This window comes from Lewinella sp., assembly GCF_050633125.1.
Classification (GTDB): domain Bacteria; phylum Bacteroidota; class Bacteroidia; order Chitinophagales; family Saprospiraceae; genus Lewinella.
Map to the genome: position 1 here is coordinate 1 of NZ_JBOEFX010000074.1, position 50,031 is coordinate 50,031.

A 50,031-nucleotide genomic window follows, 5' to 3' on the forward strand; every position below is an offset into this window, starting at 1 on the left:
ATTGGGCTGGCGTTCAGGCAACGGGTGGGTCCCCTCCCAAGGGGATCTTGAGTCTGGCTTAGTTTATATGGTTGATATTCAGTGTGTTGTTTGGTTTTTTTGTGAGTCTTATAGAGGCTTCTTCTTCAGATATGTGGCGCTTACATCAACTGTGTACTTAGTTGTATGGATACGAGTCACAGTGCAAAACAGTGAGCAAAAAGGCTCAATTAAAGTTCATTTATCTGGCCTAGCTTGAATGCAGTATACAAACCAAAAAGGAGGTATAAAATTAATACTCCTAAGATTATCAAGAATACTGTTTTCCACATTTTATCCATCGTCCTTAATTTATCATCTTCTCATTTGATCGCTTCCAGGCCAACGTAGGTTGCCCTTACGTCGCTGTATCTCTAAAACCTCGCTCAGTAAAAATACAACGGTAAGTATAGTTCTCCAATAATATCGACTTCACCCTATCGTCAGCTTTGAAACTATATCTACAATAGACAAAGTAGTAAAAAACATACTCTCTGTATATTTGCTCGAATATGCTCTTGTATTTCACCTTTCAACTCCAATAACACGCCCTGTGATGAATGAAAAATTATCGATATTTTGTACGTTTTTACTGCTCATTGCAATCATCTCTCAAGGGATTGGACAAACCCTCACGATTCCAAATATTCCCGAGATCACCAGCGGGAATATTGGGTATGTCCAGAAAGAGAAGAAAACCGAAGCTTACTACTTCTTGTCCGTAAATGAAGCCAGTAAAAGTAAAGGCGATGAGTTGATGGATCACCTGCTTACCATTGTGGATGTGGACCTTCAACCAGTGCTGACCTATAACATCCGGTTGGGGGAGAAATCTTTTATTAAAGGTATCGCTCAACAGGATGACCATTTCGGAATCGTATTTGCTGATGACGATGAAGAGCAACAATGGCTGGAAATTATCGATAAAGCAGGCCAAAAGCTAAGATCTGCTGAGTTGATTTTTCCTAATTATCATAAAAAAAAAGTCCCAGAGGATCATCATCTTATCCAACAACCTCCAATTGCCGGAGTAGCTGGTGGTTTCATCGTTCATCAACATACTGCACCCAACTTCCGTATCAAAGGTTGGCGCGAGCACCAGGTGCTTTTCTTCTCGCTGGAAGATCCCGCCAAGGATTGGGCCAGTAGCAAAATCCAATTAGAGGACCGCGATTATTGGGGAAGCCATTTGTGGTCCAACGATACCTTGGTGTTGAGTAATCAAATAGCTCAGGGATTCAATATCTCAGGAAATTATGCAGTGATGGAATCGCAAATACAAGCGCATGATTTGCGAACTGGCGAGCTACGCTTTACCTACAAGTTACGGGGTGCAAAAGAAGCCCCTCGTTTGGCCTGGGCTACCGAGGATGAGTTTGCAATAGTAGGCTTGGTGTATGGAGGAGAGAGCAAAGCACAACTGGTCTCGAACAGTTACAGCGTATACGAAGCTCGTTTCAACAGTAAGGGACGTCATTTGAAGACCTATACAATGGATTACTATAAAGACATACCAGCACTGATTGGTAAAGAGATTCAGGACGAAAAAGCGGGTATAGAAGGAATTGGCTATTTGTATTTTCACCAAATTAATCGCTTGCCCAACGGCCAGCTCGTATTAAACTTGGAGAGCTTTGATCTTGAGTTCAGAGGCCATATCAATGATGGTTTGGTTTGCATCATGGAAAGCGATTTGACGCTCAAGTCTGTCGAACGGATTCCCAAAAAGCCCCACGGTGTTTTTTACAATATAAATGCGCGGAAGATAGAGTATAGAATGACGGCTCATCCAACTTCCTGGGAGAGACCGTATGCTATAGACCATGGACATGGTAATTATCTAGTTCCTTCCAAACACACAAGGGTCAATCCTTTTGAGCCAGTACCAAGGCTATCAAACAAATATTTCGACTTCATTTTCCAAACCATAGATGACACAGGAGCCGTCACCTTTTCCTATTTCGATCAGGAAAAAACGGATGAGTCCAAAACCAATATCCGCTTAACAACATTAACGGACGATGAATTCTCTTTGCAGGAAATCGCCTTGCCTCACGGCGAGCGGAAATACTTTATCTGGCCTAACGCCAATGGGAAAATTACCATCCTTACCCACGATAAAAAAGAAAACACACTAGAAGTCGTTATCATGTGATCGTGAAGGAAATAGCGTCCTTCACATTCCCTACCTTTGCCTCCTTCTACTCCAACGAATGTCTAGTAAGCTATGACCACGAACTTGCCCGCCGATACTTTCCGTGATCTTGAGGAAGTTATTGCCCTCGTAAAAATCCACTACGGCCTCACCGTTACCGCCCGCCCCCTCGCCGGCGAGGTCGACCTCAACTTCTACCTCCAAACCCCGGCGGGGGAGGAGTATACCCTCAAAATCAGCCGCAGCGGAGCGGCACGGGCAACGTTGGAGTTTCAGGTCGCTATATTGGAGCACCTCAACAAACAGAAGCTCCCTTGGTCTGTACCACGCATGATTCCCAGCCTGTCAGGCAAGCACCTGTTGGAGGTGACGAGCGAGGAAGGCAACGCTCACTTCGTCCGCCTTCAATCCTGGGTGAGCGGGCGCTTACTGGATGATATCAATCCCCGCAGCCCGGAACTGCTCCACCAATGGGGAGCTGCCTGCGGGCTGCTCAATGGTGCCCTCTCCGGTTTCGATCATCCCGAGGCACATCGTTTCTATAAATGGGACCCCAGCCAGACCCTGTTCTCTCAACAATACCTGCCTCTTTTTGTGACAGAGGCACAACAAGAAATCGCCAGCTACTTTTGGGATAGGTTTGAAAAAAACACTCAGCCCAAGTTGGCGTCACTCCGCACGACAATCAATTACAATGATGCTCACGAGCTGAACCTCCTGGTCAATGATGAAGGGGAGTATCCCATCATCTGCGGCGTGATCGACTTTGGGGATGCACTCCATACACACCTCATCAACGAGTTGGCCATCGCCTGCGCCTACGGCGCGATGGGTCTGCCTGATCCGCTCACTGCGGCCTGCCAGCTCACCAAGGGCTTTCACGAGATACAGCCGCTTGCGGAGGAGGAAGTAGAGGTGCTTTTCGATATGATTGCTGCTCGCTTGCTTATTACCGTCGCTTCAGCGGCCCACAATCAGCAAGCAGAACCGGACAACAGCTACTTGCAAATCAGTGCCCAACCAGCTTGGGAAGTATTGCAAAAATGGCGAAAGATTCCCCCAGCCTTGGCCCATTATCGCTTGCGGGAAGCCTGCGGCTGGGAGCCCGTTCCGCAAAGGGAAAAATTCAATCAGTGGTTAGCGACCTCTCCTTCCTTCGTTCCTCTCATGCCTTGGGCAGGAAAGTCTACAATACCTTTAGATTTAAGCGTTGGTAGCCTGGATTTAGGCAATAACGAAAACTTCCTCACCATCAAGTCTTTTGCCAAAACGGTAGACCGGATACTGGCGGAAGCCGAAGCCGATTTGGGGGTTGGAGGCTATGCGGAAGTGCGCCCTTTTTATACGACCGATGCTTACCAAGTCATGGGCAATGCCGGTGCCCAGTGGCGAACCGTCCACCTGGGCTTGGATGTTTGGTGTGCTGCCGAAACGCCGGTCTTTGCACCCTTATCGGGCACTGTTTTTAGCATTGCCGATAATGCAGGCGAACGCGACTATGGCCCTACCATTATTCTCGAACACAAAGTCAGTAATTCACTCACGTTTTATACGCTTTATGGTCACCTCAGCCGTTTGTCATTGGCGAATATCAAAGCCGGACAAACAGTAGCCGCTGGCCAACAAATCGCTACCATCGGCCCTGCGCCTGAAAACGGCAACTGGCCACCGCATCTCCATTTTCAAATTATTCTCGATCTGCTAGATAATGAGCAGGATTTCCCTGGCGTCGCCTATCCCGACGAAAGGGCTACCTGGCTGAGCAATTGCCCCGATCCACAGTTGTTTTATCTGGATTTGCCCCAATGGCCCAAAACAACCTTGTCAGTAAACGAGATCTTACCTATTCGCCAGCAAAAGTTGGGCCGTAGCCTGAGTATTTCCTATCAGCAACCTTTACATATCGTCCGTGGTTTTGGGGCTTACCTTTACGATACCGATGCCCGCCGCTACCTCGATACCGTCAACAATGTGGCTCATGTCGGGCATGAGCACCCCAAGGTTGTGCGTGCTGCGCAGCGCCAGCAGGCTGTTCTCAATACCAATACCCGCTATTTGCACCCCAATTTGGTGCAGTTTGCCCAAGAATTAACCGCTACCATGCCCGAAGAATTATCGGTGGTGCATTTCGTCAATTCTGGTAGCGAAGCCAATGAGTTGGCGCTACGTATGGCCAAAACATGGTCACAGCAGCAAGATATGATCGCTATAGAGGTTGGCTATCACGGCAACACTGGGGCCTGTATTGACATCAGCAGTTACAAGTTTGATGGCCATGGTGGCCAGGGGGCTCCTTTGCATACCCATATCGTACCCATGCCGGACACTTTTCGTGGGCGCTACCGTGATCCGCATACAGCGGGCCAGCTGTACGCCAATCATATTCAGGAGGCCATTCATCAGGTACAATCTAAGGGGCGTAACATTGCCGGCTTCATTGCCGAGAGCATTCTCAGTTGTGGTGGGCAGATCGTTTTGCCGCAAGGCTACCTCTCCGCAGCTTACCAAATGGTGCGCGCCGCCGGAGGCTTGTGTATCGCCGACGAAGTTCAGGTAGGTTTCGGTAGGGTAGGGCAGCACTTCTGGGGTTTTCAGCTGCAAGGTGTCGTGCCAGACATTGTTACGTTGGGCAAACCCATTGGCAATGGTCATCCGCTGGCGGCGGTGGTTACTACACCAGCAGTAGCGGAAACTTTTGCTAATGGCATGGAGTTTTTCAACACTTTCGGCGGCAACCCCGTCTCCTGTGCCATCGGTCGTGCGGTGTTGGAGGTCATCAAGACAGAAAACCTTCAGGACAACGCTGAGCAGGTAGGCACTCATCTACGGCAAGGGTTACTCGCGTTACAACAGGACTTTCCGATCATCGGCGATGTTCGCGGCCCCGGCTTTTTTCAAGGTATCGAGCTGATCACAGACCCGGAAACGCAGGCACCCGCAGCCCAGCAAGCCAGCCACTTGGCAAATCGTATGCGCCAACGAGGCATCCTCATGAGCACCGATGGCCCCTTACATAATGTGTTGAAAATTAAACCACCAATGTGTTTTTCTCAAGAAAATGCAGATTTCCTTTTAGAGAATATGCGCGTCGTACTGCAAGAGAACAAGATGCAGGTGTAAAATGCCTGTTATGGGCCCTGCCTTCGTCCCTCGCGGTCCTGGGCACCAGGCTGTCTGTCCCTGCGGTCCGCCCATCCTTGGTCCTTGGTCGCTCCGCGCCCCGCGCTTCAGGCTCCGCCTTGCGCGCCAAATCTCTACGGGCCACGGCCCGCCCATGTACCTCGCTGGCGGGGTCGACTCGCAAAGCCGGGGGTGGGTAACCGCTCTGATGGAGGTGGCCCAGAGGGTAGGAGGTGGGTTCTCCATTTGAATAATATGTTCGTAAAGCCCGGGTTGTAGCCTGTCTTTGACGCCCTATCTCTTTAATAATTTTGCGCCAATTGTATGATCGCACGCTGCGGTTAGGACACATTTCAATTATGTAGGCTTGTCGTAGTCTCCAGACTACGATACCTTATCTTTCTGGTCTTCTGACCAGCGTAAAATGGGCTAATCTTGATTACTGGTCGGAAGACCAGCTTCCTATAATCCCGACCAAGAAGGTCGGGGTAGTTCGGAAACTAACATGAGCGATGACGTTATAAATTAACATTTTTGTCAATATTCCACATCATAGAGGTGTTTTTTTAGATGTGTCCCAATCGTATGATCGCACTGGTACGATTGGCGCAAAAATCGGCTGTATGATTGCATTGGTGCGATCAACTCTCTTCTCTATGCCTTGAGCTCACCCCGCGAAGTGGGAGGGTAGCGGCAGGCTCAATTCCCGAATAACTGATGCGGAAGGCAGCGCCTGAAGCTCGGCGGACGGAGGAGCAGGCCAAAGGATAGGAGCTGCTCCGTAGGGGCGGGTTTCAAGCCCGCACTCACGGAGCAGCGGATAGCCTGGTGCCGTAGGGGCGTTTGCCCAGCAACGCCACTACCGGCATGGCCCAAAAAAATCAATACAAAACTTGCTTGTTTCCACAATTTCCGTTCCCCAAAAGACAAATCTCCCCTTTGTGTATTGAAGACCCGCCACAATTGTTTTAGCTTCGCATTTGTAAACAGCTACAGCCTGTTACCTCCCGACGCCAAATATTATCAACTATTCATTATATGACTAAGACTAGTATGGTCTTGCTGATGGCAGGACTTTTGTGGGCTAATTTGGCCCTCGCTCAAAACAACACTTCTGCTCAAAAAATTGATGCTACCGTAGAGCAGACCTATGCGGAATATCTAGGGCATATTCCAGCAGTGAGGACCTTGATTCCGGTGCCTGCAACCGATCCGGAACGCCGGAAAATGGGTAAGAAACCTCGTTCGGTACCCAAGAACTTTCAAGGACGTGGTAAGCAAGCCGTCCTCTTTCCTGAGCGACAATACATTGGGCCTGATCTTATCCGACAAACCAGTATTACCGGAGGGACTAATTTCGCAGAGCCTTTGGTAAATATCAATGGCCTTGTTACAGGCTCTTCGCCGCATGATCCGTCCGGAGATGTGGGCCGCAACCACTACCTTCAGGCTGTAAATGCTACTCAATTGGGCGTTTACGATAAGGAAGGAAATATTATCACTTCTTTTGCTGCCAATACTATTTGGAGTAGCATTGGTTTCTCGTCAGCAGGTGACCCTATTGTTCTTTATGATCAAGAGGCAGAGCGTTGGTTGATTACAGAATTTCCCAATGGTAACCGCCTCTTAGTAGCTATTTCTGCTACGGATGATCCGCTAGGAGAGTGGGATGCCTATAGCTTTTCTACTCCCAGTTTTCCCGATTACCCTAAGTATGGTATTTGGGGCAATGCTTATTCGGTAACAACCAATGAAGGCGGAACGAATACGCTGCATGCTTACTTTATTGATCGGCAAGCAATCTTGGATGGTGCTGCTATGGTTCCTATTCAGCGGATAGGCCTACCCGGTACAGGGAATACAGAATCTGGTTTCACTGTTGCTACACCAGTAGATTGGACAGGGCCAGATCAACCTAGTGATGAGCCATTGATTGTTACCCTTAACGATTCTTCCTGGAGTGGCAATGAAGAGGATGCGATTGAGGTGTACAGCATCAAACTCAATTGGGATGATCCTGACCTGACCGAGGTTACCAATACCAGTGTTGTGACGAGCCCCTACGATGCGTACGCTTGTGCCGCTGCAGGTGGTGGTTTTGCTTGTATCCCGCAGCTGGGCGGCAATGGCTTGGACGGTATTCCGGAAGTTATCATGAACCAGACAATCTATCGCAATTTTGGCGATTACGAAACGATGGTAATGAACTTTATGACCGATGTTGATGGTAATGAACTTTCTGGGATTCGTTGGACGGAAATTCGTCGTTACCCAGGCGAAGATTGGGCTGTTTATCAAGAAGGAACCTGGGCACCAGATGATGGCCTGCACCGCTTTATGGGAGGTATAGCCATGGACAGCGACGGCAATATCGGCTTGGCGTACAACGTGAGTAGCGAAGACACTTACGTAGGTGTCCGCTTTACTGGCCGCCGTGCAAACGACCCGTTAGGAGAAATGACCTTTGAGGAATATAATGTCGTAGATGGGCAGAGCACTATTAATTCAGGAACTCGCTTTGGCGATTATGCACACATGTCTATTGATCCTATCAATGATCGTACTTTTTGGTATACTACCGAATACGCTGGCCCTAATGGTTCACGTACCCGTATTGTAGCTTTTGATTTACGCAAGGATACCACGGATCTTACCCCGTTGGCATTGAGCAGTCCGCTGACGGCTCCTGACCTTACGGCTACGGAGACTATCCAAATGGAAGTCATCAATCAAGGCTTAGATACCTTGGAAAACTTTAGTGTTGGCTATGTTTTTAATGGCAATGCTGCTGTGATTGATACCCTGATGCTCACGCTGTTTCCTGACAGTACATATGTGCATACCTTCGGAACAACGGAAGATTTATCCTTAGTTGGTGATTATCCCTTCACAATATTCGTGCATACCGAAGGAGATGACCAACCTCGTAACGACACACTTGACGTTGTTGTGAGCCATTTGCCACGCCTTGATGCAGCTATAACAGGTATTAATACCAATGCTGGAATATCCTGTGGTAGTGAGGTTACGGTTCAGTTGGTACTTACTAATCTGGGAACAGACACTTTAACCAGTTCGTTGGTTACTCCTGTTTTAAATGGCACAGCACTTGATCCTATCATGTGGGAAGGAGCCCTTGCCAGCGGCGAGTTTACCATTATCAATCTTACGATTACGACTGCTATTAATGGACTCAATACCTTGGATGTAGCGGCTACGATGCCTAATGGTTCGCCAGATCAACGTCCAGAGAATGATGGCTTTAGCCGTGATTTTGAGGCACTCCTAAATGGTATTCAGGCCACATTGAGTATCCTTACAGATGAATACCCTGATGAAACTACTTGGGAGTTGGCTAATGAAAATGGAGAAGTCCTTTACGAAGGTGGTCCTTATTCAGAGGAGTCTACGCTGGAGACCGAAAGATTATGCCTTGACCCCGACGCCTGTTATGTCTTTACGATGTTCGATTCTTATGGTGATGGTATCTGCTGCCAGTACGGACAAGGCAATTATGAAATTACTGATGAAGAAGGCTTGCCTTTATTGACCAGCGATGGCAATTTTGGCTTTAGCGAAACTAATAATTTCTGTGCCACCTATGTCTGTACCCTTTCCGGTGATGTGGAGGTCGCACCAACCTCGGCACCAGGAGTTGAAGATGGCACTATCTTAATTATCGCTTCAGATGGTGTTGGCCCTTTTGAATACAGTGTCGATGGTGGCATGACTTTTCAAGAAGAGAATTTCTTCACAGGCTTAGCAGCGGGTGATTACGAGATAGTGATCTTGAGTGCGGGTGATTGTTCTTACACCGAAATGGCGACTATTGCTAGCTGTACGTTAGAGTTTTCTACTGCTACCGTAATGGGAGAATCCGAAGTGGGAGCAAGTGATGGGCAGATTGAAGTATTGGTCGTGAACGGTGTGCCACCTTATACCTACCAATTGGGCAACAATAGCCAAGATCAGCCATTATTTGATAACCTGAGCGCTGGTGACTACATGCTGACGATTGAGGATGCACTTGGTTGCTCTGTGGATGTAAGCATCATGCTAGATGTGATTATCTCCACCGATAACCTAACCACGATTTCAGGAACTCCGATCTTGGTTTACCCTAACCCAACGGAGGGCGTCTTCCAAATTGAACTTCCTGGATTGGAGACCAATACTATTTTCCTGCCTGTACAGGTGTATGATGGAAAAGGTAGCCTCTTGTACCAGTCGCAACTGACCCAGTATGATGGCCGCTACATTGGCTCTCTTTCGCTTTATGCTTACCCGGATGGTGTGTATTTTGTACGCTTCCTCGACGATCGTGTAGCACGGTTGGTACGTATTGTGAAGCAGTAAAAGGGCGTTCTTCTATCATTCTTTGCCTTGAACGGGAAAGATGAAAAGAAGTATTAGGAAAGCCGCTGAAGCGTTATTCTTCAGCGGCTTTTTTATTTACACAGATTTAATAGCAGTAAAAATCTGCCTGATCCGTTAAACGCTGAGGAGCTTGCGACGATCACCGTAGGTAATCTGTGTTCTATCCTACCTTGGTAGACTATAAATACCCCGCTCCCATTTTAGTGCGCTTGCTTTTATTTGTATAAATACATTGATGTATTCACACAAGGTTGTAGATCGCCACTAACTAATCGTCTCCTCAGGAAGTCATTTTTGTCTCTGTACGCTTAGTGCCTAGTGGCGACTTTACTAACACGAGTCTCTTTACGACTTTAGAGCGTTGGCCAATAAGCCTCACCCCTCCAAGATCTTCTTCTGTAGTACAATTTGCCCCAAATGATAATATCCATGCTCAATCATGGCATCAATATTACGTTCGTAGGTGCCGTATTCTTCTTTCACGAATGGGGCTTGCAATTGTTGTTGGGTCAATTGTTCGACTTTGATGGCAAACTGTTCAGCATTTTGCCACGCCTTATTGAGTAGTGCCTCCCATTCGCTTTGAGATTGGATGGGTGGGGCGTCAAAACTGTATTTGTCTCTAATATCCAGTGTGCCTCCTTCGAGTACCTGAAGCACGCCTGCTACATAGTAGTTCATGTGAAAGACAAGAAGGGCTATAGTGTTTAATTTTCCGACAGGAGTAGTAGCTAGTTTCCAGTCCATATCCTCCACTTCGGCTTTTAGGTTCGTTTTTGCGATCCAGTCGCCGTTGAGGTATACTTCGCGAAATTGTTTTGCAAGCTGGGTTGGTGAAGCCATGATTGTCTGGAATATCTAGTTAGTTGATCATTGTTTAACGGATGTTGACGTTTAATCAGCCTTTTTACAAATCGCTACACCAGAGTCAGAAAAGGCCCTTGCTGTAAGGTATTCAAAAGGAATAACGACATCGCCCTGCAAATTAAGGTAACCCATTTTACCCTCTTTTTCAAAAGGACAGAGTCCATAAGGAAAGCGTAAGTCGGGAACGTTTTTGTAACTGAACGGAATGAGGGTTTCTCCTTGTTTATCAATAACACCATATGCACCATTATTTTTGGCCAAGGAATATGTTTGGCCATTTCGAAACCTCTCAATATACTCAAATATAAATGGAATAACTACTTTTCCGACGGTATCCAATGCGCCATAATGATCACCTTTACGGGCGATGATAATGCCATCACTATCGGCACCGATGGAATGGTAGACTATGGGGATGATAACATTTTTATTAGCATCGAGCACTCCGTTGTAGCCATTTTTAACGACTCTTGATCGCCCATTTTCTAGTGCGCTAATAACGTCATACTGTGGCTTGATGACCACTTCTCCAAGGCGATTACGAAAACCGATAAGCTCGTTTTCTTTGAATTGAGCCAACCCATCTTCCGAAAAACCAGTTAGAAGATTCCATCCTGTAATATTTATTACAGCTGCTAGTTTTCGGTCGCGATACACTTCCTCTTGTTGATTGCGTGTATACACCAAACCATTATTGAAATATCCTGCACGTTGAAATTGACAGGCGATAACTTCCTCTCCTGTACTATTAACAAAACCGAATAATCCGTTTTTTCTTACACGAAGCAGCCCTTCTGAAAAGGTGCCTATTTCACTATATTTAATCGATGTTATTTGATTTCCTTGCCTATCAATTAAGCCATGTTTACCTTGTTGATTTACTTTGAATAAGTCATTCATATACAAGTGTGAACCAGCCTGCTCATAAATGCAGGGGATGATGAGTTGCCCTTGGTTGTTTACTACGCCATATCGTAGGCCTTCCTCCGTGTTTTTTCCTACCCAGGCTAGGCTGTCAATAAAAGGATTACAGCGATCATAGGTCACCGAAACCTTAATTGTACCACTGGTGTCTATGTAGCCACATTTTTGTCCTGTAGAATAGGTTGCCATGCCTTGGTCAAAGCTGGATATATGGGGGGTGTCGAAAGGAATGATGAGTGTTCCTTGTGTGTCAAAAACACCTGTAAGGCCATCTTTATAAGCAACGATCCTGTTGTCGAATGGGTGACTGAGAGAAGTATACTCAAAAGGAATAACGACTTGGCCCGTCGTATCAATGAGACCGAAGCTTCCTGATTGAGAAAGTGCTACTATTGGTTGTAACAATAGGCCTAATAAGAACATTCCCGCTAGGAAATATGGATTGTACATAGCAAATGATTGACCAAAGATGTTTCAAAGATAGAAAAGAAGGTTTTGTTTCCTCGTTTCCATCAATCACGATGTTTGTCTATCAAATAGGAGACTGAATGTTATGTGATAGCGTATAGGCTTAGCGATTAATAACCTTAGGTAAAGTTACTTTGAAAACAGTCCCTTCGCCAATCTTAGTATCAAAATCTATCGTCCCTTCTGCTTGCTCAATGATGGCTTTGCACATGGCCAGTCCTAGCCCCATACCAGATGATTTGGTAGTGAAGTTGGGTTGGAATATTTTTGATTGGATATGTGGAGGAATCCCCGTTCCGTTATCGGTTATCGTCAATTGATGAAAATCAACCAAAGCTTCCAACCGGATATCAATATGTGGTGCTTGTTGGTCATGAAGGGCCTGGTCGGCATTTCTGATTAAATTATTGAGAACTCTAAGTAACTGATCTCTATCTGCAAATACCATGGCTGGTGTTTCAGGCAGGCTTAGCGAAAGTTGGCCGCTGGTTTTACCTGCGGAATGAAGATCGTAGGCCGATTGCACCAGTTTGCAGAGATCAAAAGTGGTAGCATTGGCTTCGGGGAGACGGGCAAAACTGCTGAATTCGGTAGCGATAAGCGCCAGGCCGTCAATTTGTTCAATGATCGAACCCGCAACCCTCTTGCTCCATTCCCTCGCTCTTTCGGGATCTTCTTTCTCCAGACGCAAAAGTTGCTGCAGCTGAAGCTTCATTGGTGTAAGAGGATTCTTTATTTCATGGGCAACTTGTTTGGCCATTTCCCGCCAGGCACTCTCTCGTTCTGTTGCGGCCAATTTAGCAGCACTCTTGTCGAGGTCGACAATCATTTGATTGTAATTAGCTACGAGTTTTCCTATTTCGTCTTCGCGAGGCCACTGTAGAGGTTCATTGTTTTGCAACCTGGTGTCTCCTAGTTTTTTGCCTATTTGTACGATAGGGTCACTGATACTATTGGCCAAAATAATTCCCAAGGCACCTGCAATCAGTAAGAGGAAGATATACAAACTCAGCAGCTGCTCTAGCCAACTGCTCAAAAACTCTGGTTGGTCTTTGAAAAAGTCAATGGTAAACCAAGCTACGAGAATGAGTGCGACCAGTGCTATTACAAAGAAAGACAACTGTACCCTTACCTTGAGGGAACTTGGCCCAAAAAGAGGTAATAGCCATTTTTTAAAAGGATACCCCAACCACCATGCAAAACCACGTAGACAGAGGCAGTAAGTGAGTCCGAATAGAAAAAGCACAGAAGTTAAAGCCAAAGGAGGGCGAAAACCTGCGGCTTTTCTTCCTACAATGACGTAGTCTTGTCCGTTTTGCTGGCGGTAAACCCAGTCGTTTCTTTCCTTGGTGCTGTGTAATTGGCCGGTTCCTGCTGGGATATTCTGTAATTCATCGGGCAATAAGGCTGGAGCAGAAGTAGGGGAGAGGGTATCCCATTGAAACTCTAGGTGATATTGTCGGGTGGAATCAGGCGCTCCTGCTCGAACAATATCTTGGGCAATAGCTTCATGGGTTTGTTGATCAATACTAAGACTGCGTTGATAAGAAAACGCAGCCAGTAATAAACTGATAAGTAACAGCCAAACCAATAACCAGGTCATGCTGGTACGGTCGTTTTCCAGATAAATATCGAGCGTAATAAGGTAGATGATCAGGCTTAAGAAAAGGGGCAGGAATTGCATTCCCAATGGAGGGAGATAAGCCACTAGGGCTATCGACAAACTAGCACCTATCAACAATAATAATCGTACCCGCCGATCAGGGAAATACCCTTGTAATAGTTGAATCTTTCGTAAACTCAATAGCCAAATACCAAGCATCAAAGGAATCAGGGATAGGATGTTGCCCCAAACGGTGAGCGGTAAATCAGTGAGGTGGAGAAAGCCCCGCCATCCCGTAGACGACCGGGTGGCCCATTGTGTTGCAACAAGGAGGGCCAGTAGTGCGCCTCCAGCAATGAATCCAGGGATTGTTTTTTTCCATTTTTTTCCCTCGTCCTTAAGTGGCTTGTCGAGTAGAGGAATACTAACGAGGCTAAGTAAGTGGCCTGAAAACCAAAATAGGATAGGCAGGTATTGCCGGGCAAGGAGATAACTTCCCAACGCGCCAAGTGCAATTAAGAGCCAGGATAGAATTTGTCGATTTAATGACGACCTCAGGGGAAGGCCCATAAAGGAAATGGATTGATTATGATGGTGTACGAAAGAACGCTAATTTTGTTGGAATTACTCACATATATTAGGTAAAAGACGGCTTTCTTAACTTTCAAAGTTGTTATCTTTCGCTTATGTTGACAGCAATAATAATTGAAGACCAGCCAGCAGCCGAAAAGCAATTGCGGCAATATTTACAAGCTCACTGTCCGGAAGTGGAGGTGTTGGCTTCTGCCGATACCGTTGTTCAAGGAGCTAAACTCCTCAGGCAACTTCAGCCTGACCTTCTTTTTCTGGATATTGAACTCCCTGATGGTACCGGGTTCGATCTCTTGGATATTATGGGCGAGTGGCCGGGTAATGTGATCTTTACTACAGGCTTAAATGACCAAGCCATTCGTGCCTTCCGGTATGCAGCGATCGATTATCTGTTGAAACCTATCGATTCTGAATTACTAAAAGAAGCGGTAGGAAAAGCCGAACAACAATTAGGTAGGCAGCAGCCCCAACGGCAATTGTTACAATTGGCAGGTAAAGCTGGACCTACTTTACCTCAACGATTAGCCCTTCATGCTCAAGATCGTATTCAGCTAGTAGAAATCAAAGAAATTATTCGCTTGGAAGCTGAAAGTAATTACACCAATTTTCACCTCTCTAAACAGAAGCCTATTCTGGTAGGCAAAACCTTAAAAAGCTTTACTGACTTATTGGAGGAGCATGACTTCCTCCGGGTACACCAGTCTCATTTGGTAAACCCGCAGTTTATTACGGATTTTATCAAAACCGATGGCGGCTATCTGCTTTTGAATGAAGGAACAAAGATTCCTGTGAGTGTTCGACGCAAAGCCTTGGTGATGGAGTACATTTCTAAATTGGGCTAGCCCAGTGCCTTTTTGAAACTATTATTACTAAGCGTATTTTCATTTTTTGTGTGAAAGGTTGATCTTTGTGGCCACAAAAACAGGAAACTATGCTTAAAGGTATTTTTTTGACAACTACGATGTCGATTTTGGTGACCGCTAGTGCTCAGGTTAATATTCCACTGCAGCAAGCACAGGTCGATGTTGTTTACCTTGCTTCCGATTACCTGGAAGGCCGGGAGACGGGATTAAAAGGCGAGCTTATGGCAGCCGAATACATTGCTTGGCGGTTTGCACAAATAGGTTTGGAACCCAAAGGGGATAACGGTAGTTGGTACCACGAGTTTGAGTTGACCTACAAGTCTAACCCTCACGCGGAAACTGGTGAAGAAAGAATTGGCCGCAACGTAGTCGCATATCTTGATAATGGTGCGGAAAATACAATAGTTATCGGAGCGCATTATGACCACCTTGGATATGGAGAATTTGGTTCGCTACATGCAGGTGAGCCTGCTATTCATAATGGTGCTGATGACAACGCTAGCGGGATCGCCGCTCTCCTTTATCTTGCTAGCCGTTTGAAAGATAACAGCGCCGCAGGAAATAACAATTACCTCTTTATGGGCTTTTCCGGGGAAGAACTGGGGCTGGTAGGCTCTAAAAAATGGGTAGCTTCCCCTACCATTGACCTTGGTACTGTCAACTATATGTTGAATATGGATATGGTGGGTCGATTGAATGAGGAGAAAGTAATGGTGGTCAATGGTGTGGGAACGTCTCCATCACTTACTCCCGCTTTGGAAAAGGTAAAAGTTGGTGGTATTAGTATCAAAACTACCGAATCGGGAGTAGGTGCTTCTGATCATACCTCTTTTTATCTGCAAAATATTCCTGTACTGCACTTCTTTTCTGGCCAACACAGCGACTATCACAAACCTGCTGATGACCCTGCTACAATCAATTATTCTGGAATATTGTCTATCAGTGATTACATGCTGGCACTGATCGAAAAACTGGATAGCGAAGGCCGTCTTGAGTTTACGGAAACAAAGAATGAAGACAATGGGCGCTCGGCAGCTAGTTTCAAAGTAACGCTGGGAGTAATGCCCGATTATGTCTACGGAGGCACCGGAATGCGTATCGACAGCGCTATTGAGGGCCGCCCTGGTCAGGTAGCTGGACTAAAAGGCGGTGATGTTATTATGCAGATCGGAGATGTAGAAGTAAAGGATATTTACGACTACATGGAAGGTCTTGCCAAGTTCAAGAAAGGAGAGTCTACAAACGTGAAAATCTTACGTGGCGAGGAAGAAATGGAAGTAGAAGTAACGTTTTAAACGGATTTCACCACATAGACACATAGTTTGACTTTTCGGGGTTCGCATTGTTTTAAAAAACGCTATGTGTCTATGTGGTAAAAAATGATGTAATCAGAAAATTAAAACCCATTCACGCCATTTACCGTCGTGTATTTAAAGCTCAGCTTCTGATCAGGATAAATGTATTTAAAAGCTGATTGTACGGCGAGGGTTCCTTCGTGAAAACCACAAAGGATCAGTTTCAATTTCCCAGTATAAGTATTGATATCACCAACGGCATAAATACCCGGCACACCGGTGCTATAATCCTCCGTGTTGACAACGATAGCATTCTTTTCAACGGTGAGCCCCCAGTCTCCAATAGGGCCGATTTTTGGTGATAAACCAAATAAAGGGATAAAGTGATCGGTAGCTTTGACCAATTCTCCTTGCTCTTTATGCTTGATGACCACATCTGTCAATTGGCCATTACCACGTAATCCAATTGCTTGGGCATTGGTGAGCAATGAAATTTTCCCGGCTTGCGCCAGATCATGTACTTTCTCCACGCTGTCCAGTGCTCCACGGAATTCTGTGCGACGATGAATGAGTGTGACTTCTTCCGCGACATCTGCCAAAAAGATAGTCCAATCAAGGGCCGAATCACCACCTCCTGCAATAACTACTCGCTTGTCGCGGTAAAGTTCTGGATCACGAATGATGTACTCCACACCTTTGTCTTCAAATAGCTCTAGGTTGTCCATAGGCGGCTTGCGCGGCTCAAAGGAGCCAAGCCCACCAGCGATGGTGATGACGGGGGCTTCTATTTGTGTCCCCCTGCTAGTCGTAACCCGATACATCTTATCGCCTACCTTTTCAATCTTTTCGGCGCGTTCACCTAAGGTGAAGCCTGGTTTGAAGGGAGCAATTTGCTCCATCAGGTTGTCCACCAGTTCACCAGCTAAAATAGAGGGGAAGCCGGGTATGTCGTAGATAGGCTTTTTGGGATAAATCTCCGACAATTGCCCGCCTACCTGAGGTAAAGCATCAACCAGATGGCATTTAAGCTTTAGTAGTCCAGCTTCAAATACGGTAAATAAACCTACGGGGCCAGCGCCAATAATAAGTATGTCTGTCTTAATCATTCCTTCTACTTTGGGGGTGCAAAGGTACATAGTACTTGACCTTTCTGTGTAATGAAGCGGTAAGTATTGCGCAAAATTAATAGTCAGCTTCTTCTTTTAGAGTGATCTTTGTTACTGTTTAGTAATAAAAAAAGCCGCCTCCGTAATTACAGAGGCGGCTTAAGCACTTTTCCTTTCTAAGAAGAGAAGGTATTATTTCCGCTTAATGACTTTCATGGTACGGATGTCTGTTTCTCCAAGACGCAGACGCACAAGGTACGCACCGGCTGGGTAGTCGCTGAAGTCGAGTTGCAGTTGTTGCTGGCCATTCGTTACTTCAACACTTGCCATCTTCTTACCGCTAACGGCAAAAATTTCTAGCAAAACATCTTGAGCATCAAACGTTTCAAAGATTTCCAAGTTTAATATATCCTCTACAGGGTTAGGGTAGAGCATGGCAATTTTGGAATCTGTGAATAGAACAACTTCTTCAGTATTGGAATAAACCGTATTACTAAATTCGTCTTCTACTTCTACTCGGTAGTAGTTAAGTCCACGCTTAGGAGTTTGGCTGTAATGTTCAAAGAACAGTACACCATTAAGCTGACGCATAGGCTCTGTAACTGTAGCAATCCGCTCAAAATCTACACCATTATTGGAGTGCTCTATGTGGTATTGCAAACCAGGAATATTGGCGTTCATTTCCCATGATACCATAACATCACCTGCATCAGGGTTCATTATTTCCGTATCAATCACTAATCCTTGGCTACAAGTTGTAGGCGAAGTAGTGATGGTAATGGTCTTGTAAGCATAGGCAGTACAACCTTCGTGGGTCACAATAAGCTCTACTTGGAAAATACCAACATTACTCCAGGTAACCGTAGCACTTGGGCCATTTACAGTTGCAGGTGTTGCACCTCCAGTGAAGTTCCAGGTAACTTGAGAACCAGGCTCCAAATCTTCCGCAACGAAAGTTGTTGGTTCATTCCAACATACTAAACCAGGACCATTGATGATGGCTTCTGTTTCGTCACCAACTTCAACGACGAGAATGTTAGATTCAAGGAAAGGACCACAATTTTCTGTCCGTGCACAACGAGCAAAATACGTTGTGTAAAATACCGGTCCTGGATCGTAGGTTGGCGAGTTGGAGTTGTCAATTGGTGTCCAATACTGGATTGGAGTACCCGGTAAGCCATTGGTATACATCCACATATACTCAATAGGTCCATCACCACCAGTAGCTTCTGATAGGGAAACAAAAGCTTCAGGATCATTACCAGGAGCACAGAGGTACTGGTCGTAACCAATTGCACCAGGGTGAGTGATGTTCACACACTCAGGGCAGAGGCCAAAGTCAAAGCTGAGGTTCGTTTCGTACGGATCGAGATGGAAAAATTCGGTCATTAAAGTTGCCGGATTCACATCGCTGTCCACTTCGTCGTTACCACCTTGATTAGGAGCTGTTGGCTCATAGCCAGGTACAGCACCAAAGGTAATCTTGTAGTTACCAGGAGGCACCGTAAAGCTGTAGTTGCCATTAGCATCAGTAAAGGTGGTCATGTTTACGTTAGGGTCCAAAAATTCGGCAGTACCAGTGATGGTCACTTCTACACCGGGAACACCAGGTTCGTTACCTCCCTGGATACCGTCACAGTTGAGGTCAAGCCAAACACGATCACCAACGGTTGCCAGACAGTCTTCTGTAATATCAAACTGAGTAACCACAGTGGCTTCACATTCTTCTGGATTAACTGGTATTAAGGTAGCCACTAATTCGTAGCTTCCGGAATTGAGTGCAATAGGATCAATGGTAGTACTAATCATGCCATTGATTGTAAAGATCATATTACCGGGAACATTTGGATTAGCGCCTAATTCAATTGGAGCATCAGCTAAACACAGAGTAGTTGGTGGCAACTCGTCGATGTTTAACGTTGGATACTCACAAGTATTTGTGATGGATAGGGTATCGAAGTCATTAGTGGTAACCACCGAATAAGTGATTTCATCTACCAAACGGAAGGTGAATTCATAAACACCAGGCTCTACTTCGGTCATCACCTGTGGGTAGGTAATTAATACCGGAGCTACTGGAGGTTCACCATTAATAGCTTCATACATCCCCGCACCGTCAATGATAGTCCAGGTCTCATTTGGATAACTATATACGGTAAAGGTCTCTGTAAATTGACCATTGTCTTCTGTCGTCGAGTTGTTAAGACATTGGCAGGGGTCACCGATTACACCATTAGGTGGAACGTAGATTCCGCCATCAACGGTTAGGTCAATCTCTCCGGGGTCAAGAACGTAGACACCGGTCATACCGTTCATGCCAGGCACGATGTCGCTGTCCAGTGCATCATCGCCTTGGTCAGAAGCAGTGTAGTCGAAACCGTCAGGAATAACAAATTGGATAGAGTAGCTGCCAGGGTCAAGACCGAGGAAGTAATACTCGCCATCATCGTTGGTAACAGTAGTAGCAATAACTACTCCGTTTTCATCTTTAAGGTTAACGGTTACTCCGGGAACAGCAGGTTCGTTATCGTCTTGCTGGCCATCGTGGTCAATGTCTTCCCATACGTAGTTACCTATACCGGCTAATGCTTCTAGCGTAGCAGAGCAAGTTGTTTGACAACCATTAGCGTCAGTGACGGTTACGTCGTAGGTGCCAGGAGCCAGATCGGTGATTGTTTGTGTAGTAGCACCGTTACTCCAGCTATAGGTGAATGGAGCCGTACCACTGGAAACATCTACCATCAAAACACCATTGTTCCCGAGTGTAGAAGCTTGGACTTCGGTTACGGAACAAGAAGGTGCAGGGAAGGTCGTTACAGCAGCGAAAGCTGTTTGTTCACAGCCATTTGCATCGGTGACGGTTACGCCGTAGGTACCAGGAGCGAGGTTGGAAACGGTAGCGGTAGTAGCACCATTGCTCCAGAGGTAGGTGTAAGCAGGTGTGCCACCAGACACATTCGCTACCAGGATTCCTTGGTTAACATTGCTACAGGTTCCACTGTTTTGAGTGACATTTACCACTAAAGGCGTTGGCTCTGTGATCATAATGCTATTGGTCGCCTGACAGCCATTGGCATCAGTAACCGTAACATCGTAATTGCCACCAGAAAGACCACTAATGGTTTGACTGGTTTGGCCATTACTCCACGCATAAATGTAAGGAGCTGTTCCGCCACTTGGTGTAGCTGTTGCACTACCATTGGCATCGCCAGCACAGTCAAGGTTTACACCGTTGACGTTAGCGATCAATAGGGTAGGTTCTGTAATGATGACACTAGCTGTTGCAGAACATTCGTTAGCATCAATCACGGTTACAGTATACGTACCCGGAGCCAAATCGGTGATCATTTGCGTTGTTCCACCATTGTTCCAGTTGTAGGCGAAAGGAGCTTGTCCACCGGTGGTAACAACATTGGCTGTGCCATCATTGTCACCAAAACAAGTTACCATTGTGCCAATAACATCTGCGGTAAAGCCTGCTGTTTGGGTAACTTCTGTACTGCGAATGGCTTCACAGCCACTAGCATCAGTTACGGTCACAGTGTATACACCAGCCGTGAGGTTAGTAATGGTAGGGCCATTCTGGCCGTTACTCCATGCAAAAGTATAAGGAGCTGTGCCATTACTAGCACTTGCTGTAATTGCACCAACAGGGGCAGTTGTACATTCAAGGTTAGTTACATTGAAGTCAATGTCAATGGCAGGAAGTTCGCTTACGATGATTGCGGAAACTACTTCTGAACATCCATTGGCATCTGTAACTGTTACACTATAGGAGCCAGCAATTAAGTTGATCGCTGACTGTGTCGTTTGACCGTCACTCCATAAATAAGTGTACATGCCAGTTCCTCCAGCTACAATTGCCGTAGCTGTACCGGTAGCTGTACCACCACAAGTAATGGTAGGAGCTGTAACGTTTACGTTTAGGGCTGGTGGATCACTAAGGGTAACGCTAGCCACCGTTGTACAAAGATTTGCATCGGTGACGGTTACGGTGTAGGCTCCAGCAGCTAAACCATTGATAGTACTTGTGATACCACCATTGCTCCAATTGTATAGATAGGGGGGGGTACCTCCATTGCCAGTAACAGTAGCAGATCCATTACTGTCACCAGGACAGGCAGGGTCATTGCCGTTGGCTACAGCAGTGAGTACTTGAGGTTGATCTACAGTAACATTTGTTTCCACTACACAGCCATTGGCTTCTGTGACAGTTACGCTGTAGACACCAGCAGTGAGACCAGTAATTTCGTCAGAAGTTTGTCCGTTGCTCCATAGGTAAGTATACGGCATAGAACCACCAGAAGTAATTGCTAAAACACTTCCGTTGTTATCTCCAAAGCAAAGTGCATCACGAGGAATCAGGTTGACACCAAAATCACTGATAACGGTGATCGTAATGCTTGCTTCTCCGGTACAATCGTTAGCGTCTGTTACGGTCACAGAATAGGTGCCACTAACAAGGTTGGTGACGTTTTCGGTAGTTGCACCAGTACTCCAGTTATAAGTGAATGGACCAACACCACCTGTAACGATGGTTCCGGCAAAACCGGAATCTTCCGTTCCACAAACAATTGTTTCACCAGTGATGAGGACGTCAATTTCCTGGGCTTGGGTGATGGTAATACTTGCGACAGCTTCACATTCATTGACATCAGTAGCTGTAACGGTGTATGTTCCTGCTGGAAGTCCGGTGATGGTTGCACCAGTTTCACCAGTGCTCCATGCGTAGCTATAGCCAGGGCTGCCGCCCGTTGCTGTAGCAGTAAGGGAAGCGTCAGATGCTCCGAAACAGTTTTCCGGATTAGTCGCCTGAATGCTAACCTGTAGCGCAGGTGGTGCAGTAACGGTGAAAGAGCTTTGTGCTGTACATCCGTTGGCATCCGTAATGACAACGGTGTAAAGACCAGCAGCAAGGTCATTGATCATTTGCGTATTGGCTCCATTGTTCCAGGCAAAAGAATAAGGTGCATCGCCTCCAGTAGGGAAAGCAGTAGCTGATCCTGTATTTTCTCCTGCACAAAGCACGCCTGATCCGGTAACTGTTACAGCAAGATCATCAATAACGTTGATGAAGATAGATTGGGTATCAGAACAGCCCGTGGCATCTGTCACCGTAACGGTATAAGTTCCTTCTGTTAGTCCGCTGATACCAGCAGAAGTTGCGCCAGTACTCCAAAGAAAAGAGAAGGGGGGCGTACCACTGGTAGGTGTAGCAAAAGCAGAACCAGTGTTACCAGCTCCACAAACGGTATTCGTTCCTGTTAAGGTGAAAGTTACACCTGGTGATTGTTGGATGGTAATGGAAGCAATATCCGTACAACCATTAGCATCGGTAACGATGACAGAATAGTTACCAGCGCTTAGTCCGCTAACCGTAGGGCCAGTTGCGCCAGTACTCCAGTTGAAGTTGAAAGGAGCTGTGCCGCCAGTGACAAAAGCCGTGGCAGTGCCCGCCGTGCTACCTGGGCATAAAATTTGCGTACCTGTTATATTTACAAATACATCAGGAGGAGCTACCAGGGTGGTACTAGCCGATGTAAGACAGCCGTTTCCGTTGCTTACTGTTACGGAATAAGTACCTGCTCCGAGGTTACTAATTGTTTGTGTGTTAGCTCCCGTATTCCAGATGAAAGTGAAAGGACCGGTACCTTGGGTTATAATAGCTGTAGCAGAACCATTATTCACACCACAAGTGTTAGGGTTGTTACCTGCTGCAACGACTGTAAAGGCAGGCGCTTCAGGTACGTTCACAACGGTTGTGGCTACACAACCAGCAGCATCAGTAACGGTAACGGTGTAATTACCAGGAGCGGCATTCATTACTACTTGTTGGGTAGCACCGTTACTCCATTGGTAAACGTAAGGCATTACTCCGCCTTGCGGATTGGCAGTAGCAAATCCATCATTGGCATCCGGGCAGGTTTCTGGTGTTCCAAGGCCTCCTAGGGTAAGATTTGAGTTGTTGGTTAAATTAATGGCGGCAGTTTGTACACAGCCATTGTCATCAACAACAGTTAGAATATAAGTGCCAGCACTTAGGTTGAATAAGTTTGGCGTATTCGCTCCTGTATTCCATGAAAGGCTATAAGGGGGAGTGCCTCCACTGATGGAAGAGGTAACGCTACCATTGGTATCTCCAAGACAATTGGGGTTATTACCTGTAAGGTTAATAACGATAGGAGGCGGTTGATTGACAAAACCACTTGCGGTGTCTGTACACCCATTGGCATCTGTAAGTGTAACGGTGTAGGTACCAGCACTTAGGCCGAAAATAGTTTGTCCACTAGCACCATTGCTCCAAGCATAAGTATATGGAGGTTGACCATTGGATGGAAATGCAGTGAGAGAGCCATCGTTTCCTCCTGGACATGTAACACTGCCAGTATTAACATTTACGGATGGCGGGTTGACGTCGACGGTAATACAAGTAACCGGGCCACATAAGTGACTGTCTACAATGGTTACACAATATTGCCCACTGGTCACATTCGTGATCGTTTGAGTCATAGCACCGGTACTCCAATTGTAAGTGTAAGGTGGAACACCTCCTACGGGATTGGCGGTAATAGTAAAGGGATCACTACAAAGGTCATCAGCGGTGAGGGTTGCTGTTACCTGAGTGGGCTGATTTACAACTACACTGTTAACGATAGATTGAGCAGCGGCGTCTGTTACGGTTACAAAGTAAGTGCCAGCTGCAAGGCCATTAATAGTGGCACCAGTGTCTCCATTACTCCATTGATAGGAATATTCGGGAACTCCGCCACTAGCAGTAGCGGTTACACTGCCGTTGGGCAGCCCGAAACAATAAGCGTCGGTAACAGAAAAAGATACTTGCAATTGTGCGTGCAGGGAAGTGCTCCCGCCCAGGCAAAGCGCTAACAGAAGCATCCAGAAGGGCAGTAAGCTTGATAAAGCTTGTTTCCAGGGTAGCTGTTTAGTCATGGTAGATTAATGATTTATTTTTTAAATACTCCAACCTTCTGATGAGTAACATCAGTGATAAGGGCAGCTGTTCGCAACTGCCAGTTAAAAATGTAAGCACAGAAACTCCGACTAAGCCGGAGGCAAGTAGGTAAGGGAAAATAACGGTGGGGAAGATGAGACAACTAACGTTGTTCCATGTAGCCACAAATTAACAAAAAATTTGACGACTATTCAACGTATTTGTCACAATAAAAAAAATTATCATATGGATTAAAACAAAAGAGTCGTGCTGTCAAAGACAACACGACCTGCTAATAACAAATTATAATCCCATGATTTTTAAGGCTTGGCAGCCATATATTTTAGCGCACGAAATAGTTTCGTGTCATCTTTACTTTTTTAGCAAAGAGCGTTTTTAGTAGATAATGTAGTGTGTGGAATAGTTGCTGAAAGCAGTATTAAAACTGCAAAAAGATCTATTTTATTGCGATCTCTACAAAACAAACAAAATCAACGGGAGAAAAGTTTCGCTAGGGAAAAAGTGAGTCGCATCACTCTCCCCAGGTGATACGACTCAAATACTTATAATCCCATGAACATTTGCGAATATATAACAGTCGAAACTGTTTTTTTATCTTTGGTATTCTCTTAGTGTGAGTGTCTGATTTGGAATTTGGTGTAGTAAGTCAGATTTAATCCCTTTCATCTGACTTACTACTCACAAATTAATATCCCAAATACTTTTCCAAGTTTGAAAGTTGATTCGTTTATCAACGTTTCCTTTGTTTGACATTACAATAATGAGGATAAATAATGCCTAGGACAAAGACAAAAAACGTTATTTGTGATTTTTTTCAACAGGTATATTGGTTTTAATTTACTGTTGTTCAGTTGTTTGTGTTTTTTTTTGTGAATTATTTTATATTATTAAGGTGCTGTTTCTGAATAAAAAAAACTCGTTTTTTGTCAAGAAAAAGAATGGTCTTGCTTTTGTCAGGTATCAAAATGGATTTTGATGATTCGGATTATTGATAAACGAGGTGTCTGTGAGGGTGTGTAAAAAGGCTATTAATGCTTGTTTCTCTTCCTCCGTAAGGTCAAAAGGCCTGATGTTGGGATTTTCGTTTTCTACACCATGTCCGCCTTGAGCATAGTGTTCTAAGACCTGTTCCAGGGTTTCAAACCGCCCATCGTGCATATAAGGAGCAGTGAGGGCAATATTTCTTAAGGAGGGGGTACGGAATTTACCGTTATCAAAAAAGATTTCACTAATAGCACCTCTTCCCAAATCTGCAAAATCTGCCAGGGATGGTACATCATCCAATCCATTATTGTGGAACTTATTGTCGGTAAAATTAGGCCCACTGTGGCAGTGCGTACAGCCTGGGTGTTCAAGTGTAATGGCAGTCTCTACCTCGAAGAGCTCCAGTCCTAGTTGTTCTTCTTCTGTAAATTCCTGTGAAAGGTCGTTGAACCAAACAACCTTGTCGTATTTACTATTACCACTAATCAGCGTCCGCTCAAATTGGGCTAAAGCTTTTACGGCCAAGTCACGTGTAATTTCTGATTTACGATCAATACCAAAAGCAGCCCTAAAGAGAGCGGGGTAATCATTGTGACGCTGTAGTTTTAGTTCAACATTTTCCCAACTGTCGTTTAATTCATCGTGTGCTTCAACGGGAAGGAATGCTTGATCTTCCAGGCTGGCAGAACGGCCATCCCAGAAAAAATCTTTTTCCATAAAGACCATATTGACTATAGCCATGGAACTACGCGGGGTGGATAACCCCTGAATTCCCACACTACTAGCCAGCCCATCAGTAAAACTATCCTCAGGGAAGTGGCAACTAAAACAGCCCATTGTGCTATCGGCAGAAAGGATAGGGTCAAAGAACAACATCCTCCCAAGAAGGATACCTTGCTCGGTCATAGGATTATCGGAAGGAATGTTAGGTTGCCCAAGAAAAGAAGGGAAATCGAGCTCATGGGGAGTAGGTGCATATGGACCGCTGATCAGTTCGTCAGTACAATCATCACAATCCGGCATCTCGTCATCATCGCAACAAGCCATAAGAGAGCAGCAGGCGAAAAAGGCACTTAGCGCAAGGAATTTAAAGGTATGATTCATGGTTGGGCTATTTTTTAGCAGGATAGTACATTGGATTAATTAAGGCAGAAGAGTCGGTCAAAGTTTGTAAAAATGCGATTAAATCTTGCTGATCTTTGTCACTAAGGTGTAAAGGCCTGACATTAGGATCTAGGTTTTCAGCATATAAGCCTCCATCATTATAATGTTGAATAACATCTTCGATGGATTCCAACCGTCCGTCATGCATATAAGGAGCGGTTAGGAGAATATTTCTTAAGGTTGGGACCCGGAACTTCCCATTGTCAAACTTGTTTCCATTAACTCGGCCAAGGCCTTCGTCTGGGAAATCATCAAGAGAAAGACTTTCATTTAAACCATTGTTTGCAAAATTGAGGTTGGTAAACAGAGGGTCAGTATGGCAGTGGCTACATTCAGCCATTGGAACATCGGGGTAGCCAGCATCGAAGAAGATGGTCCATCCTCTCTGTTCTTGTGGTGTAAATTGTGTTTCACCTCGTTGTACTTGGTCAAACTTACTATCTGTACTAATTAAGGTACGCTGAAATTGGGCCAGCGCTTTAGCAGTGGTTATTTTGTTCATGTTGGCGGCTGGAAAAGCAAGCCTAAAGAGTTCCGAATAATTAGGATGATGTAGGAGCCGCTCTTGTATGACCTCCCAGTGATTGCCCATCTCCAGGCTGTCGTTTAATGGATGAAGCGCCTGTTCTTCCAGGCTAGGGCTCCGGCCATCCCAAAAAACACCTTTATAATGAAATCCAATATTAAGGAGGCTGGGAGCCGAGCGTTGTCCAGTCCTTCCGGCAATGCCACTACTGACGGGCCGCCCGTCGGTAAAAGCCAAGCTGGGGTTATGACAGCTGGCACAACTGATAGTACTATCTAGTGAAAGGATAGGGTCGAAAAAAAGCGTTCTACCTAAAGTTACCCCCTCATAGGTAAGTGGATTATCAGATGGAATTTTCATCTTAACGAAGCCCTCAGGAGAAGGTATGGGGAAAGGAGTAGGCTTTGACGTGCAGGAGTTAAATAGTCCAACGATCAAGACGACTAACAACAAGGATAAGCTTGGTGTTTGAAATCGGGACTGTGGATGTGGGGAAGAAAAACGCCACTTGGTTTTAAATAGGTTAAACAAGACTTGGAGGAATACAGGATGAAAGGGGGAGCATGTGGTGGCAGGAGGGGAGGGGGCGTAGCACCCTCTTGTGGGAGGGACCCACCCAGCTGACCGGACCGCCAGAACTGCTCCTTCTGCATCTTTCGCAAAAAGGCAGGCGTCATCATCTGTTCTGTGAATCAGAACAGCCATACAATACGCTAAAAAAACTCCGATGAATGTTCCTCTGACTGGAGGAGTTGCTTTCCTATGATCGCCTTGGTAGGTTGTCAGTCTAGCAAGACGATGTAAATTTAAGTATTTTTTGTTTGGTTTCAAAATTAAATAAAATTAATTATTTAATTCAAGGGCGTTGTTGAGGTTTTCCCATAACCAACCATAGATAGCAACATTGTTGGTATGGTCCTGTGTGTTTTCCTGGGCGCTGATATCCAAGTAGTTGCCGTCTCGGGATAAGATGTCGTACACATCTACAGAAAATGTCATGTTTGCCGGATTATCTTTCTGGATAATCAATGGCTTATTCATGGTTAGTGTTGTAAATAATTCGTCTTTCCCGATATGATAGGTAAGTGGTGCAGAAAATTGGCCATCACCATCACGATCAGCACGGGCTTCGATCTTGGCAAAAACATAACCTCTTGCCCAGGACCAAAAATTTTGACTTAATGGATGATCAGCGGCATAATCACCAGGTTGGGTGGCATTAAGTTCTCCAGTTAGGCCTAAACCAATTTTAATGCCCGTATATACACCGGGTTCTAAATCGTCGAAATTGAGCCGAATACCTTGTTCTGCCGTAGCGTTATCGTATACCTCTTCATAATTAATAAGCTCAACTTCCGATAAAAGTACCCCTTCGGAATTGTCATCCTTGATCAAGGTAATATCGGAAACGTAGTAATTAAAAAGCTGAAACTTTAAAGGGCTTCCATCAGGATAGGTATACACCTTATCAAACATTACCAGTGGTTCATCCTGGTAGGTGGCTTTGAAGGTTAGATCGAGGCTTCCACGGGCTTCTTCGTCATCAGACTCACAGGCAGAGAAAACAAGGCTTGCTGATAAAAGAAGTAAGAATAGTTGACGCATGGTAAAGGCTTTTGAGGGAGTCAAATAAATAGAACGGAGAAGGAGTTGTTTAGAATCTCTCCTGTATACTATAACAAATAAAACCCATCAAAGTTAAGTGTGCTACTGCGCTAAAACCTCTAAAAGAGTGAAGGATTGTGTAAGGTTATCGACAAATTGATTTTTTAGCGCAATGGTGTCTGCTTGCCTGACGTCAATTCCTGTAAACCAGCGAGAGACATCGTTTTCGATAACAAGGATAGGGTCAAAGCCTTCAATGAAAGTAGTTGGGGTTGGAAGGTCTAGTTGAAGCTCTCTAAGGAAATCAGAACCGAAAATATTGATGACCCGTGGAATAGTATCGATAGAGGTCGTGTCCTGGAAATATTCAATCTTGGCAAAGATGTATCCTGCTGTAGCACCTAAGTTCATCTGGCCTGATTGAGGGGCTAAAGGGTGACTGGTGGAAACAGAAGTGGTTACAGTACTGTTGACAGGTTCTTTGATGCCAAAGGTCGTGCTTAAGCTTGCTAGCATCCCACTGGTCTCGATAGATGCTAGTGTTATATTACGGGTAGCACGATCAATGTCCGCAAGTAAGTAGTCGTCCCGAACGTAGATCATACTGGTATCCGAGCCATTGGCAATGCTGATATCTAAGGAGTCGGTAATTTCTAATGTTGTTCCATCACTCAGGTTTAATTGCAAATCAGACCAATAAAAGCGAATTCTCTGGAGACGGAAAGGGTTGTTGTTTACATCATGGAAAAAAGTGTCAAGCCGCAGCGATATGGCGGTGTCTTGGTAAGTCCAGATATTGTTGAAGCGAACTCGGAGCTGGGGAAAGGTGCAACAATCAGGGCAGGCTTCGTCGGCGTCCAAGTCGAAGTTAGTGGCGCGAGTGTCTAAGCAACCCGGAGTAGGTTCGTAGCATCCGGTAAGACAAAATACTGTCAAAAGAAAGAGGACGATCCGCATATGTAGAGGCCTATTTTTGTTGCGTTTCCCGCATGATTTTTTTTACGATTTGCTTTACCTGACTGGAGAATTCCTTGTTGACAATCCAGTTGTAGTAATTTTTATCCTTCCTTAAGACATCAGCTACAGCTTGCCCGTTGTATTTCCCAAAAGAAAAAACGATGTTTCCGTGCTGATCGTACTTCATCTTTTGGGTGGCGTCGACAAAACGAGTGTCGTTGGTGAAGTCGTGTAGTGACTTAATATCGGGAACTATTGCGTTGGGGGTCACATTGCCATCGCCGTCAATATAATCTTTGCCTTCGTACATACTAAGCTGGCCCATTAATACATCAATGGTGGCTTTCACATCAGCCATAGCATCGTGGGCGTTTTCAATTTCTTTTTGGCAATAAAAACGGAGCGCGGCAGAGAGTGTGCGAGGCTCCATTTTGTAAAAAATGCGTTGCACGTCGATTAAACGACGATTATCTAAACTAAATTCCAAACCTGCACGGTCAAATTCTTCCATCAGCATCGGCACATCGAAGCGATTGGAGTTGTATCCTGCTAGGTCAGCATTGCCGATAAAATCAAAAATCTCCTGGGCTAATTGCGGGAAGTTTGGTTTGCGTGCGACATCCTTGGGAGTGATGCCATGAACATTCATCGCTTCTTCTGAAATAGGAATACCAGGATTCACCAGGTAGGTTCTTTCTTCAGGTGGTTTGCCTTTGCCCGAGTATTTAATGAGCGCAATCTGAATAATGCGGTCACGTATGACGTGCAAACCTGTCGATTCAATGTCAAAAAAAACAAGGTCTTTACTGAGTTGGAGATCCATTTAGGGGCTTGATTTCCGGCAAAGGTAGAGAAAGAATTGGAAAGAATACCGCGAGTCTGTCACGGCTATATATTCATAAGTAAAAAGGCCTCTTATTCCGGTAGTAGGGAAGTGAAACCTTTTGTCGCTCTAGCATGTAGAAGGCCTTCGTTATCACTATAAATAAAATAACCTTCTAAATCAGGTTGCATGTTGATCAGTGTAAAGGCGGCATCTAGTCCTAAGACCATACATGCCGTCGCAAACCCGTCGGCAGTAGCACAGTCTTTTGCCAAAATAGAAGCACTGAGAAGGTTGCTGCGTTCGGGATAACCCGTGAATGGATTGATCGTGTGGCTGAATTTTTGACCATTTACCTCATAATAATTTCGGTAATTACCCGAAGTAGCTACTGCACGGTCTATCAAGGGGATTGCCACATTCATTTCGGTTGGAGCAGCGTCTTCTTTAGGTATTGCAATTCCTACTCGCCAGGGGGAATCATTGCTACCCTTGTTGCCTTTGGCTACAACTTCACCGCCGATATCTACAAAGTAATTGTCGATTCCAAGCTGACGAAGATAAGCAGCGACTAAATCTACGCCGTACCCTTTGGCAATGGCCGAGAAATCTAGTTGAGTTCCCGGATACTCCTTGTCTAATTGAATGGCAGAAGGTGAATAAATGATGGAGTCATAATCAATTTTATCCAAGCCAACAAAGGTCATTAGGGAATCTACTTTAGCGCTGTCTATAGCTGTCACCGGATGTTTAGAGGTATATCCAAAGCCCCAGTAATTGACCAGTGGCATAATCGTTGGATTGAAATTTTCAGAGGTCACTTCGGCAATTTTTAATGCCAACTTTAGGTTGGCAAGAAAATGAGGGGCACCCTGTAGGGTTTCAGCATCAATAGCATGTAAATCTCCGTGGTTGAATCGAGAGATGAGCGCGTCTGGAATATACGTAGATACCTCCATGTTTAGCGCCACCAATAAAGAGTCGACACTTGTTTTTAAACCAGTAATTTCCGAGCCTAGGTAACTTACCTTATAATAAGTGCCCATAGTTTCCCCTTGAATCATCTGGATACTGGTCACAGGCAGGGAGCCGTCAGTGCGACAGGCAAACAGGAAGGCAAGCGGAATGAGAAAAAAGTAGCTAATCGTTTTCATAGAGGGGGAGAACTTTGGGGAGTTTCAATCTAAACCATTCGGCGACGATCCCACCAGCTATCTAGTGAGTATCGGCCAGGGCCCATAAGCAAAATGACCAGATATGCAGTGCCAAATAGTAGTGCAGATTCTTTATCACGGATCGTGTCGCCACCATGCACAACAAAGGCTGCTACCAGCATAGTAAACAAAGCAGGGATAGATGCCCAACGCGTAAATAAGCCAATGACTATTAAAACCGAGCAAGCTACTTCTGAAAAAACAGCAAGACTGAGTGAAAGTTCAGTTCCTACGCCTAAGGGGTCTCCAAACTTGATGGGCCCTTCTGACAATAATTTCATCAATTTGCCCCATCCATGATTGATTATCATAAAACCACCAAAAACAAGGCGGAGTAAAAGAAGAGAAATATCAGTAGCTTGACTTTTAGACATCATTCGTGATTTTGTGGTTCCAGCAACCAGACCTTATCCGGTAAGGTATCTGTAATTTCATAACGTTTGTAAATAGAATTAGTTAAAACATTATGAGGGTGGTCGGTTCTTAATAATATGTAGCGTGGTTGTTGAGCTAAAATATGCTGAGCTTCCTCGGCGAGATCAATCTCTAGTGCATTGACATGGTGTTCATAAAAGAGAAGAGAAGAATGCACATAAGGAGTTAGGCTTTTTTGGCCTAATAAATGGTAAACGATATGATGATAATTACCAGTGTACACCAATTCTCCGGGAGCAAGTCGCTCTTTTAGTGCAGCGGCTACCAATCGTGGACCGTCTAGTTTGTTTTGGAAATAAGAAAACAAGCCAATAGAGATGCCCAAGAAGGTAGCGAGGAGAAAACCTCGTGACCAGAGCGCAGGGATTTTACGAAGCCAGGCTTGCTGCCCTCGTTCTGGATCAAACCAGCTTGCAGCCAAGAGAGCTAGCGGTGGCATCATTTGAATTTGGTAATGCCCAAACGTTTTGCCCGGTAATAAGGTCATAACGGTTACGCAGGCCAGCCATAGCATTAAGAAACCTTGCCAAACACGATCTTTAGCAAGAGGTTCCCTTAGTGCAAAAATGGCCAGCAGTGTAAACGGGAAAAAGCGACCTAAAAACGCAAGCGCAAATACGAACCGGTCCCCCCAGCTGGCTTCTACCGGATACCGACTGGTTACATCAAATGTGTAAAACAAGAAGGCTTCAGTCTGGCCAATACTTGCATAGTAGCCATAAGTCAGTGCCAAAGGAAGAAAGAACACCAAGGTAAGTGGTAAGCATTCCTGCAAAACACTCTTAAAGAGGCGTTCTTTTCGCCAACCCTGCCAAAGCAAAAATAATCCAATGGCCATAGCATCGGCAGCAATGACATACTTGATCATAAAACCTGCACCAAGCAATAAGCCCGCCAGTAAAAAATGGTAAACTTTCCTTTCTTCCCCCCAAACCAAGAGAAGGGCGCCTATAGTGAAAGGATTAAAAAACAATTCCGTATTGGGAGAGATCCCATAGAATTTAAAAATGGAACTGAGTAAAAGGTAGCTAATACCTGCAGCCCAAGCCACTTTTGTACTTCCACTGGCTTTTTTCCCTAAGCGATAAAGCAGGTAAGCGGTCAGTCCTACCACCAAGGCCGTAAACAAACGCAAGAAAAAGATAGATCCTCCTCCAAGGAAACTCATCAGCGCGTAAACCAAGAAAATGCCAATAGGCTTGGTGTCATAGCTGTCGACCAAATAGTTTTGGCCCTCTAAAAGCCCCTTGCCAATCAAAAAATAAGTAGTCTCATCATGATTGATCACGCTAGGGAAGAACGTCCCCCAGCGTAATAAAATAGCGAGAAGCAACAATGCCGGTAACGCCCATTTAGACCAATCAATTTGTCGCATTATCCTTTGGCCTTGCCTTCGAGAATACCTTCTTTAACAGCATCTTCCTCTACGCCGTGCAGTTGCACCGTGTCTACGCCCGTTTTGCGCAAGCGTATGTTTAGAAATTCTACAAGCAGCGAGAACGCAATTGCAAAATAGAGATATCCTTTAGGGACAGTTCCTACCTCTGAGCCTGCAATGGAAAGGTGTGCCAAGTGAGCGCCTTCTACGATCAGCATAAAGCCAATAAGGATCAAAAAGGCAAGCCCAAGCATCTGTATAGTCGGATTGCGGTTGACGAAATTACCTACAGGTGTAGCGAAAAGCATCATTATTAGAACAGAAACCACCACGGCTGCAATCATAATGGCAAGCGCACCAAACAGCCCGTTAGTCATACCTACAGCAGTAAGAATGGAGTCAAAACTGAAGACTATATTGATAACCGTAATCTGGACGATTACATTCGTGAGGTTTGACTTGCCTGACTTAGCAGAATTTTCCTCGTCGTGACCCTCTAGTTTATGGTGAATCTCACTGGTAGACTTGTATAGCAGAAATACACCACCGGCAATTAAAATCAAGCTCTGGCCGGTGAAACCTGCCTCAATTAAGCCAGTGTGAATACTAAACAGGGATGCACTCATTGCTACGAGAGCGGAAATGCCAAATAATAAAACAATTCTCATTACCATAGCCAAAACAAGGCCGATATTGGTAGCCCTGGGGCGTTCCTCTTCCGGAAGCTTATTGGCAGCAATAGTAATGAAGATGATGTTGTCAATACCAAGTACAATCTCTAGAAAAGTCAGCGTGATAAAGCTCATCCAGACACTGGCATCTCCCAAATTGGGCATTACGAGTTCCATAGCAATGTAGTCATTAATGATTAAGAACAGCACAAAGCTGCAAGTTTACGATATTCTGAAGAGTTTCTGGAATCAGGCCAGGGATAATTCAATACGATCCATGAAATTGGTTACACACTTTCAAAAAAGAGGAATGTTTATTTGGGCACCCCCTTCGCTAAAAGTATGTTTGAGGTGGCTTGTAACTCGTTGATTAAGAGTGTTGAAGAGTCCTGTTTGTACTCTGTCGCTCCGGGCCGGGTCGTGCGCCACTCGCTGCTCGCTCGGCCCTCCTGGCGTCGGTCTGCCCGCTAAAGCGTGCCTGGCTACCACCCCTGGTGCAATTCGGTGATGGGAATATTGTCAGTAAACAAGCCCTTAATTTGACCCACGATTAGTTTGTCTCACTGACAAAGGAGGTGTTAACACCAGAGGAGTTTATGATCCTATCAATGAATCTCTTTGAAGAGCAAATACCAGTTGTGGAAAGGTGGAAGGAATGCTTTTTGGGGCTGAAAAGTTTTTTAATTAAAAAAATTGAAAATTATTGTTTTGTTTTTTGTATCTTTGTCGCAAGCAGCACGACCAATGCTGTTTACCAATCATAGGAATCTACCCTCGCATGGTCAGCGAGAAAATCAGCGGTTTTTTTAAACGCAATGTAGGCCTCTTTCTAGTTCACTAGGGAGAGGGTGTGATAGCGTGTCTCTTGCTATGGTTTTAGGAGGAGATGTGCGGTGTTCGGACTGGAACTCACCAGATATAGGGTGGGTCCCGCCTTGCGGGCTATGCACCTATGTCAAACATGTTTGTTTACTCACCATACTTAATCATCCTCTTCCTTATCTTTGCCGTCCAAAAGCAAAAAAAATCATGAAGTTTAGACGTCTTACTAAGGAAGAATTACAAGGCTTGGAGGGAGATTTTGTGCAGTTTTTAGCGGCTCACACTGTCACTGCTCAAGACTGGGAAAGACTCAAAAAAGAAGAGGTAGCGAAAGCGGAAGACCTTCTTAATCTATTTAGTGATATCGTTTTTGAGAAAATAATCAAACAGGTCGTTTACCTTGAGTTTCGTACGCCTGATGACCTTAAGGCATTCCACTGTTTGGATGATAAAATTGTCCTTAATGGCCTACACATGGAAGGCCAGGCAACGCATGATCTGACCAGCGATCTTCCTGCCGCAGAGCTTATGGACAGTTTTAAGACGGCTAATGTTCAACTGAAAATTTATACAGCAGAGAAAGCCTACTTGCCAGATCGAGAAAAAGAAATCTTCCGCATGCTGGAAACCGGAGCCCTTATTGCTCCCCAAGGGCAATGGTTCCAAACCATCGAAGCATTAAAAGCTTAGGATAGCCTTGCAACTACTATTGATAGCCTTTTGATGGCAGGCCTCCAGTAGGACATTCGTATAGCCTAGTCTTAATTAATAAACCTGCCAACGTTATTTAGGAAAGGCTAACCAACCAACCAACCAACAAACAAACAAACTAACTAACTAACTAACCCCTCCTCGTCCAGCAGGTCAGGTCGCCTGGCTTGAGTACGGGCCAATGCCTGCTCATAACGCCATTCTTCAATTTTTGGGGTGTTTCCCGAGCGGAGAATGTCTGGAATGTCTTGCCCACGAAAGGAAGCCGGACGCGTGTATACAGGGGGCGCGAGTAAATCGTCCTGAAAGGAATCGGTCAGTGCTGATTGCTCATCTCCTAAAACCCCAGGGAGTAGCCGGCCTATAGAGTCTACCACTACTGCCGCAGCCAACTCGCCACCACTTAATACGTAGTCGCCAATACTTATTTCCCTGGTCACATAATGCTCGCGGATGCGTTCATCAATTCCTTTATAATGCCCACAAATGAATAGGAGGTTTTCTTTAAGGGAAAGGTGATTGGCAATAGCTTGCCGATACCGTTCTCCATCTGGTGTCAGGAAAATGATGTCATCATAAGTGCGTTCCTTCGTAAGATCATCGATGCAGTTAGCCAATGGTTCACACATCATGACCATCCCGGCGCCGCCCCCGAATTGGTAGTCGTCGATCTGCTTGTGTTTGCCTAAACCATAGTCGCGTAAATTATGGGTAACAACTTCTAACAAGCCCTTGTCTTGTGCACGCTTCATGATCGAATGCTCAAACGGACTGCGCAATAACTCGGGCATCACGGAAATAATATCAATACGCATGGACGGCTGATTTTTCGCAAAGCTGACCATTTTTTCTCTTACTCACAATTTTTGACAGCCAATTTCTAATACGTGCTTACAAATGCTCAGCCAGTTACGACACTTACTCATCAAGGGTAGTTTGGTGGTAGATGTGCCTCTATTTTTGATGCATCAACTAAATCACAAGAACATGCGCACCACACTATTGGCACTAATCATTATCAGCACTCATTTTTTATTCGGACAGTATGACGAGGCTTTTTTTACAGTCACGGCGACTTCAGGACTTACGCTCCGGGAAGGCCCCGGACTTGAGTACGACCGTTTAACTGCGATTCCTTTTAATACCCAGATCACTGCGTTGGAAGATGAAATCAATTACGAACAAAGAGATACCATTGGAGACATCAGCGGGTACTGGGTGCCTGTTCGATATGAACAGAAGGAAGGCTATTTGTTTTCTCCCTACCTTAAAAGAGGTTATTTGTTTAAGCCGGCAGAAGACGGGAGGAATAGTGATTTTCGTATTGTTATTCCTGGGATGCGAATCAGTTCACTCAACTACGATCCTGACCTTTACTGGTATGCACTCATTGCCAAGGCAGGGGAGGAGCAAGGTGACTTTCGTTTGAAAAAAGTGGACCCTCAAGTAGATTTTGAACCAATGACCATGGAGGAACACTATAACTGGGATGATGAAGAGGGACTGGTGAGTATGGACCTGGAAGTATCTGACGACTATGTGTTTCTTTTCATTGGCACTCATCAACCCGTTGCAGCGGTAGAAGAATTAGTTCAAAAGACTTATCATAGTGAATCAAGCAATTACCCTGAGTGGGGACAACAAATATATCCTTATCAACAACTCAATATTTTTGACACCAATGACGGTGGGAAATACGTACTTTCCGGCCATGCCCAGCCGACAAAAAGAACTTATGCGTCTGAGGATGAAATCGATTATTCTCTTGGAATAAGTTATTATCAGAATTCAAATTACTATCGGGTAAATCCTGATCAATCTTTTACACCAGAGTTTGTTGCTTATCCTGATGAAGAATTAATGACTTATTTTCATCATTATCCAAGAATCTTCTGGCAAGGGGATATTAATGGCGACTTGATGCCGGACCTCATTTTCTACCAGCCCAACACGAGTGAATGTTGTGGCGGCTCAGAAAGGTTTTTCCTTTTAATGTCTGAACAAAAGGAGGGAAACTGGGAGTGGCACCGCGTAGCCGATGATACGCTTGAGAGTTGGGGAGGGTGCTAGCTCAGTTGTCGTCTCGTGATTACCCAAGTACCGCAAGCAAAGCGAGCACAAACGCGAGGAACGAATACTCCTCGATTCCGGTTCATTAAAATCACACCTTCACAAGTGTAACGAGCACTTCTAAGAGTGCAGCGAGTACGAATAAATTTAGGCAAAAGTTACCAGGATAACGAAATAAGCGTATCTTTGCGGCTCCGCTCGGAAAAGGGTGGGAAATTTGGCAATCCCGTAGCTTGCTGGACAAGGTAAACGGGGATCATTCAACAAAACAGGACATTTAAATATGCCAGTTAAAATTCGCTTACAGCGTAAGGGTCGTAAAAAACGCCCTTTCTACCACATCGTAGTTGCCGACGCACGTTCACCACGTGATGGCCGTTTTATCTCTAAGTTGGGTACTTACAACCCTATGACTAAGCCTGCTACCATCGATATCGATCGTGAAGAGGCTTACGAATGGTTGATGAAAGGTGCACAGCCTACGGATACCGTTCGCGCTATCCTTCGCTTTAAAGGTGTAATGTACCGCAAGCACTTGATGCGTGGTGTACAAAAAGGTGCACTTACCCAAGAGGAAGCCGATAAGAAATGGCAAGAATGGATTGACGCTAAGGAAGAAAAAGTGACTGCTCGCCGCGAAGCTTCTCTTGTAGAAATCGAGAACTTCCACGCTAGATTGTTTGGTGATGCTCCTGTAATCGTCGAAGAAGCTCCTGTAGTCGAAGAAGCACCAGCTGCTGAAGAGGCTCCTGCTGCTGAAGAGGCCGCTCCTGAAGCACCAGCCGAAGAGGCGCCAGCTGCTGAAGCTGCTACGGAAGAAGCACCAGCTGCTGAAGAAGAAAAGAAAGACGAAGCTTAAACCCTTCGTTTTCTATAAAAGCTGACTTAGGGCTTATTTGCTACTGGCAGGTAAGCCCTTTTCCATTTATATTTTAACGCCCGAAATTATTTTTTGCAGAATACACAATGTATATTTGCAACGGCTTCCTAAAAGCCATACTTTATTCCAAAATTATTGCAGTGAACCTGGTAGTGCCGAATGTTGCACTACCAGGTTCGCTTTTATAAAAAATAGCTTAGGATGTATGAGTTAATACCAGAATACCTGGAAAGATTAGAAACAATAGCCGGAGAAATCCAGGCAAGTGAAGTTTTGCAGCAATACCTCGAAGAGGAAGAAGAAGAATACTTCAATACCCTTAAAGAGATGTTTGAGCCAAACATCAATTTGGTTTATCAGGATGTAGCAGCCCATCACCCACTACAACTTATTCACCTCGAGCGCATCCTTCTGGATACGGCCTTCGAAGGCCTCTTCCTTCCCCGTATCCTTGGGTTTAGTGTATTAAGAGGAACCGTCGATCATCGTTACAAGTACACTCGACCACAACATCACTTTCAGGATATTCTCCTGGCCATTTGCAATTCAGCAAATTTCGATATCCTTAAAAAACGGATTGGGCAAACCATCCAGATTGGGTTCGCTTTAAGTAGTGATATATGGGTGACTAACCTGATCAATGCGATCGATAATCGCAGGGTACGCCATTACTTGCAAGGCTTGAAATCAGATCGCTTGCGGGTTTTGGATGAACGTAAGCGTGATTACGCTCGCTATAACCGCCAGTTTGTTAGTGAAAACTACCTCTCTGTTGTGTTTCCGGATACGCCAGCAGAGCTTACTATCGAATACGCTGGCCTTGAGCGCTTCCTGTTATATCGTATCAATACACAGGAAGATAATTCTTCCATTGTACCCCCTCTTGATGCTTTTGTGAGCAGTGATGAACTCAATGGTACAATAGAACACATGAAAATAGCTACGCTCTATGGTGCTTTCTTTGAATTACCTGACGATAGCCAGGTAGTACTCAGCGAAGCCATTGAGAAAATGCGTACAAGCCTGCCTGATGCAGATGAGGCTCAATTGGAGTTTTTGTTGTATCTCCATGCTCATAAGGAAGTAAAACTAACCCCCGAGGCTGATCTGAATCTGGCTGCACTATACGATCGCCAAACCGATGACCAGCTTAGTGATTACTTTACGATCATTGAAAAAATTCATACCGAGGGCTATACCAACGAGCCAACCCAAGAGGCAATTCGGGAGGTATACCTAAACCACGAAGGGCTTTCCTCTTTTAATGAAGGTATCCGCCGTACGGTTTTTCATTATTTTGACATTTTTGTTAAAAATCTTGAAGCAAAGGATTACCCTGAATATTTTGAAATTACAAAGCTTTTTGCGGTTTACATGGGGCTCTTTGGTAACCAGAAGTTTAACCAAGACCTTAAAGAACTTTCAATGACTTATGTTGAAAAGTTACTGAAAGTCTATACGGATAAGCGTGGTAAAGACTACCAGGATATCAAAAAGTTTGTTTCAGCAACATTCCTTGATTTTGGCTTCTTGACGGACAAAGAAATTGTCAATCTCTTCAAAACACGGCGTAAGCGTAAGAAGAAAGAAGACGAATAAATAGGCATCAAAAAAAGCCGCAGGCACTGCTTGCGGCTTTTTTGATGAATACGGAGGCTTAAAAGTATTGCGCAAGGCACGGAATTTGTTAAATTGAGCACGATTAACCAATACGCTATCGTCGTTAAAGTTCCTTCCTATGCGTTTGAGTACCCTTGACTGGGGCATCATTGCCGCCTTTTTCCTTTTCTCATTGGTAATTGGGGTCTGGACCTCCCGCCGAGCCGGTAAAGGTTTTGCCGAATTTTTTCTATCTGGCCGTGGTATGCCCTGGTGGCTCCTTGGTATCAGTATGGTCGCCACTACCTTCAGTGCTGACACCCCAAATTTAGTGTCCGACATTGTTCGTCAGAATGGTGTATCCGGCAACTGGGTCTGGTGGGCTTTTCTGCTCACGGGAATGCTCACGGTCTTTCTGTATGCTAAACTTTGGCGAAGGTCCGGTGTATTGACAGACCTCGAGTTTTACGAACTTCGATACAGTGGGAAGCCTGCATCTTTTTTACGAGGTTTTCGAGCGGTTTACCTGGGCGTTGTCTTTAACGTCATGATCATGGCGACCGTCTGCCTGGCAGCAATTAAGATTGGGAGCGTTTTACTGGGGCTCACGCCAGTACAAACGGTTCTGATTGCTTCTCTTGTTACCGTTATATACACAGGCCTAGGTGGGCTAAGAGGTGTTATCATTACCGACTTTTTTCAGTTTGTCCTGGCGATGGGGGGAATGATATGGGCTGCCATGATTATCCTTGATCGCCCGGATATTCAAGGGCTTGATAGCTTATTGGCTCATCCCAATTTGCAAGGAAAATTGAACTTCTTGCCCGATTTTAATAATTGGGAAGTTGTATGGCCGCTGTTTATTCTTCCTTTAGCAGTGCAGTGGTGGTCTGTCTGGTATCCTGGCGCAGAGCCTGGAGGAGGAGGTTATATCGTGCAGAGAATGCTGTCGGCCAAAGACGAGAAACATGCGATTGGTGCTACGCTATTGTTTAATATCACTCATTATGCACTCCGGCCTTGGCCTTGGTTACTGATTGCTCTAGCTTCCCTTATTTATTACCCATTAAAGGTTAACCCTTCTCCTGCAACGCCTCAGGTTTACGTACATGCGGATGCTGCAGATTTTTTAAACAATCACCTTGATGATGATGCTTTGGCTTCCTTAGAGGATGGCCTTGCCTATCAGATAGCCCAAAATTCCGGACAGGAAAAAAAGGCTGATTATGAACGACTAGCAACGATTGTTCAAGATCATCCCATGTCGTTGGAAGTACGGTCATTGGCCTATATTTATTACGAAAAAAATAAGACAGCTACAGATAAAGCAAAATGGACCGACCCTCTGGCCGAGGAGGGCTTGGTTTATATCCATTTGGCAAAACCGGATATTGCGTTGAGTAAGTTGGGGCATGACCTCGGATTCTCGCTGATGCTGCAGTTTATGCCTTCTGGGCTATTAGGGTTATTGTTAGCAGCTTTGATTGCCGCTTTTATGTCTACGATCTCTACGCACCTCAATTGGGGCGCTTCTTATTTGGTTAATGATGTCTATCGGCGCTTCCTGAAACCTGAAGCAACAGAGCAGCAACAGGTTCGGCTTGGCCGCTTTGCTACCGTTGTTCTCATGGCATTGGCCGCGTTGTTGGCGCTGGCGTTGGAAGATGCCCTGGCGGCTTTCAATATCATTCTCCAAATCGGAGCAGGGACAGGACTTTTATTCATCCTCCGTTGGTTTTGGTGGAGAATCAATGCTTATTCTGAAATTGCAGCGATGTTTATATCCTTCTTCGTAGCAATTTATTTTGAGTTTTTGCACCCCGTTGATTTACCCGACCATGCCCGTTTGGTGTATAGTGTTGGGATAACAACTGTAGGGTGGGTTTTGGTAACCTTCCTTACCAGGCCTACTTCGAAAGACACACTTATTCGATTTTACCGCCTCATTCGTCCACATTCAGCGGGTTGGGATGCTGTCATTCAGTATGCTAAAAAAGCAGAAGAGTTGGCCGCTCCTATCCCTACAAGCTCATTTATGCTAGAGCTGAGCTGTATGTTTGCAGGCTGCTTTTTGGTCTATGGTTTGTTATTTAGTACCGGATTTTTACTTTATGGTGCATTTGGGCAGGCTACTGTAAGCCTTTTGCTGTCTTTGGTAGCAGGCTGGGTTATTTATCGGAATTGGTCAAAAATTCAACAGTAACAGTTTGTATAGGAAATAAGGGGTATTGGATGTTAAAATTCCTTTGCAGGCAAACTAAATTGAGGATTGGAAGGTTTTATAGGAAGTAATTGTTATTTGTTAAAATTTGGAATAGCTGATATATTCAAAATATTATTCGTAATTTGAGGGATGATCAGCGTAAGAATTGTGAATATGTTTTTATAGCTGCTATACAATCGTTTTATCATCAAACCCAATGCTCATGAATCGTAGGTCTCTCAAGCAGAGGTTGCTAAGAACCCGTATTGCCTTAAAACAGACCCTGAATCGAATTTTGGACATTAACCGCAAACGAAAAGCATTAAGCGAATTGGTTGAATTCAAAGAACACTCCGCTAAATTGGAAGATGAACTAAAGGTTTTAAATCACCTAGCTTCTAATCAAGCTAATTTAGTCAGGAAGTACGAAAATGATCTGGCCGTTTCTGACGCCTGATCAAATCAGCTTAACACTAATGTTTAGCGAACCAATAGGGCTATCTTCATTTGGAGGTAGCCCGTTTTATTTTCTGAAGTAGCTTGTTAATCCACTTGTACCCACTGCAAGAGTAAAAATTAGTAAAAAGTCATGAACAATTAGCTACCCTAATTTTGTTAGATGGGCAAGAATGAAATAAATTCATTTCAGAAGCGGTATATGAGTACATTTTTAGTGGACCAGGAGACGATGGAGAGTATGCTCACTAACCAAGGTACCAACCTCTGGCACCTTTCCTTTGAGCACCCAGTATTGTTGGTTTTCTTAAGACACTTTGGCTGTACCTTCTGCCGTGAGGCATTGAGTGATATTGCTAAGATTAAACCCCGGATTGAATCAAAGGGAATTGGCGTTGTTTTCGTACACATGACAGAAAACAAGATCGCTGATCGCTACTTTCAGCGTTACGAATTACCAGGTGCCGTTCATATCAGCGACCCCGAGTGTGACTACTACGCAAAATTTGGATTAGTGAAAGGTAACTTTACCCAGTTGTATGGGCTACAGTCATGGATCCGAGGATTTCAGTCTAGTGTCATCGAAGGGAATGGCGCTGGTTTTAGACAGATCGGAGACGGTTTTCAAATGCCAGGGGTATTCGTTATCCATGAAGGAAAAATCAAAGATGCCTTCATTCACCGCCTTTCTCATGATCGTCCAGATTACGAAAGTCTTGTCCTAAATTGCTGCGAAATCAAATAAGTACCAGAATATCCAGAATATTGACGGAACGGGTAACACCATCCCAAGAAACCTCTTCTTTAGTTAATCGTAACTTATAATCAGAACGGTGCCGAAGCTTTTCGATAAAGCCTCTTGCCATTTGGCGGGAGGGTTCTGTCAAGATAATACGCCCCCCTGGTTTCATCATTTTTTTGAAAGCATGCTCCAAATCGGCGAAGAAACGTTGTTCGTAAGCGACATCAGAAGCGAGTAACAAGTCGGTTTGTAGGAGTTCGGCTGGTTTCCGCCAATCCATTGTCAACGTTTGCAAGGGGACTTGCAAATTTTGACTCCAATTTTTCTTCAAGAAATCTAAAGGTTCAGGCAGGTAGTCGGTTAAAGTAACCTCCGCACCTAACATGCCTGCAACAATTCCTGGTAACCCAAGGCCGCAACCTATTTCTGTTACACGTAGCCCTGGGCTGATGATGTTTTCACGCACCAAGTACCTTCCCAATGCAATGGCCGAATGCCAAAGGTCTGCCCAATAGGGAATCCGTTGGTCGAGGTAATCCTCATGATCTTCCCCTTTCTTGATTAAGGCATCAAGCAACTCATCACCGTTGGTAATGTGTGTAATGTTTACTGCAAGGCCATGCAGATCGAGGGTGTCTGTTTGAGTCTGGTAAGGAAATGTCAATAGTGTATTTTGGCTCGAAGGTAAGGCTTGTTTGTTATATTTCAAATGAAATTACCTATCGCAGAAAAAGCCTAATAAACACCAGTGCGCATCTCCGTAAAGGCATAACGCAGAAGGTCGTGGGTCGTCACAATACCGATCAGTTTGCCATCATCCAAAATAGGGAGGGCATGCATCTTGTTAGACAGGAATACATCAGCAGCTAGATCGATTTGATCGTCGGGTGTCAGGAAAACAGGATAGGCAGACATCATGTCGTGAGCAGAGAGGTAATCAAACTCCTTTTCACTGTAGGTAGCACCAGTAGAGTTGAGGCTGAGAATGTAAGTAGCTCGTCCAAGGTCTTCTTTACTGATAATACCTTTTAGTTTATTGTCGAAATCCAGCACGGGTAAGTGATGAAAGTGGTGGTTGTCAAATATTTTTTTGACCTCAGAAAAGGTAGCAGTTTCAAATACACTGATGACATTTTTAGTCATAATGCGTTCAACGGTATGTAGCTTATTCATAACTTGTAGTCATTGATTAATACCGACAATTTCGGAGGAATGAACTATGGCGCTGGTGATTTTTCTCAGTCTAGTTTATGAACTTTATCAAGTAATGAATGCTTGATCTTTTGCAATAAAAAATCCCAAATATCCGGAAGGACATTTGGGATTTTATGGCACTATTAGTGCTGGGGCTTTTACCTCGTAGGGAATGACTAATCGACGTTGCGAAATTTGTCTTCCTTGTAGATTGCCTTTAATGTTTCTTTACGACGCTTTACTGAAGGCTTCGTAAATTCACGACGATTTCGTACTTCACGAATCACGCGAGTATTGATAGATTTGCGCTTGTAACGCTTGAGTGCTTTGTCAATAGATTCGCCACTGCGAACGTCGATAATTAGCATAATTACTACGAGTTATTAATTTTGCGGTGCAAAGATAAGAGTATCTGCTAAAATAACAAGTATTGGGTATGTATTTTTTGATTGCTAACAGGAAAATAACATCACACGATGGATATTAATGCGGATAAAGAACAGTTGAAGGCCTTTTTTAATCAAACAGTCAAGATTAGAGAAGAGGTATGGGATGCTTGTTTACCTGCTTGGCAGCCTTTTTCGGCTAAGCGGCGTACCATTCTGACTACAGCAGGGGATCGGGAGCGATATCTTTATTTTGTATTGGACGGTATTCAGCGGGTGTTTTTCTTAACCGAAGATGGCGCCAAAGAGGCTACTTTGGTGTTTACCTATGCGCCATCACTAAGTGGTGTAGCAGACTCTTTCTTGGGGCAACATCCGTCTCATTTCTATCTGGAAACCCTGACGGAGAGCCGCTTCTTACGCATACCTTATCATGCTTTTATGGAGCAGTGCCTGACTTTTTCGGAGATGAACCAATTGTCGCTGGCCTTGGCTGCCACGGCTTTTGAGGGGGTGTTGCTGCGGCAAGCAGAGCTACAAACGGCTGGTGCAGAAGCAAAATTCAGGGCCCTTTTAGAGCGCAGTCCTCATGTACTCAACTTAATTCCCCATAAATACCTGGCCTCCTACTTAGGTATTGATCCGGCGACTTTTAGCCGGCTGCTGGGGAGTGTGAAGTTGTGAGTGCTTTTGCATAATTTCTAAATCATGACATTCCTCAAGATTTTTCTTCTGAAATAGCGAGTTCTTTGTGATAGAATCAAAAAAAGGAACGATGCCTGTATTTAATCGTAAGGAATTATTGCAAAATCTGGAAGCCACCGTACGACGTGGAATTGATGTTATTGCTCAGCTCCGTACCGCTGGCGAAGCCCGTCTAAGCGCCCCAGGGGCGGAAGATAGCTGGAGTGTTGTGCAGCATCTGCATCATCTGAATTTTTATGCGACCTTCTACACGGAAGCCATTGAGCAATGCCTGGATAGCGCAAAGAGCAGTTCCAAAGAAACCTTCAGTAGTGGTTGGCTGGGTAATTATTTTACAACCATTATTGGTCCGGCACAAGAGGAACAACCGCTTAAGGTGAAAATGAAATCACCCGCAAACGCAATCCCCCCACATAGTAGTGAATTGGAGGTGGAAGCTGAACTGGAAGCCTTCTTGGGGTTCCAAAACCGATTGTTGTATTTGTTGCAACGGGCCCGGCAAGTAGATTTGGGTGGGCACCGAGTACCTACCTCATTGAGTAAAATGGTACGACTGAAGTTGGGTGATAGTTTCCGGTTTGTGATTGCGCACCAGGAGCGGCATTTTCAGCATATTGAGCGGAAAAATGGCCCGGTGGTCGATTGATGGATCGGGTCTCTCTGCCTGAACGTATGATCGCATTGGTACGATTGGGGAATCTTTTCCGAAGTCGGAAATAGAAGAGGGTTGTTAATGGCACGTTTACCTCTTCTTCGTGTGTCACGATACTTCCGACTTCCGCTTTCCGATCTCCGACGTTGTCTTGTCTTATCCTGAACAACCATTACACCCTTCCAACCTTTACACCTTTGGCATAGCCATGCCCTCGGCATACACCAATTTAATTCCGACTTCCCACTTCCGCTTTCCGACTTTGACTGCCTGAACGTAGATTGGCACTGGTGCGATTAGCCCTCCGCCCCAAAAGAAACGCGCAGGCCAGCGGCCGAAGCGCGGTGGGCCGGTAGGCACGCAACAGCAAAGGATGGTAGTGGTTCCGCTCCTTAAAATCGGGTTTCAAACCCGATTTTAAGGAGCAGAAAGAGCGAACAGCCTGGCCACCGCCGATAGGCTGGTGGTGATGCAACATTATAGAAATGGGAATGATTAAGCTATAAATTCCGACCTTTGCGCTTCGGAACTCCTGAAGGGGTTTTTGTGTTGTGGCTCCCGGGCCAACTTTACATGAACTTTGGAAGGGCTCCTAACCGAAGAAACGCAAATTATACCACCATGAATCGTCATTTTTTGGCCTTGCTAGGCTGTCTGTTTGGATGCTTTGTCCAAGCTCAAAGCGAACGCCCGAATCAATCTTCCCACCAGCTTAGTATTCAACGATCAAGCGACGAGATTCAGCTGGATGGGGTTTTGTCGGAAGCTTCCTGGCAGCAGGCAGCGGTAGCAGATGGTTTTTGGGAGAAAGACCCGCGTGATGGCGTACGGGCAAGCTTGAAAACCGAAGCTCGGTTGACTTATGATGACCAGTTTTTGTACGTAGGCATTGTCTGTTACGATACCAGCCAAAACCATATTATTCAGACGCTGAAGCGAGATGCTGGTTATTGGGAAAGCGATGCTGTAGCAGTCACGTTGGATCCTGTAAACGAGGCCACCAATGGTTTTATGTTTGGCGTAAACCCATTGGGTGTACAGATGGAGGCCCTTCTGGGAGGCGGCAGCGGTGATGGTAATTGGAACAATAACTGGGACAATATCTGGTTTGTAGAGACCCAGCAATACGATGATCGCTGGACGGTAGAGATGGCCATTCCGTTTAAGACCTTGCGCTATGAAGCGGGCACGACGGAGTGGGGGATCAATTTTTTGAGGAATGACATCAAGCACAATCAGTTTCACGTATGGGCACCGATTCCGCGACAATTCTGGGGAATTGACCAAGGATACTCCGGTAAGCTGCTATGGGATGCTGCGCCTCCGGTGGCGAAAGGCAATGTAGCCATAATACCTTACCTGTCGGGCGCTTATCAGCAAGATAAAGAAGCCGAGGACCCTGAAAATTTGGAAGATTTTGTAGGACAGGCCGGCGTAGATGCCAAGATAGCACTGGGCCCCTCGCTCAACCTAGACCTTACGGTGAACCCTGATTTTAGTCAGGTAGATGTGGATGTGCAGCAGACTAATCTGACCCGGTTTAGTTTGTTTTTTCCGGAGCGGCGGAATTTCTTTTTAGAGAACAGCGATCTGTTTGCCAGCTTTGGTATTCCTCCCGCGCGGCCTTTTTTTAGCCGACGTATTGGCTTGGATGAAGATGGCCAAGCGGTGCCCATCACCTTTGGTGCGCGCCTGACGGGCAATGTGACCGACGATTTGCGGATAGGAGTGCTGGGAGTGCAAACCAAGGCCAACGACATACAAGACGGGCAGAACTATATGACGGCAGCCTTTTCTCATCGGGTATTGGAGCGGTCTACGATTAGGGGGATGTTTACCAACCGGCAAGCTTTTGTGGATGGTGAGTTTAGTACTACTGATTACAACCGCAATGCTGACTTGGAGTTTAATTATCAAAGTGCCGATGGCAGTTGGGAAGGCTGGGCGGGGTATCACCGGGCTTTTCGGGAAGGGGTGAAAGAGGAGCACACCTTTTATAACATGGGGGGCTTTTATACGGGGGCAAATTTCAACCTTTTGGTTGACTACGTATCTGTAGGGGAAAACTATTTTGCAGACGTGGGTTTTGTGAATCGCCTGGAGAATTATGATGCCTTTAGAGATACAACGATTCGAAGAGGATACAAGATTCTTTATACTCCTGTCTCCCTTACTTTATTGCCCGCCGCAGACGGGTTGCAAAACCTGAATATCACTCTTGAGAACGCCTTTTTTCTGAACGATGACTATAGCTTGAATGAACGAACGACGTCCGTTATTGCAGAAGCCGTGTTCCCCAATTCCTCCCGGTTGGTCGTTGGGGGAACCAGTTTTACGACGGACTTATTGTTTCCCTTTGATTTTACAGAGGAAGATCCACTACCTGCTGGCCGCTATAATTACCTAGACTATGGTATGAATTATTCGTCTGATCAGCGCAAGCGATTTGGTTTCAATTTGCGGGCCGAGTCGGGTGGTTTTTATAATGGTCAGCGTATTTTGCTAGGAGCGAGTGCCCAGTACCGCGTACAACCCTGGGGGAATTTTACTTTTTCGGCAGAATACAACCGACTGAAGTTTCCTGAGAATTATGGTGAGCAGGAGTTGTGGCTGATTGGCCCACGAGCTGAAGTGAATTTTTCTAAGAACCTCTTTTGGAACACTTTCGTGCAATACAATACCCAAGATGATAATTTCAACATCAATAGCCGGTTACAATGGCAGTTTAGACCATTGTCGTGGTTGTTTTTTGTGTATACCGATAATTACGCTGTGGAAGTTTGGGGGCCCAAAAACCGTGCCTTGGTACTGAAGCTGAATTATTGGCTGGTTCTGTGATCAAGAACACAGAATACCAATGGGGGAGGACTGATCTTTGAGATTGAACCAACACCCATTGGACGATGCGAAAGATAATTGCTCCATACATTTTCAAACAGAGGGCTACTTGGAACCGTGTTAGCCATACGGCAACCTTGTTTGTCGTGGCTCTTTTTCTAAGTGGCATAACTTTTTCCTGCCAATCAGAACCTGCCAATAAAGAAGAAGTACTCACCGCTGAAACATTGGCCGACCTGGAGCAAATTACCCCATTGTCGGAAGAAGAAGGTGCGCGCCTATTGAAACAGCATTGTTATTCCTGCCACAATCCCGAGTCGGCTTCCCATGATGATATGCTGGCTCCTCCGTTGGCTGGCATAAAAAACAAGTACCAGCAACTGTACCCGGATCGCAATGTTTTTGTGCAGCGATTGGCCACATTTACGGTAACGCCCACCAAAGAAAATGCGGTAATGCGCGGACCCATACGCCGGTTTGGGTTGATGCCTCCGGTCTCCTTGCCATTAGCAGAGATACAGCAGCTGGCAGCGTTTATCTATGATAATGATTTACCTGTCCCAGTTTGGTTTCCTGAGCACTTCGAGGAGCAACATGGAGAAGCCTGGTAGATATAGCCCCTTTATTAAAATTTAAGACGAACCAAATTATGCGTATTC

Annotated in this window: 35 protein-coding genes; 17 read left to right on the forward strand and 18 right to left on the reverse strand. The window is 45.2% G+C overall.

The window, feature by feature from the left end; genetic code table 11:
- From ACRBG0_RS15985 to ACRBG0_RS16000, 4 genes are all read left to right on the forward strand, one after another.
- On the forward strand, positions 1–238 hold a 238-nt coding region (locus tag ACRBG0_RS15985; RefSeq protein ID WP_431487872.1), incomplete at its 5' end, for a hypothetical protein.
- A 336-nt stretch (positions 239–574) separates the two neighbouring features.
- Complete coding sequence (locus ACRBG0_RS15990; protein WP_431487873.1) at positions 575–2,173, forward strand: hypothetical protein; 1,599 nt, start codon at positions 575–577, stop codon at positions 2,171–2,173.
- Positions 2,174–2,245: 72 nt separating this feature from the next.
- The gene (locus tag ACRBG0_RS15995; protein WP_431487874.1) at positions 2,246–5,293 is read left to right on the forward strand and encodes an aminotransferase class III-fold pyridoxal phosphate-dependent enzyme; all 3,048 of its coding nucleotides are present in this window, start codon (positions 2,246–2,248) and stop codon (positions 5,291–5,293) included.
- A gap of 1,038 nt (positions 5,294–6,331) precedes the next feature.
- Positions 6,332–9,649, forward strand: coding sequence for a T9SS type A sorting domain-containing protein (locus ACRBG0_RS16000; RefSeq protein WP_431487875.1), 3,318 nt, complete (start codon positions 6,332–6,334; stop codon positions 9,647–9,649).
- 396 nt (positions 9,650–10,045) lie between these two features.
- On the opposite strand, the gene ACRBG0_RS16005 is transcribed toward ACRBG0_RS16000, so the two are convergent.
- From ACRBG0_RS16005 to ACRBG0_RS16015, 3 genes are all read right to left on the reverse strand, one after another.
- Complete coding sequence (locus ACRBG0_RS16005; RefSeq protein WP_431487876.1) at positions 10,046–10,513, reverse strand: DinB family protein; 468 nt, start codon at positions 10,511–10,513, stop codon at positions 10,046–10,048.
- Positions 10,514–10,564: 51 nt separating this feature from the next.
- Positions 10,565–11,911: a WG repeat-containing protein gene (locus tag ACRBG0_RS16010; RefSeq protein WP_431487877.1), complete on the reverse strand. Its 1,347-nt coding sequence runs from the start codon at positions 11,909–11,911 to the stop codon at positions 10,565–10,567.
- Positions 11,912–12,032: 121 nt separating this feature from the next.
- On the reverse strand, positions 12,033–14,102 hold the full coding sequence (locus tag ACRBG0_RS16015) for an ATP-binding protein (protein WP_431487878.1): 2,070 nt from the start codon (positions 14,100–14,102) through the stop codon (positions 12,033–12,035).
- 116 nt (positions 14,103–14,218) lie between these two features.
- Here ACRBG0_RS16015 and ACRBG0_RS16020 point away from each other — a divergent pair, with 116 nt between their 5' ends.
- Complete coding sequence (locus tag ACRBG0_RS16020; RefSeq protein WP_431487879.1) at positions 14,219–14,965, forward strand: LytR/AlgR family response regulator transcription factor; 747 nt, start codon at positions 14,219–14,221, stop codon at positions 14,963–14,965.
- An 89-nt stretch (positions 14,966–15,054) separates the two neighbouring features.
- Positions 15,055–16,281: a M20/M25/M40 family metallo-hydrolase gene (locus ACRBG0_RS16025; protein WP_431487880.1), complete on the forward strand. Its 1,227-nt coding sequence runs from the start codon at positions 15,055–15,057 to the stop codon at positions 16,279–16,281.
- A gap of 101 nt (positions 16,282–16,382) precedes the next feature.
- Here ACRBG0_RS16025 and ACRBG0_RS16030 read toward each other — a convergent pair whose 3' ends face one another.
- From ACRBG0_RS16030 to ACRBG0_RS16080, 11 genes are all read right to left on the reverse strand, one after another.
- Positions 16,383–17,387: an NAD(P)/FAD-dependent oxidoreductase gene (locus ACRBG0_RS16030; protein WP_431487881.1), complete on the reverse strand. Its 1,005-nt coding sequence runs from the start codon at positions 17,385–17,387 to the stop codon at positions 16,383–16,385.
- 192 nt (positions 17,388–17,579) lie between these two features.
- Complete coding sequence (locus ACRBG0_RS16035) at positions 17,580–24,335, reverse strand: SdrD B-like domain-containing protein (RefSeq protein ID WP_431487882.1); 6,756 nt, start codon at positions 24,333–24,335, stop codon at positions 17,580–17,582.
- A 982-nt stretch (positions 24,336–25,317) separates the two neighbouring features.
- Positions 25,318–26,445, reverse strand: a complete 1,128-nt coding sequence (locus ACRBG0_RS16040) for a cytochrome-c peroxidase (protein WP_431487883.1) — start codon at positions 26,443–26,445, stop codon at positions 25,318–25,320.
- A 7-nt stretch (positions 26,446–26,452) separates the two neighbouring features.
- Entirely contained in the window at positions 26,453–27,391 is a 939-nt protein-coding gene (locus tag ACRBG0_RS16045; RefSeq protein WP_431487884.1) for a cytochrome-c peroxidase, read from the reverse strand.
- A 483-nt stretch (positions 27,392–27,874) separates the two neighbouring features.
- Positions 27,875–28,636: an MbnP family protein gene (locus ACRBG0_RS16050; protein WP_431487885.1), complete on the reverse strand. Its 762-nt coding sequence runs from the start codon at positions 28,634–28,636 to the stop codon at positions 27,875–27,877.
- A 102-nt stretch (positions 28,637–28,738) separates the two neighbouring features.
- Positions 28,739–29,593, reverse strand: a complete 855-nt coding sequence (locus ACRBG0_RS16055) for an MbnP family protein (protein WP_431487886.1) — start codon at positions 29,591–29,593, stop codon at positions 28,739–28,741.
- Positions 29,594–29,603: 10 nt separating this feature from the next.
- Positions 29,604–30,416, reverse strand: coding sequence for an exonuclease domain-containing protein (locus ACRBG0_RS16060; RefSeq protein WP_431487887.1), 813 nt, complete (start codon positions 30,414–30,416; stop codon positions 29,604–29,606).
- A 92-nt stretch (positions 30,417–30,508) separates the two neighbouring features.
- Positions 30,509–31,570, reverse strand: coding sequence for an FAD:protein FMN transferase (locus tag ACRBG0_RS16065; RefSeq protein ID WP_431487888.1), 1,062 nt, complete (start codon positions 31,568–31,570; stop codon positions 30,509–30,511).
- Between the two features lie 29 nt (positions 31,571–31,599).
- On the reverse strand, positions 31,600–32,004 hold the full coding sequence (locus ACRBG0_RS16070) for a DoxX family protein (protein WP_431487889.1): 405 nt from the start codon (positions 32,002–32,004) through the stop codon (positions 31,600–31,602).
- Positions 32,004–33,440, reverse strand: coding sequence for an ArnT family glycosyltransferase (locus ACRBG0_RS16075; protein ID WP_431487890.1), 1,437 nt, complete (start codon positions 33,438–33,440; stop codon positions 32,004–32,006). The genes ACRBG0_RS16070 and ACRBG0_RS16075 overlap by 1 nt, the downstream gene beginning before the upstream one ends.
- On the reverse strand, positions 33,440–34,279 hold the full coding sequence (locus ACRBG0_RS16080; protein WP_431487905.1) for a TerC family protein: 840 nt from the start codon (positions 34,277–34,279) through the stop codon (positions 33,440–33,442). The genes ACRBG0_RS16075 and ACRBG0_RS16080 overlap by 1 nt, the downstream gene beginning before the upstream one ends.
- An 864-nt stretch (positions 34,280–35,143) precedes the next feature.
- Here ACRBG0_RS16080 and ACRBG0_RS16085 point away from each other — a divergent pair.
- Positions 35,144–35,626, forward strand: a complete 483-nt coding sequence (locus ACRBG0_RS16085; RefSeq protein ID WP_431487891.1) for a DUF6495 family protein — start codon at positions 35,144–35,146, stop codon at positions 35,624–35,626.
- A gap of 143 nt (positions 35,627–35,769) precedes the next feature.
- Here ACRBG0_RS16085 and trmD read toward each other — a convergent pair whose 3' ends face one another.
- Positions 35,770–36,462, reverse strand: a complete 693-nt coding sequence (trmD, locus tag ACRBG0_RS16090; RefSeq protein ID WP_431487892.1) for a tRNA (guanosine(37)-N1)-methyltransferase TrmD — start codon at positions 36,460–36,462, stop codon at positions 35,770–35,772.
- Between the two features lie 172 nt (positions 36,463–36,634).
- Between trmD and ACRBG0_RS16095 the strand changes: the two genes are divergently transcribed.
- From ACRBG0_RS16095 to ACRBG0_RS16120, 6 genes are all read left to right on the forward strand, one after another.
- Complete coding sequence (locus ACRBG0_RS16095; RefSeq protein ID WP_431487893.1) at positions 36,635–37,717, forward strand: SH3 domain-containing protein; 1,083 nt, start codon at positions 36,635–36,637, stop codon at positions 37,715–37,717.
- Positions 37,718–38,000: 283 nt separating this feature from the next.
- Complete coding sequence (locus tag ACRBG0_RS16100) at positions 38,001–38,576, forward strand: 30S ribosomal protein S16 (RefSeq protein WP_431487894.1); 576 nt, start codon at positions 38,001–38,003, stop codon at positions 38,574–38,576.
- Positions 38,577–38,798: 222 nt separating this feature from the next.
- The gene (locus ACRBG0_RS16105) at positions 38,799–40,196 is read left to right on the forward strand and encodes a hypothetical protein (protein ID WP_431487895.1); all 1,398 of its coding nucleotides are present in this window, start codon (positions 38,799–38,801) and stop codon (positions 40,194–40,196) included.
- Between the two features lie 139 nt (positions 40,197–40,335).
- Positions 40,336–42,399 (forward strand): sodium:solute symporter family protein, encoded by a 2,064-nt coding sequence (locus ACRBG0_RS16110; protein ID WP_431487896.1) that lies wholly within the window; start codon positions 40,336–40,338, stop codon positions 42,397–42,399.
- 223 nt (positions 42,400–42,622) lie between these two features.
- Entirely contained in the window at positions 42,623–42,856 is a 234-nt protein-coding gene (locus ACRBG0_RS16115; protein ID WP_020535407.1) for a hypothetical protein, read from the forward strand.
- A gap of 201 nt (positions 42,857–43,057) precedes the next feature.
- On the forward strand, positions 43,058–43,600 hold the full coding sequence (locus tag ACRBG0_RS16120) for a SelL-related redox protein (RefSeq protein ID WP_431487897.1): 543 nt from the start codon (positions 43,058–43,060) through the stop codon (positions 43,598–43,600).
- Here the strand turns inward: ACRBG0_RS16120 and ACRBG0_RS16125 are convergent.
- The 3 genes from ACRBG0_RS16125 to rpsU all read right to left on the reverse strand — a co-directional run bounded on the left by ACRBG0_RS16125 (position 43,593) and on the right by rpsU (position 45,159).
- On the reverse strand, positions 43,593–44,261 hold the full coding sequence (locus tag ACRBG0_RS16125; protein ID WP_431487898.1) for a class I SAM-dependent methyltransferase: 669 nt from the start codon (positions 44,259–44,261) through the stop codon (positions 43,593–43,595). The two genes, ACRBG0_RS16120 and ACRBG0_RS16125, sit on opposite strands and share 8 nt — an antisense overlap.
- 71 nt (positions 44,262–44,332) lie before the next feature.
- Entirely contained in the window at positions 44,333–44,770 is a 438-nt protein-coding gene (locus tag ACRBG0_RS16130) for a CBS domain-containing protein (RefSeq protein WP_431487899.1), read from the reverse strand.
- A 197-nt stretch (positions 44,771–44,967) separates the two neighbouring features.
- On the reverse strand, positions 44,968–45,159 hold the full coding sequence (rpsU, locus tag ACRBG0_RS16135; protein ID WP_431487900.1) for a 30S ribosomal protein S21: 192 nt from the start codon (positions 45,157–45,159) through the stop codon (positions 44,968–44,970).
- 108 nt (positions 45,160–45,267) lie between these two features.
- Here rpsU and ACRBG0_RS16140 point away from each other — a divergent pair, with 108 nt between their 5' ends.
- The 4 genes from ACRBG0_RS16140 to ACRBG0_RS16155 all read left to right on the forward strand — a co-directional run bounded on the left by ACRBG0_RS16140 (position 45,268) and on the right by ACRBG0_RS16155 (position 49,983).
- Positions 45,268–45,861 carry a Crp/Fnr family transcriptional regulator gene (locus ACRBG0_RS16140; protein ID WP_431487901.1) on the forward strand — a complete coding sequence of 198 codons (594 nt, stop codon included), beginning with the start codon at positions 45,268–45,270 and terminating at the stop codon, positions 45,859–45,861.
- Between the two features lie 91 nt (positions 45,862–45,952).
- The gene (locus ACRBG0_RS16145) at positions 45,953–46,528 is read left to right on the forward strand and encodes a DinB family protein (RefSeq protein WP_431487902.1); all 576 of its coding nucleotides are present in this window, start codon (positions 45,953–45,955) and stop codon (positions 46,526–46,528) included.
- Positions 46,529–47,155: 627 nt separating this feature from the next.
- Positions 47,156–49,372, forward strand: a complete 2,217-nt coding sequence (locus ACRBG0_RS16150) for a DUF5916 domain-containing protein (RefSeq protein ID WP_431487903.1) — start codon at positions 47,156–47,158, stop codon at positions 49,370–49,372.
- A 65-nt stretch (positions 49,373–49,437) separates the two neighbouring features.
- A complete protein-coding gene (locus ACRBG0_RS16155; RefSeq protein ID WP_431487904.1) occupies positions 49,438–49,983 on the forward strand; it encodes a c-type cytochrome in 546 nt (181 codons plus the stop codon).
- Positions 49,984–50,031 lie beyond the last annotated feature (48 nt).

Coding starts and splice junctions, on each gene's coding strand:
- ACRBG0_RS16150 (WP_431487903.1), top strand. CDS start 47,156: ATGAATCGTCATTTTTTGGCCTTGCTAGGCTGTCTGTTTGGATGCTTT.
- ACRBG0_RS16060 (WP_431487887.1), bottom strand. CDS start 30,416: ATGGATCTCCAACTCAGTAAAGACCTTGTTTTTTTTGACATTGAATCG.
- ACRBG0_RS16005 (WP_431487876.1), bottom strand. CDS start 10,513: ATGGCTTCACCAACCCAGCTTGCAAAACAATTTCGCGAAGTATACCTC.
- ACRBG0_RS16085 (WP_431487891.1), top strand. CDS start 35,144: ATGAAGTTTAGACGTCTTACTAAGGAAGAATTACAAGGCTTGGAGGGA.
- ACRBG0_RS16065 (WP_431487888.1), bottom strand. CDS start 31,570: ATGAAAACGATTAGCTACTTTTTTCTCATTCCGCTTGCCTTCCTGTTT.
- ACRBG0_RS16010 (WP_431487877.1), bottom strand. CDS start 11,911: ATGTACAATCCATATTTCCTAGCGGGAATGTTCTTATTAGGCCTATTG.
- ACRBG0_RS16030 (WP_431487881.1), bottom strand. CDS start 17,387: ATGATTAAGACAGACATACTTATTATTGGCGCTGGCCCCGTAGGTTTA.
- ACRBG0_RS16050 (WP_431487885.1), bottom strand. CDS start 28,636: ATGCGTCAACTATTCTTACTTCTTTTATCAGCAAGCCTTGTTTTCTCT.
- ACRBG0_RS16100 (WP_431487894.1), top strand. CDS start 38,001: ATGCCAGTTAAAATTCGCTTACAGCGTAAGGGTCGTAAAAAACGCCCT.
- ACRBG0_RS16115 (WP_020535407.1), top strand. CDS start 42,623: ATGAATCGTAGGTCTCTCAAGCAGAGGTTGCTAAGAACCCGTATTGCC.
- ACRBG0_RS16025 (WP_431487880.1), top strand. CDS start 15,055: ATGCTTAAAGGTATTTTTTTGACAACTACGATGTCGATTTTGGTGACC.
- ACRBG0_RS16020 (WP_431487879.1), top strand. CDS start 14,219: ATGTTGACAGCAATAATAATTGAAGACCAGCCAGCAGCCGAAAAGCAA.
- ACRBG0_RS16000 (WP_431487875.1), top strand. CDS start 6,332: ATGACTAAGACTAGTATGGTCTTGCTGATGGCAGGACTTTTGTGGGCT.
- ACRBG0_RS15990 (WP_431487873.1), top strand. CDS start 575: ATGAATGAAAAATTATCGATATTTTGTACGTTTTTACTGCTCATTGCA.
- ACRBG0_RS16145 (WP_431487902.1), top strand. CDS start 45,953: ATGCCTGTATTTAATCGTAAGGAATTATTGCAAAATCTGGAAGCCACC.
- ACRBG0_RS16105 (WP_431487895.1), top strand. CDS start 38,799: ATGTATGAGTTAATACCAGAATACCTGGAAAGATTAGAAACAATAGCC.
- trmD (WP_431487892.1), bottom strand. CDS start 36,462: ATGCGTATTGATATTATTTCCGTGATGCCCGAGTTATTGCGCAGTCCG.
- ACRBG0_RS16035 (WP_431487882.1), bottom strand. CDS start 24,335: ATGACTAAACAGCTACCCTGGAAACAAGCTTTATCAAGCTTACTGCCC.
- ACRBG0_RS16045 (WP_431487884.1), bottom strand. CDS start 27,391: ATGAAAATTCCATCTGATAATCCACTTACCTATGAGGGGGTAACTTTA.
- ACRBG0_RS16070 (WP_431487889.1), bottom strand. CDS start 32,004: ATGTCTAAAAGTCAAGCTACTGATATTTCTCTTCTTTTACTCCGCCTT.
- ACRBG0_RS16075 (WP_431487890.1), bottom strand. CDS start 33,440: ATGCGACAAATTGATTGGTCTAAATGGGCGTTACCGGCATTGTTGCTT.
- ACRBG0_RS16040 (WP_431487883.1), bottom strand. CDS start 26,445: ATGAATCATACCTTTAAATTCCTTGCGCTAAGTGCCTTTTTCGCCTGC.
- ACRBG0_RS16110 (WP_431487896.1), top strand. CDS start 40,336: ATGCGTTTGAGTACCCTTGACTGGGGCATCATTGCCGCCTTTTTCCTT.
- rpsU (WP_431487900.1), bottom strand. CDS start 45,159: ATGCTAATTATCGACGTTCGCAGTGGCGAATCTATTGACAAAGCACTC.
- ACRBG0_RS15995 (WP_431487874.1), top strand. CDS start 2,246: ATGACCACGAACTTGCCCGCCGATACTTTCCGTGATCTTGAGGAAGTT.
- ACRBG0_RS16080 (WP_431487905.1), bottom strand. CDS start 34,279: ATGCCCAATTTGGGAGATGCCAGTGTCTGGATGAGCTTTATCACGCTG.
- ACRBG0_RS16130 (WP_431487899.1), bottom strand. CDS start 44,770: ATGAATAAGCTACATACCGTTGAACGCATTATGACTAAAAATGTCATC.
- ACRBG0_RS16095 (WP_431487893.1), top strand. CDS start 36,635: ATGCGCACCACACTATTGGCACTAATCATTATCAGCACTCATTTTTTA.
- ACRBG0_RS16055 (WP_431487886.1), bottom strand. CDS start 29,593: ATGCGGATCGTCCTCTTTCTTTTGACAGTATTTTGTCTTACCGGATGC.
- ACRBG0_RS16140 (WP_431487901.1), top strand. CDS start 45,268: ATGGATATTAATGCGGATAAAGAACAGTTGAAGGCCTTTTTTAATCAA.
- ACRBG0_RS16155 (WP_431487904.1), top strand. CDS start 49,438: ATGCGAAAGATAATTGCTCCATACATTTTCAAACAGAGGGCTACTTGG.
- ACRBG0_RS16015 (WP_431487878.1), bottom strand. CDS start 14,102: ATGGGCCTTCCCCTGAGGTCGTCATTAAATCGACAAATTCTATCCTGG.
- ACRBG0_RS16120 (WP_431487897.1), top strand. CDS start 43,058: ATGAGTACATTTTTAGTGGACCAGGAGACGATGGAGAGTATGCTCACT.